The sequence below is a fragment of the Anaerolineales bacterium genome (assembly GCA_015075625.1).
In the GTDB taxonomy this organism is placed as follows: Bacteria; Chloroflexota; Anaerolineae; order Aggregatilineales; family UBA2796; genus UBA2796.
Window position 1 is genome coordinate 173014 of record JABTTZ010000004.1, and the last position, 57671, is coordinate 230684.

Consider the following 57671-nt stretch of genomic DNA (forward strand, 5'->3'; position numbering starts at 1 on the left):
GGGGTTACGAACCCCCGGTTGTGTGGAAGTCGTTCATTACGCTTTGATCGAGCCATTGACATTGTTTTTGATTCTGCGAGCGTTTTCCTCTGGGTGTACCGCGCTCACCGGGATTGAGGCGATCAGCAACGGGATCACTGCTTTCAAAGACCCCAAAAGCAAGAACGCCGCTGCCACCCTCGTTGCCATGTCAACGATCCTGATCACCCTGTTTATTGGGTTTACCTTGTTGGCAAATGCTGTCCATGCCTTCCCTTCACATCAAGAAACCGTCATTTCTCAAATGGCGCGGGGGGTCTACGGGCAAGGGCATGTTTTGTATTTTGCCACCTTGCTTGGCACAACGCTGATCCTGTTAATGGCGGCAAACACCAGCTATGCCGATTTCCCGCGTTTGGCGGCGCTGATTGCCGGAGATGGCTTCCTCCCCCGTCACCTCACGATTCGCGGCTCGCGGCTGGTCTATTCCGTTGGGATTGCCACCTTAGGTTTGTTCTCAATTTTGCTGGTCGTCTTTCTAAACGCCCAGACCAGCGCCCTCATTCCGCTCTATGCCATTGGGGTGTTTCTCAGTTTTACCCTCTCACAATCGGGGATGGTCGTCCGTTACCGCAAGATTGCACGCATGATGAAACGGGGCATCCTCACCCCAGAGCAACCGGTGAAAACAAGATCGAGCGTCCTAGCGTATGATCCTCATTGGCGCATTCAAATTGTAGTGAGCGGATTAGGCGCCGTGTGTACGTTCTTCGTTATGCTCATCTTTGCCGTGACGAAGTTTTCCTCTGGGGCGTGGTTGGTCGTGTTTTTAATCCCCACTTTAGTAGCGGTTTTCTTTCGTATCCACAACCACTACAAAGAGGTGGCAAAGCAGCTTTCCGCACAAGGGCGGCAGTTGGATCGCAGCCACCATGTTGTTTCGACGGTGCTGCTCATTGATGATGTTCACATTGGAACGCTGCGCCTTGTAGAGTATGCCCGCTCACTGGGGACGCCCTGGACAGCACTGCACATCGCACTCAGCGAGGATCGCGTTGACATAGTGAAGAAAAAGTGGGCGGATCGCATTGGTGGCGAAGATTTAGATAAGTTGGTGGTCATCGAGTCTCCCTTTCGCCACCTTGTTGAACCGATCCGCGAGTATGTTACGGCCGAGCGGAATAAGCACCCCGATGGCTATGTGAATGTAATTATGGGACACCTCGTCATGGATAGCGCATGGGAGCAGGTGCTGCACCAAAACAGTGCCTATATCTTCAGCTTAGGGTTGCAGAACATTGATCACGTCGTTGTGACTACTGTCCCTTACCAACTGCGCATCGAAAATGGGAACGGGCATGGGAAGGGCAACGGCAATGGGCATGGGAAAGATGCACCCAATGCTGCACCGAGCAATGCCTCTCAAGAGACACCTTAGAGCGGCGGGATTGCCCGGATGCCTCAGGAGGCGTCCGGGTGCAGGGCGGCATTCGTTCCTTCTCTTGTTGCCGAAAAGAGGACAATAGGGCGAGGGTGGATTGCTAAGCTGCGTAGGGGTGGTCAGCCTTAGCCCGACGGTTTCGCATTGGATGTGTGTAGGTATGCTGTGGCGCAAACGAGCAAGGTAAGGGGCGTGCTTAAAGAACGCCCCAATGGGCGGGAAAAACCGAGGCAGCGATCTCTGTGCGGGTGAGGATTGCAGTACCCTCTCTGGCTGAAGGGCAACTAGCCTTCTTACAAGAAGTATGGGCGGAGTTGTTTTATCCTTGATCACCACAGCCTGCCGCAATCCAGAAGTACAGCGTGATGAGTAGGCATGTCAAGCAATAAGGGGCAATCTCCTTGAACAATGCCCTAGATAGCTAAACTGCCCCTTGCCAAAGATGCGGGCAGTGAAAGTCGCGGCATACTCCGCAAATGCTTGCGCCTTGCTACTTTTTCCCGCTGGTTGTTAAGGTGCGCTTGAAAATCTCCTCTTGCTGCTGGCGGAGCTTCTCATTGGCGCTGCGCTTGTTCTCGCGCTTGCGTTTGTCTTGTTTGCTTCCCGCCGCCACATTTGCTAACGCTTTTTCCACTTCGGGGAAGGCGTCGTCCGTCTTTGCCATAGCACGGCGCAGGGCAATCTCAAAGGCGCTCAGGGGTTTTTCAGAGGGCGTTTCTTCAACGGGCATTTCAATCTTTTCTTCCAACGCCTTCAGGCTGAGGTCGATCTGCTTCTTGCCCTTGTTCAGCTTGATCACCTTTGCCGTCACCGTATCGCCTACTTTGACGATTTCTTCCGGCGAACTGACATAGCCGCTGGCAAGCTCGGAAACATGCACCATGCCGGGGCGTTCTGCGCCAATATCGACAAACGCGCCAAATTTCTCCAAGCGCACCACCGTGCCGCTGTAGGTTTGCCCAATGGCAAGTTCGTTCCACAACAAACCGGGCATTTCGATCATGGTTAGGTCAAGGCGTTCGGCGTTTGTGTCAACCTTGCGCACCCATACCGTCACTTCTTGCCCAACAGTCAGCGCGTCGTTCACATTCTTTACAGGCTCTTCCCGAATCTGGGAAATGTGAACCAACCCATCGACACCCACCCCGACATCAACAAATGCGCCAAAGAGTTCAAGGCGCGTCACTTTGCCTTGCAACTTTGCTTTTGTCTTTAATTCGGCAAGGGGAGAAACAGATGTGGTTTCAGTGAGGGGTTCAGCGACAGTCTGTGTGGTCGTCTCAGTGGTTGTCTCAGCGGCGGTTGCTAGTGGCATCTCCACAACCGCTTCCCGGGTTACTTCCGGGGCGGCTTCTGCCACAGGCGCAGAGAGTTCCGTGTCCACCGGGGTGGGGACGTCGTGTTCTGCGGTCATGATGTCAACTCCTTGTCTCATTTGATGGGGGGGATTTTCTGGTTTTGGTTCAGTTTGTTTTGGGTAGAAAAGTGATGTGTGTTAGGATTTTACACCTGTGTTCGATGAAGATCAACCGCAAAAATTGCCGACCCCACCTATCGTCGGTACAATAGCCTACACGACTTTCAGAGATTTCAGACAACTTCGTTCACCAATTGCATCGTGGAGTAGCCGCCGTTGCCAGTTTCTGCACAACCGACGACGTGGGATAATTTTCGCCTTACCCGCGCCGATCTCGATCACCTATTTTCACGTTTCCTTGAAGGGGAGACCCCGCTCACCATCCGCGAACTTGCCCTCAGCCTGATCGATTATCGCTTAAAGGATGCCGAAGATACCCTTCGCCACCAGATTAAAAAGGCAGAACTCTTTCAGCCCCGTCATACCTATATGGTAGGGCAACAGCTTGTTTTTCCTGCCCAAGCCTTTGCCATGGGCAAGGTCGTTGCTGAGCGTGCCGGCAACAACCCCGAACACGGACCGTTCACCGTCATTGAGGTGGAGTTTGAATCAGGCAAGCGCCGTGAATATGCCAGCGCTATCACCACTCCGCACCGCCTGAACAACGACGACGGCATCGAAACCTACCTCCGCCAGCGCCGACCCTCTGTTGAATCCATTTTTGAGGATTATGGGGAAGCGATTATGGAGGAAATTGAAGCCGGTCTGGTTGAGGAAGCCGATGCGGTCTCCATAAGCAATACGTGGTTTTTGCGCTCTCTGTTGGCGGAAGTCAATGTGGGGCATTTGCACCTTGCCGAGGCGGTCATTGATCTTGCCGGCGGAGCGCCTCTGCCAACGGTGGAAATTTTGGAACAGGTTGATATTGCCCCCAATATTCCGGCTGCCCTGCGTGAGTTTTCGCTCAGCGTTGCCCTTGCCCAAGATGAGCGCTTCGATAATGTTGGCGCGGTGGGACACGCCCGTTGGTTCTTGCGCCGGCTTGCCCCGCCAGAGGTGAACCGCATCCCCCCCCGTTTGGAATACCAGCCAGAGCCGTACAATCCTGCCTCACTTACCGATGAACTGCGGATGCTCGAAGCTGAACTGACGGACGAATATTCGCCCGCCCCCGCCCCAGAGGGGGTAGTGACCGATGTCACCTCATACCTGATCTACCCTCACCGCCGGACGGGATCGCTTGGCTTGAGCGCGGCATTGGCGAAACTGCTCCCTGTCTCCGAAGAATCGCCGCGCATTTTGCTGACGATGATCGATGGGCAGACGAATCAACCCTTTCCTGTCTGGGTTCTGCGTGATGCGAAATACCTGTACGGGCTAAGCGACTTTTACCGTCGCAACCGCCTCCCTGTGGGCGGCTCTGTGTCTATCCGCAAAACGAACGAGCCGCTCAGTTTTGTGATCAACTTCAAAGCGCACAAAGCACGCACAGAATACATTCGGCTGGCGATTCCCAAAGAGGGGAAACTTCGTTTTGATAACTTTAAGCGCTCCATAGGTGCAGATTACGATGAACTCTTAATTTTGGGCGCAGAGGACATTGATGGGGTGGACGAGGTGTGGTCGCAAATGCGTTCCCGCCGCCGCAAGCTGGTGGAGATTATGATCGACCTGATCCCCGAATTGGGGCGGCTTAACCCGCAGAACGCTGTTCATGCCAAGACTCTCTACAGCGCGGTCAATGTCCTCCGCCGCTGCCCGCCGGGACCGATCTTTGCCGCTCTAGCCACGCGCCCGGAATTTTCCCATGTGGGTGGACCTTATTGGCGGCTCTCAGAAGGATAGGTGGTTCGTGGATAACCCTGTACGCATCAGTGAGCGGCTGAAACCAACGCTGAACACGAAATTTCACATTGATTACACCTGGTGGGAGCGCGACGAGCGGGACTTACGTAGTTCGCTGATCAGCCAACTGCTCCCCGAACAGCGCAGCCAGTTTGAATCGCTGAAAGACGAACCAGAGATTGATTTCATCGATCCAAACACGGGTGAAGTCCGCCGCGTGGATGCCCTTCAGCAGGCGTTGGCGAAAGCCGCCCAAGATCCCAATTTCATCACCGACCGGATGACCATTGTCGATGCTGTTTTTCGCCTGTTTATCGCCAACGGAAACACTCCACTAACGCCATTGGAGATTGCCGAGCAGACGAGACGTTCGGCGGCAACCATCCTGAAAACCTTTGCCGGAACTACCGTTTACAAAGGGATTCGCCCTCTGATTGAGGGCTGAGACCAATCACCCATAGGACAAGCTTACGTGGCGAGTTCACGACGGCGGCATGTCACCCCCCACACCGAACCCCCAAAGGGGGAAGGTACGCCCAAGCGAGCGGCGCATTGGTATCACCCTGCCATCCCTCACCAGCCGCCCCCAGAAGCAGACGACGGCGATCCTCATCGCGGACGCGCCCGCGAACGACTCCGCCGCCGCCAAGAAGACCGCCACCTTCCCCAAGTCGAATGGACATGGGGCGTCATTGCCCTCGCTGTTGTTGGCGCTCTTGCCGTGATTGCCCTTCTCTTGTTGACGGTGACGAATACCCCTGACCGCGCTGGGGGGGTCAGCAGCACCGCCGCCAGCGGTGAGACGCCCACTCCGGGCGGCTTGCAGGCTGTGCCAGTGGAGCTTTTGCCAACCGTTGAGATCAAGACCTTTAACGGCACTCAGCGCCTCACCATCCTGTTGATGGGCTTGGACAAACGCCCTGGCGAGGAAGGGCGCGGCTTCCGCTCCGATACGATGATGATCCTCAGCCTTGACCCGACCAGTGGACGGCTGAGTATGTTGAGCATCCCCCGTGATATTTATGTCCCTATTCCGCTCTCTGGCGAAACCGAGATGCGCCCGATCAACACCGCCTATGTTTTGGGCGAACTTCGCCGTCCGGGATATGGACCCGGCTTGGCGGCAGAGACGGTGGAATACAACTTTGGGATCAAGATCGATTATTATGTTGTCCTTTCCTTTGAGTCCGTGATCTACCTTGTGGACGCTATTGGGGGGATTGATATTGATGTTCCCACCGAGATCGATGATCCCGAATTCCCCGATTTCTACACCTATGGCTACGATCCGCTCTACATCCCCGCCGGACGTATTCACATGGATGGCGTGCTAGCGCTCAAATATGCCCGCACCCGCCACCAAACGAGTGATTTTGACCGCGCCCGCCGCCAACAGCAAGTGATCCTTGCCCTGCGCGAACGGGCGACAAAAGCCGAGGTCTTAGCTGCCCTCGTGCCGCGCATCCCCGAAATGTGGGGCGAGGTGAGCAAAGGCATCCTCACCGATCTGCCTTTCGATCAACTGCTGAGTATTGGCTGGTTTGTCAAAGATATACCGCTCACCAACCTCCATCGGGGGGCAGTAGATGGTCCATACATTCGGGCGCTGATGCAAGGCGGATACTCCATCCTCACGGTGAATCGGGAGACGATTAGCACGCTGATGCTGGAGGTTTTTGGGGAAAATTATAGCCAGTAAGATTGGGGGGTTCCGTATTCGCTGGTTGGGAATGTGGATTCCGACGTGAGTAGCCCTAGCCGGTGACAAGTGCGATGGTTTGGGGTGGCATAATCTCCCCAACAGCGATTCCCCCTTTTCCCTGTGAGAGAAGGGGGAATCACGTTTTGAGGGGGATGAGGTTGCCCCCTCAAGCGCTTACCAACCGCGTCCAGCGATCTTTTCCCCTTCGGACATACCCGACACATTAATACCGACCATCGGCTCGCCCAAATTTTGGCTGACCTCTGCCAAAATCTTCGGATCGTTGTAGTGTGTCACCGCTTGGACAATTGCTTTCGCCCGCTTTGCCGGATCGCCGCTCTTGAAAATGCCGCTCCCCACAAAGACGCCATCGACGCCCAACTGCATCATCAGTGCCGCATCTGCCGGCGTTGCCACGCCCCCCGCCGCAAAGTTGACAACGGGCAAACGCCCCGCCTTCGCCACCTCGGAAACAAGCGCGTAGGGGGCTTGAATGTCCTTCGCATAGGTGAACAATTCGTCCTCATCCATTGCCGTCAGCTTGCGAATCTCGCGCAGGACGGCACGGGCATGACGCACCGCCTCTACAACATCGCCTGTCCCCGCCTCGCCCTTCGTGCGCAGCATTGCCGCACCTTCGCCAATCCGCCGCAAGCCTTCGCCTAAATTTCGGCAGCCGCAAACAAAGGGGACGCGAAATTTATGCTTGTTCACATGGTTTTCCTCGTCGGCGGGCGTCAACACCTCTGATTCATCAATGTAATCAATGCCGATTGCCTCTAAAATTTGCGCCTCCACAAAATGCCCAATGCGGCATTTCGCCATGACGGGGATGCTCACCGCTTCCATAATTTTGAGGATCATCGAGGGGTCGCTCATCCGTGCCACGCCGCCATCTTTGCGAATATCGGCGGGGACGCGCTCAAGGGCCATCACCGCGCAGGCGCCGGCATCCTCGGCAATTTTCGCTTGGTCAGGGTTGACCACATCCATAATCACCCCGCCCTTGAGCATCTGTGCCAAGCCGCGATTCAGCATAAGCTGATCGGCTGGCTCATGCCCATTGTGGTGTCCATTCGTCTGCGTTTCCATTGGTTTCTATCTTTCTTCGTCAAGCGGATAATGATTGAAGGTGATCATAAACGAACCGCGCTATTCCTTCTAAGTCCAAGTAAGTCCAGAGGGGCAAGGCGGGCTGCCACCGGATACTCGTTCACTGCTGCACCGCCCGCCACACGGCATCCAACGCGATCAGGGCGGAGAGGTCGTGGACGCCGTAGCCCGTTGTAAAGGCACGCGGCTGCCGCCAATCGTAAGCATAGAAGTTCGTCAGGTGAATTCGATCCGTCCACAAGCCGCGTCCGGGAATCGTCCCTGCCAGGAGATCAAAATCCCACAGGGGAATGCTGTATTCCTTCGCCACTTGGCGCATCACATCGTTGTAGGCGTCGCTCCCCTCGTGGCGGTCTGCCTTCGTCCCGATGATGGGGATCACCCCCTGTTGGATGCAGTATTCAACAATGCGCCGAAAGTTCCCCAAAATGTATTCTGCCGTTGCCGTCTCGTTAGAGCCAATACGGATGAAGATTACGATGGGGTTTTTCCGCCGCAATTCACAGGGTAAAACACCCTCATCGCCACGACAGTAGCGGGCGTCCGACCACGCCGGATCAAAGACCATACTCGTGCGCAAGCCGCGCCGCACCGCCGCACTGTTGTAATCAAACGATCCACGAAATTGGTCAATCGTCGCCTGAAGATAGCCGTAATCACCGAGATTGTACGCACCCTGCTGGTCAAAGCGCGTCATGAAGTAGGGGTATTCAATTGTGCTGTCGCCTAATTTGGTGAAGGCATTCGCATTCCGTCCAGCGGCAAGCCCTTGCTCATAGATCACCCGCACGTTGCGGATTACCTCCGGAGGCATCATCACAAACAAGCCCGCCGAAAGCCCGTTCACCGTCACATTCAGCGGGACCGGCGTCTCCGGCGTCAAAATCAGCGGCGAGATGGTCGGAATAAACAACGTTGGCGTCGCCGTTGCCCTATCGGCTGTCCGCCCCGCCGTAACGCGCCCTGCCCCCACCAGCAAAGCAATGCTTGGGATCACCAACAGGGCAACCGCAAGAATCACCCGCAGCGATTTCATGATCCCAACCTGTTCAAGGGCGCTCACACACCTTTGCCAGCTAGGAGATCGGCAAGGTGGACAACCCGTTTGGTACTCCCACTGCGGCTTAGCCCGCCGTTGATCTGTGTCAGGCAGCTTGCATCACAGGTGACGACGATCTCTGCTACATTGTCCTCTATCGCCGCCACCTTATCGCCAAGCATGGCGGTGCTAATCTCCGGCATTTTCACGGCGAACAATCCGCCAAACCCACAGCATTGCTCGCAACCGGAGAGTTCTTCAAGGGTGACATTCCCTGTATTTTGGAGCAGCGTTCGCGGCTGCTGGCGAATACCCAAGCCCCGCAGCCCATGACAGGCATCGTGAACAGTGAGCGTCACGGGGTGTTGGAGCGCCGCGCCAACATCGGTGATTCCCAAGCCATCCACGATGAACTCACTGAGTTCCCAGGTGATTCCCGCGATACGCTCCGCCAACCCGCACCATTGGGTGTCTTCCGCGAACAACTGAGGGTAGAAGTGGCGCACCATTGACGCACATGACCCCGATGGGGTGACGATCACTTCGGCGTGCTGGAAGGTTTTCAAAAAGTGGATCGCCACCGCTTTGGCATCCTCGCGGTAGCCAGCGTTGAAGCCCATCTGTCCGCAGCAGGTCTGCCCTTCGGGGAACTCGACGGCGACGCTCAAGCGCTCCAAGACCTCTACGGTGGACATCCCCGTTTGAGGGTAGATCATGTCCACAAGACAGGTGACAAACAAACTCACCCGTTTGCCCTTCACGGGGGGACGTTTTGGGTCTGCCACTAGATACCTCCAGCGATCTGCACTAACGCCCCATGCAATGCCTGATCCAGGCGCGTCAGGTAATCGGGACGATAGGGGTCTTCCTTCCCACCGCCACCGGCAAGGATATACACCCCTCGGCGCGAACGGGGATTCTTCACCGCCCTTGCCAACGCCGCCAAAATTGCCGTCCGCTCATCGGGTTTTGTCCGTTCGCTGCGCCCAATCGCTGCCAGCAAGTTTGCGGTGATGTAGGCAGTGAGGGCGCTTTCCCCTTCCAAAAGGGCAAAGAGCGGCGGCAAGACATCATCCAACAAATCCCCTTTGATCTTGCGGATATGCGGCGCGGTTTCGCGCATTGCCTCTTGGACGAAATCCACATCACTGAGCGCCGCTTGAATCGCCTCGATGATCCTCACATCGACGCTTCGCAAGTAGCCCAAAAGATAAACCGCCGACACGCGCCCCCAAAAACTATCATGTTCAATGATCGCTTCCCGAATTAGGGTGTCGAACGTTTCGCCGCCGCTTTTCTCGCTCAGTTTATCGGCGTAATCGGCAAAGATGGCGGGCATCGTCGTGGCGATCTCCATGAACGCCCGCAGCGCCTCCAAAAGTTGAGCGGTCAGGGTGAAATAGCGCACCTTGTCTTGGATTTTTCGCGCACGCAAGCGAGTATAAAGCCAATCCATCAATCCCTTTAGATGCTTTTCCGAGGCGCTGAAGGGCTGCACGGCGTTCAAGGATTGGCGATAGCTGCTATCCGTTCCGCCGATGAAGTAGTACATGGAACGCCCCAATGACTCTGGTTTGGCGTCGTAAATGGGCGTCATGTGGGTACGCAGCGCCGCCTCTGCTGCCTTCGCCCGCACCTCCGGTGGGGGCGGGGTTTCCCCATCTTCTGCCTTAAGCACCTGCTCAAGGGCGTCCATCACCGCCGCCGTGCGCCCTTCTAGCATATACCAGCCGGTCTGTCCGCTTTGCTCGACTTCGGTGGTGGCGGCTGTCCATACCGCCTCGCCATCGGCATCCACCGCCGCAAAGAATTCATCAGGCAGTTGGGGGAGTTTGTCCTTGTTGTGAAGTGTTCGTGAGGCGGCGATAAGCAGCGCCCGCTTTAGGAGCATCGTCTGTGCCGTCTGGTAAACATCGACCATCGCCCGCGCTGCCTCTGGGGTGATGTATTCCATGCCAGAGAGAATGCGCAAGGCTATCTCCCGCTTAACGCCGTCCTCGCCTTCGGCACGGCGGGCAATTTCCCGTAGGATTTCACCATCGTCGTGAATCACATTGGAGTTGAACCAACCAACGACTTGCGCCGCCGCCGGGTTTTTCCCAATCCACCGCGCCCCCATGTAGTAGATCGCCCACAGGGCGTTGATCCCTAACGAACTGGTGCGGTAATCGCGGCTGACTTTTTTGCCATCCACCCATATCCCATGCAAGAGGATGCTGGCACGGTAGCGAGTGCGATCTTCGGCGCTTGCCACAAGACGCAATACTCCGGCGGCGGTTGGTTCGGAAACGCCCGTCAACTCGGCAAGGTAAAGGGCGGCGTGGTCCGCATAGCGGCGGTGGAGCGCCCCTTTACCCTCGGCATTGGCAAAGGGCAGCCAACTTTCCAAAATGGGCAGCGCCGCCGGATCGGGCAGCTTTAGGAGCGGCAGCAGAACGGCGACATCCTCTAATGCCAATGTGTCATCTCGCATCAGAAGGGCATCGAGCGCCGCCGCTCCGGTGGTGGAAAGCGCCAACCCATCGCGTAACCCAGCATCCAACAAAGCGCGGAGGGCGTTTTTCCGTGTGGAGGGGTCAAGCAGCCCCTCCCACCGCCCGTTGAGATCATCCGCTTCTTGGAAGTGATCGCTGACAGCATCCAGCGCCATGAGCAAGATGAAGGGCGACCAATCCGCCGCATTTTTTAGGGTGGGGTGAACTGCCAGCGCCCGCAAGCCAATTAACCCTGACGCCTTCTGTCGCAGCCAGACATCCTCCACACCGTTTAGGAGCGCCGCCAAGCGCTGCGCCAGTTCGGGGAAGGGCATCAGGAAGGGGCGGATGAGAAGCGCCGTCTCCACCTTTTGGCGGGCATTGGCAACCGTTTCTAGTATGGTCAGCGCCTCGCTGTAAAGCGCAGCTACTGCTTGTGATTCTTCCTCATAGCCCGCCAAGCGCCCTAATGCCCGCACTTGGTTTTCGGGATCGTCAATCTGCCGCGCCGCGCTGAGCGCCGAGGCAAGCAAACCGCCCCGTTCGCGGCGGGGAGCAACTTGCAACAGCCGTTCATAGGCGCGTTCGCGGGGGAGCGCATCGGGAATGGCATCTGCCGAACGAAGGGATTCATCCCACAACATCGGACGACGAAGGTTGTTCCCCAACCGCCACAAGGCGCGGGCGCGAATGGCGGGGTTCGTCTCCCCCAACGCCTCGCGCATGATCACACGAGGGATTTCCCCCTCGGCGTAGTCGCTCAGTTTTGGGTTGATCACCTTCAGGCATTGCGCTGCCCATTCGGCATTAAAGCTCAGCGCGGCGGCTTGGGCATCGATCAGCAGTTCGGGGTGAGATTTTAGGCGCGGCTTAATTGCCGTATCCAATATTCCACTTGATCCAAGGTCTTCCAGCCGCCCGTAAGCGCTGCCTTCCATAATCGTTAGCAGATCGCCACACGCCTCAATCACGTCCGTGTGGCGCGGCGGGATCGCCTCCAAGCGCCAGCCCGGATGTTTTTCATAGGCAAGGTTTTGCGCCCGATGGGCAATCGCAAAGGGAGCGACGGGATCAATCTTTTTGCCAAGTGTGTCCAACACGACAGCGAAATTGTATTTCGCATCGTCGCCATACCCAGAGAGCCAATACGCCCACGCTTCGGCAAGGTAATAGGGGTGGCGGGCATAACTTGTGGCGGGGATGCTCAGCGGCACGCGCCCCGCCCGCAGTAGGGTGCGCAGCGCCGCTTCGATGAGGTCTGTCTCCCGTTGGGGGTCATTATCCTCGGCAAAAAAGGCATCAGCAAGGCGCTCTAGGGAAATTTGTCCGGTCAGGTGGGAGCGCGTCACCGCATCCCGAATACCAAGCGCCGCCGCTTTGATCCGCCGCAGGGCCGCCCGCCCCGCCAGTTCCTCTTTGGGGTCGCCTAGCGCACGCCGCAATTGCGCTGTAATATCCACCCCCAACGCCAGCAGCGCCGCCAGCGCGTCGCCACGCAGTTCAGGTCGCCCGCCACTGCGCCAGTAATCCTCAAACTGCGCTTTGAGCGTCTCTGGTTTTGCCCGTCCTTCCAACGTTGCCAGAATATCGGCGGTGATCTCCTTTGCCGCATCGCGGTAAATTTGGGCGGGGGTGAACATGGCGGGGATTTTCGTCAGTTCTTTCTTCCCGTCCTGCCCGTTATCAAGGTATTTCGCCATGACCATCGTGGGGTCATCACCCGCCTCGTTCGACCAACGCTTTGAACCCCACTTCTCGGCATAGAGGGGGTTATTCACATATTGATCGCGTGCGAATGATTCCATCCCCAAAAATTCAGCGATCTCTTGGTATTCGATCAGCGTCTCCGCCGTCCCAAAGTCGGCATAACCACCGTAGAGTATAGCGCACAGGCGCAGCCAGAGCGGGTCGCCCCGCACAAAGGCGGCAAGGTTCGGATTGGCTTGGAGTGCCGAACGGAAGGTCAACCCGCCCAGAGGGGCGGTGATGTTGTGGAACTGATCCAGCGCCTGATTATAAGCACTCAGCGCCTTTTCATAGTCGCCGTCAATGATTGTCTTGCGCTCTTGCAAGCCTTTTAACTGCGCCTCAAGCCGGTTTTTGGCGACACCGCTCTCAATGTTTTGTAACCGATCCCGAAGTGCCTTCAGCCGCTCTGCCGGGGATTGCAGCGGCGGCGGCGGCGAGGGACGCAGCGGTGGCAGTCCAGAGGGTTTGGGTGGTGGTTTGTCGGTCATTGCGGTGCGTTCCTCCATTGGGCAGTGAGGTGCGACGTTTCACTCCCTAGTTTTAACCGATAGAGGGCGTTTTATGCAATCACGCTCTCACCTGCGCCACCCTCGGCGGAAAGAACCTTACCCCTCAGCGCATCCAATGGCTATTGCAGAGGCTTCTCAAACAGGGAGGACATCAACGAACCGATGACCATTCAAGGGCTACACCATATCACACTTGCCGCATCCGATGCGCAGCAAACGATTGACTTCTACAGCGGTGTCTTGGGCTTGCGCTTCACAAAACAGACGGTGAACTTTGACGATCCAACAAGTTATCACCTCTATTTTGGCAACAAAAATGCCGATCCTGGCTCCGCGATCACCTTTTTTGAGTGGCGCGATGCCCCACGCGGCTATCCGGGCATGGGCGGGACGCATCACTTCGCCTTGCAAGCAGCGAACAGCGACGCCCTTTTGAAGTGGAAACGCCGCCTGACTGATCTCGACATTGCGGTGAACGGTCCGTATGATCGGCACTATTTCACCTCGATCTACTTCCGCGATCCCGACGGGGCGCAGTTGGAAATTGCCACCGTTGCCCCTGGGTTTGCCGTTGACGAACTCGCCGAGTCGCTTGGCAGTCAGCACCTTAGCCCACCTCCGGCGATGATCCTTGCCAACCGTGACGAGGCACGCATCCGCGCCCAAACATGGGGCGAAAGCGTCCCGACGATCACCCCCGACATGGCACTTGAAGGGGGGATGCACCACATCACGGCGATCAGCAGCGATATTCAGCGCACCGATGCTTTTTATCGGGGTCTGTTGGGCATGGATCGCGTCAAAATGACCGATAATTTCGATGACCCGGGCTCGGCACACTGGTATTGGGGGGTGAATGGCGGCACACCGGGGACGCTGATCACGTACTTTGAACGCGGCGCGGCGGGCAAACGCATGGCACGGATGGGTGTTGGGCAAACGCACCACTTCGCCTTGAAGGTTGCCGATGACGATGCGCAATTGGCGTGGCGGGAGAAAATCATCGCCGCCGGAATTCCCGTCTCGCCGGTGATGAACCGCGTCTACTTCAAGAGCATCTACACCCGCGACCCCGATGGGCATATCGTGGAGATTGCCACTGCCGGACCGGGCTTTGCGGTGGATGAGCCGTTGGATGGGTTGGGACGCACGCTTCAACTTCCGCCATGGTTGGAAGTCCATCGCGCCGAGATCGCCAGCGGGTTGATCCCGCTCAAACTACCGGCTGAAGGGTAAGGGTAGACGTCGGACGCCCCAGGCGGCGTCCCTTGTTTTTGAAACCCTCAGATTTCTGATCCCACTTTCGTCTTCACCAACGGGCGTTCTAGCGTGCTGGCGATAGCCACCGCCGTGCGGGTGGCAAAGATGCGCACCCGTTCAAAGGCTTTTTGGTCGCGGGCATGATCGCGCATATATGCCATATCGTTTGCCGAGGTGTCTAAATCCGTCCGAGCGCCGGTGTTCATCTTCAGGCGGCGGCGCTGCAACTCACTAGAGGTGAGGTGTTGCGCTTGGAGGAGCAGCAGCGCCTCTTCGGGCAGCGTGAGGTAAACGCCAAAGGTATGCGTCGTGAAGGTGACATCCACCGCCAAGCCATCTTGCCCTTGTTCCACTTTTGACTCAAGGGTGATCGTATGGCGAATTTCGATGTTGCGCACCTGACTAAAGGAGATGCTCCGCCCCGCTGCGCCAAAAAACATGCCGAGTAAGCCCGTTGGCGGAACAAGACGAATGGTCTGGGCATTTTTATCGATGATCACTTGTTGATAGGCGGGCGCTTCGCCTTTGCCGCTGTCTGTAGCCTCGCGGGGGATGCGAATAGTCAGGTTTCCGGCAATGCCCACCCACAGGTTGTTCAGAGTAAGGGGCAGTTCCACATCATTCATCATCATGCGCACGACACCTAATTCAACATCCTCCCGATCATGGGGAACAAGGGGTCCGGTCATTGTGGCACGGGGGTTGCCTGGGGCTTGGGTGGGCTTCTTCACCCCAAATAGTTTCAGCGGGCAGCGGAGGTATTCGGCAAGGACGCGCCCCGCGCTATGGCTATCAATGGCAAACTGTGGGTTTTCGGAAGAATTCCAATGAACAAGTTCGACAAAGCGGGGTTTTGCCTCCTGAGAAGTGGCAATATGCAAGCCAAGTACCCACCGTTTGAAGCGCTCGTCAAAGCCGACGACCACCGCCTTGATGTATTCCACCGCCATCTTGTCGCCGGGTAAGCCGCGATGTTCGCCAAACTGGGGCATGTAATGAACTAAGCCGTCGCCACGCATAGCGCTGAAAAAGGGCGTTAGGCTGTTCGCTCCGGTTTGGTTATAGAGCCGCCAATGATCATTCTCAATGCTGATCTCGATTCCGTCCGCAACAATATCGGGCATGGTGTCCCCTCCAATGTGATCGGATGTTAAAAACATCGTGATTGGGTTGGTGCGGCGATGCTGCAATTCAATCGCCCTTAATCCTACACGATTTTCCTTAATCTACGATCAACGTAGGGTCAAAAGATAGGCAACAATATCTTCAACCCCCTGCACACCGAGGGTTTGGGCGTAATTAAAAGGCATGACGCCCGGTTTTGTGCTAGGGAACACATTCAGTGGATTCAAAATGACTTCGCGTAGGTAAAGGGCGGCGCTCATCCCGCTCCGTTTTGCTGCTGCCCGCACGGCAACCCCCCCCAACGAGACGCCGATCAGACCGCGATCTTCACCCGCTGCGACGCTGTGACAGGCGCTGCATTGGGCGCTGGTGAAAAAGAGTGCCTTCCCCCGTTCGGAGTCGCCTGTCACGCCGACGGGCGTTGGTGTGGCGGTGGGGTTAGGCGTCCCGCGTAGTGGGGTGGGGGTGGGCGTCCCCCACATATCCCAAATCATGACATAGCTTCCTGCTTGGCTGGTGGCGGCGGCGCACCATTCGGCGGTGAGTTGGGCGGCATTTTGAGCGGGCGCTCCCCCCGCCGCTCCACTCAGAATGAGGGCAAAGGCGGCAAGCACACCGACGCAAAGAAGTATTCCCCAAACGATGAGTGGGTGTTTCATAGGTGTTCCCGAAGGCATGTTCCTTTCCCTGCCATTGTAGGGGAGATTCTGCTTGGCGTGGGGAAAAAGTGACATGGATCACCCAAAATGGGGATGGGTGTCAGCCGTCCTCCGGCAGGGACGCCCGCACCACCCTCCGCCAAAGCTGTGGGGCTTGGGAAACGCCCGCCCTCACTCCGTACTCTGAAAATCCCGAAACAAGTAGATATAGACATTCGTGAAGCCGCGCCATGCACGGTTTACTGCATCTCGGCTGCTCATCCGGTCTAGGCAGGGGTTTGTGTAGACCTTCAATTGGAAGTGGGGATCGTGGATAAAAAAACTCATTACAGTGGCATTCGCCACCACGCGCCAATCTTCCATCATTGTGTTTACCACCATGAAGGGGTAACGTAGGGTGATCATTTGAGAGCGGGCATAAAGGGTGATCCCGTAGGGCTGTCCATATTGGGCGATAATCCACCCAACAGAAATAGCCGTATTCTCTGGCAAGCTGATGTTGATCCGCCCAACGGAAATTTTATCAATGGAGCGAAAGACGGCAATTTCGCTGCGACGGGTAAGCGGCAAAATGAAGTAATTTGTGTAGTAGCGGGTGTCGGGTATTTCTTCTGCCAATGTTTGCGCCGCTCCTCAGGGCGAATAGCCGGGCGACAAGCCCCAAATGCACGGTTCAACTGGGCAGCTCGCCGCCAAGGGAGATAGATCGTCGGGGCGGGGACTCGCCCGTCTCATAAGGCTCACCGCGCTGCACAGCCCGCTGAGTATGCCGCTTAAGACAACCGCTCCGCAGCAAAAGGCTGAAGCGAAGTATAAGCGCCCCTCGCTGATCTGGTGAACATCTATCGGTGATCCAATCATAGTGAAAGGGGGGAAATGCCCTCACGCCTATCTCCCCTCCCCCGCAAGGAGCGGAGGGATGGGTTACCCTGTCGACTGATGCGAAACGGGCGCATTCTTACGGGGGGGATGCTATTTATGCAACGACGGTCACAATAACATTCCCTTTCTTCTTGCCCGTCTCCACATAGCGCTGCGCCTCGGCAAGCGCTTCTAACGGATAGCAGCGGTCTATGACAGGGCGCAAACTGCCCGCCTCAACCAGTCCGGCAAGAAAGATCAGATTCTCCTTGTTCTGCTTGAGCCCCGCCGGCGTGAACTTCACTTTTTTGCCGCCGAATAACCCCGTCCACAGCATTTGGAACATGACTCCAAGCGTTGGAACGGTGGTCATATAAATGCCCTTTTTCGTCAGGGCGCGTTTGCAGCGCTTGAAGGAATTTTTTCCAACGGCATCGTAGATCACATCATAGCGCCCCCGCTGGTGGGTGAAATCCTCCCGCGTGTAGTCAATGACATGATCTGCGCCGAGGGACTTCACCAGCGCCACATTTGCCGTGCTGCATACACCGGTGACCTCTGCCCCAAACTGCTTGGTAAGCTGCACCGCCGCCGCACCCACTGCCCCCGATGCGCCGTTGATCAGCACCTTTTGTCCGGGCTTGATCTGTGCCACATTCCGTAAAAAGGTGAGGGCGGTGGTTGCTCCATCAGTGATCGCCACCGCATCTTCGTAGGCAAGGTGTGCTGGCTTGCCGATCATGGGCTTGTTCTCAGCAAGGGTCATATACTCGGCGTGAGCGCCAAAGTGATCGGGACTCATCCCAAACACGGCATCGCCGACCTTGAACGACGTGACGGCGCTCCCAACAGCGGTCACATCGCCAGCAAACTCAACCCCACCGATAGACAAGCGCGGTTTTCGCAGCCCATAGAGCAGCCGGACAATGAACGGCTCTCCTTTGCGAAAGGCGCTGTCGGAGGGGGTGACAGAGGCTGCCCGTACCGCGATCAGTACCTCGTTGTCTTTCGGTGTTGGCTTGGCAACCTCTTGTTTCTGCAAAACATCGGGTGATCCGTAGGCGGTAGTAATCATGGCTTTCATCGTCGGTCTCCTGATTGTGATTGTTTTCTGGTTCATACTGTCTGATACTGTCTGATTCAGTGTGGCGGGCTGAGCCGCCTTAGGACTCGCCCTCGTTTTCCTCGAAGGAAAAGACCTCCTCCAGCGGGCGCTTGAACACCCGCGCAATCCGAAAGGCAAGCTCCAATGATGGGGAGTAGTTCCCTTTTTCGATGGCGACAATCGTTTGCCGTGTCACCCCTACGCGGTCAGCCAACTGCTGCTGGGTCATTTCGTTATGATCAAAGCGTAGTTTGCGGATGCCGTTGCTGATCGGTGACTTTGGCATCTTAGACCCCCCGACGGTAGTAAAAAAACTGAGAGAGGTCTTGGACGATGGAGGCGGCGACCACCCCCGCCAACACACCGAGGAACATGACATACGCGGGCTGCTCAGCAACCACCGCCCCAAGTGAGAACAGAAAACCTGCCATGAACATATGGTAGAAATTCCGTGTCGATTTCAATTCGACCATCCTGTCGAATTCATCGGTCAGGTCTAGGTCTTTTTCCCCTGTTGCCGCCACATAGATGACGAGGAAAATGACCTGAAAAACGATGTGAAAGACGACATACACCGGAATGAGGATCAGAATGGCGGCTGCCCAAAAGCGCAGGTCGTCGCGCACCGCTGCCCCGCCGTCTTCTACCCGTTGAAACAGGTAGAGAAAATACCCTAGCGCAATCACAATGTTGCATAGAAGCGACACAATGCTGCGTTTTTCTTGAAAAGACATTGCACCCTCGTTTTGTCTGGTCTGCTTTACGATTGGTAAACTATACTTAACACATTGTATGATATACAATTCATTATGTCAAATATATTTTACATTTTGATCTAAAATGCCTCCTGCACCCCGTAGCGACGCAATCCATTACGCCCTCGCCCATTCCGCCTGATCCCGCCTGTAAAAGGAGCGGGCGATGAATAACGTCCCCCCCTGCGGGGCTTGGAAAACCCCATTCCCCACACTAGCCTTTGAACAAACGTACCGACCCACCTGGCTATTTAGAACGAGACCGCTTGACAAGAGAGAACAAAAATTCTATCATTAGCGATGAGTTGGATCGCTTTTGGGGAGGATGGCATATGTCTGAAGTACGAGTGTTGGTTGGGACACGCAAAGGGGCATTCGTTCTACGCTCTGACGAGGGGCGTAAAACATGGAAGGTGGACGGTCCGCACTTTGGCGGTTGGGAAATCTTCCATATCACGGGGACGCCTGCCGACCCCAAGCGGATTTACGTCTCCCAATCGAATGCATGGTCTGGGCAGATTATGCAGCGTTCCGATGACGGCGGCAAAACATGGGAGACCGTCGGGAATGAGTTCGCCTATGAGGGGGTGGCTGGAACGCATACATGGTATGACGGTTCGCAGCACCCCTGGGAATTTAAGCGTGTGTGGCATATTGAGCCCTCTCTCACCGACGCCGATTCGCTTTATGCGGGGGTGGAAGATGCCGCCCTGTTTCATTCTGCTGATGGCGGCAAAACATGGCAAGAATGTTCTGGTTTGCGGAGCGTCAAAGGGAAGCTGTGGCAGCCCGGCGCCGGCGGGATGTGCCTTCACACAATTGTCTTAACGCCCGATAACCCCAACCGGATGTTTGTCGCTATTTCGGCGGCGGGCGCGTTCCGCACCGATGACGGGGGGGCGACATGGCTGCCGGTAAATCGCGGGCTAAGGTCGGAATGGGAACTCCCCGACGGTGACGCTGATGTTGGTCACTGTGTTCACAGCATCGCCATGCACCCTTCGCGCCCAAATGTCCTCTTTATGCAGAAACATTGGGATGTTCTGCGCACGGACAACGGCGGGGAGTTATGGCACGAGATTAGCGGCAACTTGCCCAGTGATTTTGGCTTTCCTATCGCCGTTCATGCCCACGAACCAGAGACGGTTTATGTCGTCCCCATCACAAGTGATACCCTTCATTTCCCGCCGGAAGGGAAGCTGCGCGTCTATCGCAGCCGGACGGGGGGAAACGAATGGGAGGCGCTGACGAACGGTTTGCCCCAAAGGGATTGTTACGTGAACGTCTTTCGCAATGCGCTGGCGGTGGATCGGCTTGAATCGTGCGGGGTTTACTTCGGCACAACAGGCGGGCAAGTCTACGGATCAAGCGATTCAGGGGATACGTGGATGCCGATTGTGCGCGACCTACCACCCGTACTCTCGGTTGAGGTGCAAATCCTCCCATGATCCGCGTTGTTCTTCCGGCACATCTGCGCACGTTGGCGCGGGTTGAGGGCGAAGTGGTGCTTCAGGTGGATGAGCCAATCACGCTGCGTTCTGTCTTGGATGCCCTAGAGACGGGCTATCCAATGCTACGGGGGACGATTCGTGATCTCGCCACGAAAAAGCGCCGTCCGTTTATTCGCTTTTTTGCCTGCGGGCAAGATTTCTCAGATGAGTCACCGGATGCGCCCTTGCCAGCGGACATTGTGGCGGGCGCACAGGTTTTTCGCGTGGTGGGGGCGATGGCGGGCGGGTGACAGCAGTCAGACGCGGGGCTGAAAGCCCCACGCTAGAGCAGATCACCCCGTTGGGACCTAAAAACCGAAGACAGGCGTGCCGTTTTGCCTTCCAAGCCCCGTAGGGGCGGGTACTCTTAGCCCGCTGCTTTAGCGGCGGGCAGGTGCGGACGCGCTCAGGGGGCTCCCCTACTTGGCGAGAAAGAACTGCGCCCAAAACGAGAGGAGCAGCGTCCCACCATAACTGGGGAAACGCGCCGCCAACCTGCTGCTGATGTCTTCGGCGGTATTTGTCTTTGCCACCAGTTCGTTGGCATAGGTTAGGTACTCAATGCCGTGATCGAATTCACCTCGCGTTGTCGGTGCGCCATGCCCCACAAGGACGGTGTTGTAGCCCTCCAACTTGCGCAGCCCATCCAAGATGGTGATCCAGTTCGTCCGATCCGCGCCGGGGTAAAAGCGGGCATTGTTATAGAGCAAGTCTTGGATGATGATCACGCCCGCTTCGGGGAGCTTGATCACAAGCTGCTGTGGCGCTTCGGCGTTGTCAAACACATCAAACTCAAATGCCACCCCGCCAAGCGTTGCCGATGCGCCAGTGAGTGTCCCTTCCGGCACACGGGGGGCTTTCGGCACGCCATCCTCGCCAAACAAGCCAACAAGATTTTGCACTGTTCCAGCGGCGATAGCATCGGCAACGCCTTGCGCTACGACTGGCGTGCTGACAAACGGCACATCGCTGAAGTTAACGGCTTGTTCAGACTCTCAATGTAGGCGCGAACTTCCTTCGCAAAACCTTGCACAAATTGCGTATCGACAAGGATCAGGCTTTTCTCTGTCTCAATGATGTGCGAGGTGACCAACGCCGATCCCTCTCATAGGTATGGATCGTCAGCGGACCCGCCGCCACTTGCCACACCTGCCCCATCATCGCCAGCCGCCCATTCCCTTGCGCACGGAGTCACCCAACGGGTTGGCTCAGAACAGTTGGGCAAATACCCCTACCGCGGCTGCCGTCCCTGCTGCTGTCAAAAACGCACGTCGATTCATCTTAGACATTGCTTTCCTCTGTTCATGTTGGACTTTCACTTTACAAAGGGACATTTTATGGGGTACACTACACGCTGTATAGTACGCACTAGTTTGTAATGTACCTATCCAAAGGTAACCATAGGAAGAATGCCTATGCCAAACACCTCGGATTCACCATCGCTGATCAATGTGCTGACGCCCACCTGTCCCTCGCGCATGACCTTGAAGATCATTGCCGATAAATGGGCGCTGCTGGTTGTCTTTGCCCTCAAGCATGAATCGCGCCGCAATGGGGAACTCTTACGCTTAATCAGTGATGTGACGCAGAAAATGCTGACCCAAACGTTGCGCAAATTGGAGCAATCGGGGATTGTCGAGCGTATCATCTACCACGAAGTGCCGCCCAAAGTGGAATACCGTCTGACGGCGTTAGGGAGATCGCTGCTTGTGCCAATCAATGCCATTAGCGAATGGGCAGAGACGCACTACGCCGAGGTTATCGCCGCGCAGCAGCGTCACGCTTACCGCGACGACCCCACCACCGATCTGGCTGATCTCGCCGATCTCCCAACGAACGATGCACGGTAAGGAAAATTCAGTCTATAATTCGTTCTAAAGCATTTTCTAACCGAAACACGACCCATGACACACGATCCACTCACTGGTAAAACAGTGGTTATCCTCGGTTTTGCTCGGCAAGGGCAGGCTGTTGCCCGTTGGCTGAACGCCATTGGCGCAACCATTGTTGTCTCGGACAAACGCAAGTTTGGCGATCTCGTTGAGGTGGCGATGGAGTTCAGCGATATTCCCATCCAGTACACACTGGGGGGACATCCCCTTGACCTTCTCTACGATTGCGACGCGCTCTGCCTCAGTGGGGGGGTTGATCCGACGATCCCCGTCTGTATAGCGGCGCAAGAGCGCGGGATTCCCCTGACAAATGATGCCCAACTTTTTCTAGAGCGCTGTTCCGCCCCTGTGATTGGGATCACTGGGAGCGCAGGCAAGACAACCACAACAACACTTGTCGGAAAGATGGTGGCGAAGCTGAATCCAAAAACGTGGATCGGCGGGAACATCGGTGAGCCGCTGTTGGATAAAGTCCATCACATGCGCCCCGATCACCGCGTGGTTATGGAACTTTCCAGTTTTCAATTGGAACTCATGACCCAATCGCCGCACATTGCCGCCATTTTGAACATCACCCCCAACCATTTGGATCGGCATGGGACGATGGAAGCATACATCGCGGCGAAGGCACAGATTTTCGCCCACCAAAACGACGATGATGTGTGCGTCCTAAACTATGACGATCCGGTGACGCACACTCTCGGTGAAAACCTCCCTGGACAGATCGTTTGGTTCAGCCTTCATGAGATGGTCAGTGACGGCGCGTTTTTGGCGGGCAACCGGCTGATGGTCGTCGGGCGTGGCTCACCTGACCGTCAGCCCCATGTCGTCTGTGTGCGGGATGATATAAAACTGCGAGGGGAACACAACGTCTCGAACGTCTTGGCGGCGTGCGCCATTGCCGGAGCAGTGGGCGTCCCTATTGAGGCAATGCGCGAAGTGATCCGCGAGTTCATGGGCGTTGCCCATCGCTTGGAGATCGTCCGCACGGTGGGCGGGGTGACCTATGTCAATGACAGCATCGCCACCGCCCCAGAGCGCGTGGTTGCCGCGCTGCGCAGCTTTGACGAACCGCTGATTCTCTTAGCCGGCGGGCGGGATAAAAAACTGCCATGGTCAGAAATGGCGACACTTGCCGCACAGCGCTTGAAATACCTTGTCACCTTTGGCGAACACGGGGCGACTATTGCCCAATATGTGCGGGCGGCGCGTCTGTTTGGCGGCGGATTGCAAGATATTTACGTCTGCGCCACCCTGGAGGAGGCGGTAAAACAGGCATCGGAGTTGGCACAGCCGGGGGATGTGGTCTTGCTTAGTCCGGGGGGGACAAGCTACGACGCCTACACCGATTTTCAGGAACGCGGCGAACACTTTCGGGCATTGGTCTTGGCGCTGGCGGAAAAGGACGAAAACACGCGGCGGTGACGCGCCATCTATATAATCTCATAGACAGCACCCTGTAGGGACACCCCCTGGGGCGTTCGCCGGATTCCCCCTAATTCAATTTCAGGCTGACCTTCAACAAATAGTTTGCCAACAGCCGCTTGCCAAGCGAACTGAGGTGGATCCCATCCCCGTTCAGCGGCGCACCGGGGAAGGTGCGGCTGTAATACTCTAACAGGTTTTGTTCGTCGGGCGTCAGGCGGCGTGTTGTCATGGCGTCCACCTCCGAACGCGGCATTTGCCCAACCACATAGCGGCTGCCCACCTCTTGAAAGGCGGGGGCGACATCAATACACAACACGTTGGGCATCTTGCTTAACTCGCCAAGCGTGCAGGCAGCTTTCATACTTTGGTTAAAGAGCGTGATCGCATTGGGCGTGAAGCCATACGCCATTGCCGAGGAAAAGGGCGCTGGCGCTCCAAAATAATAATTCCCAAAGACAATTTTTCCCTGTGGGTTGTTTTGCAGCAGACGGGTGGCGAATTCTGTCAGGCGGCGGGCGTGTTCCTCCGCCGAAACCGCCGGATCAACGCCCGAACTGAGGTCGTTCACCCAGGGCAGGACAATGGTGAAGGCGCAGCGATCCCGCAGCAGATCTTGGTAGATGGAGGTTTCGTAAAAGGAGAGGTGCTTCGGGGAACTGATCCCCGTCCCGGGATAGCTTCGATCCCGAACCTCGTAGCCTGGCGCCCGCAGTGTTTCCAACTCTCCCCGGATGTAATCGCTGAAGGGCGACATCTTCACCTTGATGAAGCCCACGCCCGGCAGTTCAAAAATGACCTCCCCATAGGCGAGCGAATCGCCCACCACGCTGATGCAGGGGCGCGTTTTCGGCAGCGCGGCAATAACCTCCGCACCCTCTATCGGCACAAAGCCAACATCTGCCGAGAACTGCAAAAATTCAGCCGACATCCAGCCTATCGTTCCGCGTACCTCCACACTGACCCATGCCGAATCCTCCGTGCGCGAGCGCACGTCAACCACTGCACCTTTCAAAATCGTCGCCAGCGCCGCGTATTCTTTGCCCGGACCCGTCCGCAAGAGCAAGCCGCGATCCGCCAAGACCACTGCCGTGATCTCCGACGGGGTGGGAAGCGGCATGGTGGGTGTCAGCGTTGGCGCGGGCGGCGGCGAGGGCGGTGTGACATGCGGCGTTGGGGGGAGCAGCGTCGTCGGTTGTGGGGTGAGTGTCACGGCGGCGGTGGCGGCAACGGCGGTGAAATGGGCAGCGGTGGCAAAGGCAATCTCGGTGTTAATCAGTGCCGCAGCCGTCTCGGTCACTGGGTCTGTGGGAAGCACGACGCCCACTGCTCCAGCAAGGACGCCCGTCATTTCTGGGCTAGGAGTAAAATCTGATGTTTCTATTGGGGCATCCGTCGAAATCTCCGTTGGGATTCCGGTGAAGGTTGCCGTCGGCGTCTCGGTGGGCGGAATGTCAGGGGTGAAGGTGGGCGGCGGCGTCTCGGTGGGGGTGGAGCTAGGGGGGAGCGTGGGCAAAACGGCAACAGTGGGGATCACCCCGTAATCGCGCCCCACGAATGAACGAATCGTCAAGCCCGCGCCGTAGACGACGATGCCAATGACAACCAACAAGAGAAGGGCGATCCGTGTGTCTCGATCCATCAGGGCGATCCGTCCTCGCCAAGCTCATCGTTCAGCCATGTTTGGGCGTCGGTATTCGCCTGATCATAATCTTCAAAGCGCCCAATGTCCATCCAATATTCGCGGATGGGGTAGTGGTAAACGGGCTGTCCGGCGTCCATCGCGGCGCTGATCAACTCGGTGGCGTCATAGCGCCCGCTGGCGGGGATGCCATCCAACAAAATAGGATTGATCAGGTAAATTCCGGCGTTGATCTGGACGGTTTGCGTCGGCTTTTCAACCAGCGAGGTGATGCGTCCCTCCGTCCCTTCGATCACCCCATAGGGAATCGTCACCGTGTAAGGGCGCGTCCCAACGGTGAGCATCGCCCCGCGCTCCTCATGGTAGGCGTGCATGGCGCGGAAATCAAGGCGGGTGACCAAATCGCCGTTCAGCATGAAAAACGGCGCATCAAGCTGATCGCGCAGCAGGCGCAGCGCCCCCGCCGTACCAAGCGGCGACTCCTCGCGCACGTAATGGAGTGTCACACCCAAATGCCGCCCATCCTTAAAATAGGATTCGATCAATTCCGCCTTATAGCCAAGCGAGAGGTAAATCTCGGTGATGGCGTATTTGCGCAAGCGCCCCAACAACAGTTCAAGGATGGGACGCTCGCCAATGGGGAACATCGGCTTGGGAATCACATACGACCAGGGGCGGAGGCGCGTCCCCAAGCCCCCACACATGAGGACTGCGCGAAGTGGCGGCGTCATACGGCTCATCGCTAGACTTGATACCGTTCGGGGTCAAAGCGTTCGGGGTGGGCGGCAGTCCAGTCAATCGTGCGGCGCAAGCCCTCCTCAAGGGAGATCGTCGGCTGCCAGCCGATGAGTGACGCTGCTAAGCGGTTGTCCGATTGCAGTTTCAAGACCTCGCTCGTCGGCGGGCGGAGGCGCTCTGCCTCGCCCCCTTGCAGCGGGACGGGTCGCCCCACCAGGCGGATGATTTGCTCAGCCAACGCGCCGATTTGGACGGTCACCCCCGTGCCGAGATTGACCACCGTCCCCACTGCGGCATCAGCGCGGGCTGCGGCGATCAGCCCTTCGGCGGTATCGGCGGCGTGGGTGTAATCGCGGTAGGTATCCAACGTCCCAAGTGTCACGCGATCCCGCCACAGCGCTTGGCTGATGATCGTCGGAATCACGGCGCGGGCAGTTTGTCGTTCGCCAAAGGTGTTGAAGGGGCGAACAACGACGACGGGCGTCCCAAAGCTGCGCTGGTAGCTTAGGCTGAGCGACTCGGCGGCAATCTTGGTGGCGGCATAGGGCGACTGCGCTTGAAGGGGGTGCTTTTCGTCAATCGGCGTGTAGAGCGCCGAGCCGTAAACCTCGCTGGTGGAGACGATCACCCCCCGGCGCGTCCCTCGGCGGCGCATCCCCTGAAGGACATTCATTGTCCCCGTGACGTTCACGGTGACGGTTTCTTCGGGGTGGCGGTAGGAATAGGGAATGGCAATGATCGCCCCCAAATGGTAGACCGTATCGACGCCCGCCAACGCCTGATCCACCGCCCCAGTGTCGCGGATGTCGCCGGCGTAAAGTTCCACCGAAGCAAGAATGTTTGGCGGGAGATCGGCAAGGTTGCCACGCTTTTCGGCGTTGGCGGTGTAGCGGACGAAGGCACGCACGCGGTATCCGGCACGGACAAGGTGATCGACAAGGTGACTTCCAATGAAGCCCCCCGCCCCAGTGACAAGAACAGTCGTTGATTCGCTCATGGAGCAGCATTGTACCACGTCTCCTCTGTGGTTGCCCTGCATCCCCATGGGGACGCGCATTGGGGCATCCGCACCGCACCCGCACCTCTACGCCCTTTCGTTAATTACCCTGCTTGGCGCGATTCCCCTCTTGCGTCAAATGGATATTTCCCCTAGAATATCTCTAAGCGCAATCCTATAATAGATCAGATCATTTATGCCTCGCAAAAGATTTACCGACTCCGATCTCTTGAATTACATTCTCGATCATCGGCTGCAACCGGGTGACAGCCTTCCGCCGCTGACCGAACTGCAAAAAGACCTCGGTGTGAATGTCGGCAAACTCCGTGAACAACTTGAAGTTGGGCGGGCGCTTGGCTTGGTCGAAGTGCGCCCCCGAACGGGGATTCGCTGCAAGCCCTACGATTTTTTCCCCGCCGTCCGTCTCAGCCTGCTCTACGCCCTCTCCATGAGCGAAAACGCCTTCGCCGCCTTTACCGAACTTCGCAATCACCTTGAAATCGCGTTTATGGAGGAAGCCTGTGAGCAGCTTTCGGCGGCAGATTTCGCCGCTCTGCGCAGCCTGATCAGCATTGCCCGCGCCAAACTGACAAACAGCCCATCGATTCAAATTCCCCATGAGGAACACCGTGCCTTTCATATGGGCTTGTTTCGCTATCTGGCGAATCCGTTCGTGATCAGCCTTTTGGAGGGTTATTGGGAGGCTTACGAAGCGGTGGAACTAAACACCTATGCAGATTTGCATTATTGGCAGGAGGCTTGGGATTACCACGAACGTATTTTAGACCATCTGGAACGGCAAGAATTTGAAGCTGCACGCGGCGCGTTTCTTGAGCATACTGATTTGATGCGCCACCGCCAGCAAAGCGCTGCCCTCCCTCTCGCGGCGCTCCTCCCCCACCCTGCACACCATACGAAGGAGTAAGAAACCTGTGTTAGCACAAGCTGATCCCCACATTCGCGGCGAAGGGGTTGTCGTCAACGACTTCGCCATCGTTGTGGCGACGGTCAATGGCTCTGGCAGCCAAACCGCCAACAACACGCTCGTCCGCGCTCTATTTAAGATGGGTATTCCCGCCAATGGGAAAAACCTGTTCCCCTCAAACATCTACGGCTTGCCAACGTGGTATACCATCCGCGTCAGCGAGAAAGGTTACACCGCCCGCCGTGAGGATTACCATGTCCTCGCCGCAATGAACCCCAAAACGGGCGTCGATGATATTGCCAAGCTCGCTCCGGGCGGCGTCGTTTTTTACCCCGATGATTGGAAACTTGCCAGCAAGCGCGAGGACATCACCTATTACACCATGCCTGTGAAGGCACTGGTGAAGGCATCCGAGGTAAAGTCCGACCTGAAAGAGTACGTGGCGAACATGGTCTACGTCGGCTCTATGGCAGAACTGCTTGGCATTGAAGTCAATGAGATCAAAGCCGCCCTCAGTTACTTCCTGAAAGGGAAGGAAAAAGCGGTCAATCTGAATTTCACCCTCGTTGAACAGGCGATGGAACACTTCCGCGCAACCTATCCGAACGCTCCAAAGCCCTTCATCGTCCAGCGCTTGGAAGGGGAGAAAAACGGCACGGCGGGGAAGATCATGATTGAGGGGAATTCGGCGGGGGCGCTTGGCGCGGTGTTTGGCGGGGTATCCGTCGCCGCGTGGTATCCAATCACACCATCCACCAGCATGATCGACTACCTCAGCGACTATATCCGTGACCTCCGCGCCACCTACAAGACAAACGCTGAGGGCAAAAAGGAACTGGCAGAGAAAAACTGTGCCATTGTCCAAGCCGAGGACGAACTGGCGGCGGTGGGGATGATCATCGGGGCGGGCTGGATGGGCGCACGCGCCATGACCGCCACCAGCGGACCGGGCATTTCGCTGATGTCCGAATTTGCAGGGCTGGCATACTTTGCCGAAATTCCGGCGGTAATCTGGGACATTCAACGGATGGGACCTAGCACCGGTCTGCCCACGCGGACGAGTCAGGGCGATGTTCTCAAAACGTATTTCCTCTCGCATGGGGATACCCGTCACGTCGTGCTGCTGCCCGCTGGCATGGAAGAATGTTTCGAGTTTGGCTGGCGTGCCTTTGATGTTGCCGAACATCTTCAAACGCCCGTGTTTGTCCTCAGCGATCTTGATCTAGGGATGAATTTGTGGATGTCCAAACCCTTTGACTACCCCACAGAGGACATGGATCGCGGGAAGCTCTTTACCTTTGAAGATATGGACAAAAACGGCGGGAAATTCCTCCGTTACCGCGATGTAGAGGGGGACGGCATTGCGGCGCGTTCGATCTCTGGCAAGGGTCCGGCGTGGTTTGCGCGGGGGACGGGGCATACCGAAGCCGCCACCTACAGCGAAGACCCCGAAGTCTGGACGAAAAACCTGCAACGCCTAGAGCGCAAGTTTGACACGGCGCGGAAGGTTGTCCCCCAACCGGTGACGGAGATGGTGGACGGGGCGCAGATTGGGATCATCGGCTATGGATCGTCCGATCCGGGTATTCGGGAGGCGCTTGATGTCTTGACGGATGGCGGCTTGAAGGCAGATTACCACCGTCTGCGGGCGCTCCCCCTAGGCGATCACACGCGGAATTTCCTCGCTTCCCATGAGCGCGTGTATGTTGTCGAAAATAACTATCTGGGGCAAATGGCAGACCTGCTGCGGATGGAATACCCCGAATATGCCACCCGCGTTATCGCCGTGAATATGTGCAACGGCTTGCCGTTAACGGCGCGATGGATTGCCGGCGCGATCACCGAACAACACGAGAGCAAGTAGAGGACACCATGACCGCACGAACCCAAAAAACAAATGCGCTCGGTTTTGATAAAAGCGTTTACAAGGGGGGCGAATCGACTCTCTGCAACGGGTGTGGGCATGATTCCATCTCCGCCAAAATCATTGATGCCGCGTGGGAGTTGGGACTTGACCAGACGAAAATGATCAAGCTGAGCGGGATCGGCTGCTCCAGCAAAACCCCCGCCTACTTCCTCGGCGGCTCGCACGCCTTCAACAGTGTTCACGGACGGATGCCCTCGATGGCAACGGGCGCAACGCTGGCGAATCACAATGTCTTTGCCATTGGTGTCAGCGGCGATGGCGATACCGGCAGCATTGGCTTGGGGCAGTACAAGCACCTTCTGCGGCGCAATGTCCCCATGCTCTACATCATCGAAAATAACGGTGTTTACGGGCTGACGAAAGGTCAGTTCAGTGCCACCGCCGATGAAGATCAGTACCAAAAGTACTATGGGCGCAACGAACTGCCCCCCCTTGACCTCTGCTTGGAGGCGATTATCACCGACTGCACGTTTGTTGCCCGCTCGTTCTCTGGCGATCAGCAGCAGTGCCGTGAGTTGATCAAGGCGGCGCTCATTGCCAGCCAAAAGGGGACGGCACTGCTGGATATTATCAGCCCGTGTGTCACCTTCAACAACACGCCGGAATCGACAAAGGGTTACGATCACGGGCGGACGCAAAACAACCCGCTCCAAGAGATCGAATTTTTCCCGCCCGGCGTTGTCCCCCCCCGCACCGAGATCACCATCCCAGAGTACGCGCCGGGGCATGATTTTGATGTGACGATGCACGATGGGTCGGTTATCCGCCTCTCGAAGGTGGATGCCAGCCACAACCCGCGCAGCAAGGAATCGGCAACCCGCCTGTTAGAGGACGCCAAAGCCGCGCAGAAGTTCATCACAGGGGTGATCTACGTGGGGGCGCCACGCCCGACGCTGCCGGAAATTGAGCATCTGCCCGAAGAACCGCTTGCCTATTTGGGTCAGGATACCCTCCGCCCAAGCCGCGAAGCGCTCAGTAAGGTCATGAAGGGCTTGATGTAGGGACGCATGTGTAGGGGCGCATACCAATGCGCCCTCTCATCCCCCCCATCCTGTAGGGGCGACCCTGCGTGATCGCCCGTTTACCCCATGCCCCCCGTTAATTCCCCACGCACGCCACCCGCGAGATGAGAATATAACCGCTCAGCAGTGGGGCGCTCCATTCGGTGGGGTTGCTCAGCGGAGCGCTGTAGAGCGTCGTTATGCCCGTGCTGCCTTCTATCGTCGGCGGGTCGGTGACGGCAAAGTAGAGCGTCTTTTCACAGGGCATCAAAAAGCCGACATATGCCTCATCATTCGCCGTGAAATCGATTGGCGAGGTACTCGTCTCGGTAGCGAGAACATGGGCATACAGTTGGGGGTTGAACGGCTGCCCCGCTCTATCCGCCCGCCACGAACTAGCGGTGTAGAGAACAGCGCCGCCATCAACGCTCCACACAACATTTTCAACGGTGTGATCGGTGGGCGCTTCCACCACCTTACGCGCCGCTCCCGTCGCCAGATCGACAATCCCTATCGTGTTGATCGGCTCGCCGCGCCCCATGTAGCCATCCACCGGATGGGTGGTATCGGCATACACGTAGGCAAGTTTCGTATGGTCGGGGGAGAACACAAAATAGAAGGGAAAGCCTAGCTGTTCAGGGCTTAGAAGGGGTTTCGGTTCGGGGAGGCCGTTCGTCCCATCCACCGCAAAATTCAGATTCCCCAGATCAACGGCGAAGGGAGGCGTTGCCAGCCCATCAAGGGACACCCCCACAAGGTAGAGCGTCTTTGAATCCGCCCCCCACCCAAGCGGTGCAACGCCACCAACCAATCCGTTCGTTTCGGAAAATGTGATTGCGCCAGCAAAAATCACCGTATTTCCCGTCGCTAATTCAATAATGAACAACTGCCATCCCTGCGCCGTCCAATCGATCACGCTGTAAGCCATCAGGCGGTTATCGGGCGTAAATTCGGAGAACAATAGAGAGGTATTCGCTGGCGCTTCAATGGTGTTTTGGACGGGATCGCCCACCTTGCCATAGCTCAGGGTCGGTGTGCCGTCCTCTGCCGAATAGAAGGTTTCGCCGCGCCATGTCCCATCGGGAGAAAAGGTGATTGTGCTGGTTGTTTCGACGGGCGTTTTGGAAAGCGAACGCTCCGCAGTGGACGTAAAGACCATCGTGTAGGCGGTAGGGTTGGCGGGGTCGTCGTGATCGTAAATGCGTACATAGGCATTATCACGCAGTGGCGCTTGGGCAATCACCAACGTCGGCGCTGCCAAAAGAAAAATGACAAGGAAGGTAAAAAAACGACGACGCATAGACCAGACTCCCTGAAGGTGATAGGAAACCCCTCAAGGATACCGCATTGTCGTCGGCGTTGATTCTCAGCCGCCCTATCCCAAAAACCGTGAATCGTTTGATTTAGCAGTGGTCTGTGCAGATGATTTCTTCGTGCCAACCATGACCAAGACCGCTAACGCCCCAACCAAAGCAAAATGGATGAGCAGGGCAAGGTATAACAGGGAATGGTTGCGCACGGCGACGACTGACGGGGTGGTTAGGGCGTAGTAGTAGCTATGAAAGGCAACAATAGCAACCACCAGCGCCGGAAAAGGCGTGATCATGATATTGAGGAGGATGAGCAGCCCTGTTCCTCCACTGATGACAATGGCAGCCAAAATGAGGGGATAACTTTGAAACATGATCCCGGGCGTCTCACCAAAGCTGTACCACAGAAGGAAAATCATAGCAGCCGAAATGATCAGCGAGCCGTACAGCGCTTTTTGTGGGGCAATGACCATGAGAGCAGCGCCTCCTTTGTGCGGAGAGAAGAACCACATGCCCAGTGTAACATAGCTTGTTTTATTATGTCTCTCAATTGTGATCGCATATGGTCGCACCCTGAATCAAAACGCGCCGTCTTCTTTCGGGAAGACGGCGCGTCTATGGTTCGTTTAGATCGTCGGCTTAGAAGCGGTTGTTGCGGCGAGGAGGAGGACCATCACGGCGCTCTTCCTTCGGGCGTGCTTCATTCACCGTCAACGGGCGTTGACCCATGTTAAACCCGTTGTATTTCTTGATTGCGTCCTGCATGGCTTCGGTGGTTGCCATTTCGACAAACCCAAAACCCTTCGAGCGCCCGGTCTCCCGATCCATGATGACCACTGCGTCCTTCACTTCGCCGCACTGCTCGAACAATTCTTGCAATTGTTCTTTGGTGACATTGTAGGGAAGGTTGCCGACGTACAACTTCTTATTCATTGAGACACTCCACATGTGGGAACTAACGTAGAGCGAGTGTTGACGTGGGAGCCGAAAGCAAACGCGAAGGCGCTACTTTGTACTCTGTCAGCGTGAAACACACACCCTACCAGACTCTCTCACGCTCGGCAGACGGCAGACAAAGCAGACGCAGGCGAAGACGTGACAAGCCAGACGAATTACAAAAATCAGGATACCATGAGACCTTTAAAAGCGCAAGCCACGAGATAGACCAATTTTGGGGGTGTGTTTGTGAGAGGGGCTGCTCATGTAAAGTAGAGAGTAATGATGGGGGAATCGGGCGACTTTTTCCCTCTGGGATTGACAACGCCGCCGCTTTTCTTCTATAATGGCGGCGCTTTTCTGGGTTGGGCATTGAAAGCATTTGGTATCTCGTGGTAGAATGCGAGATACGTCATGCCGACGTGGCTCAATTGGCAGAGCACCATACTTGTAATATGGGGGTTATGGGTTCAATTCCCATCGTCGGCTCTTGGAGATGTGCCTACATAGCTCAGTTGGTAGAGCACTCCCTTGGTAAGGGAGAGGTCATGGGTTCAAGTCCCATTGTAGGCTCTTTTGTTGTGCTGCATTCGGTATATTGCCGCCCATCCCCCTCATATATACACGATGCATGTCTATGCTTGCCGCGTATTGAAACCGATAAGTTTGTCCACTAACCTGCTAATTTCAGAGACCAGACCGAGGAGAACACCCTACAATGGCGAAGTTTGAGCGGAATAAGCCCCATGCCAATATCGGCACGATTGGGCATGTCGATCATGGGAAAACGTCGCTGACGGCGGCGATCACGAAGGTGTTGGCGATGAAGGGTCAGGCAGAATTCCGCGCCTACGACTCGATTGACAACGCGCCGGAAGAAAAGGCACGGGGGATCACGATCTCAATCACCCATGTGGAGTACGAGACGCCGAACCGCCACTATGCTCATGTGGACTGTCCTGGACACCGCGACTACATCAAGAACATGATCACGGGCGCGGCGCAGATGGACGGGGCGATCTTGGTGGTGAGTGCGCCGGATGGTCCCGATGCCGCAGACGCGGGAACACGTGCTATTGGCGCGTCAGGTAGAAGTGCCAGCGATGGTCGTTTTCCTGAACAAGGTTGACCAAATGGACGACCCAGAACTGCTGGAATTGGTGGAGTTGGAACTTTCTGACCTGCTGAGCGGGTACGGCTTTCCGGCGGATACGCCGATCATTCGCGGCCCGGCGCTGAAGGCGTTGGAGCAGACCAGCACAGATGTGAACCACCCCGATTACGCGCCGATTTTGCAACTGATGGAGACGGTGACACCTACATTCCGCAGCCGACGCGAGAGATGGATAAGCCATTCTTGATGCCGATTGAAGACGTGTTCAGCATCAAGGGACGCGGGACGGTGGTGACGGGGAGCGGAGCGCGGGCAGTTGAAGAAGGGCGAGGAAGTGGAAATCTCGGTCTGCGCGAGGAGAAGATGAAGACGACGGTGACAGGCATTGAGATGTTCCACAAGGAACTGGATGCCGCCGTCGCCGGCGATAACGCCGGTATCCTTCTGCGCGGGACGCAGCGTGAGGAAGTCGAACGCGGGATGGTCATTGCCAAACCCGGCTCGATCACGCCGCACACAAAGTTCTGGTGCCAAGCGTACGTGCTGAAGAAGGAAGAAGGCGGGCGTCACAAGGCGTTCTTCACCGGCTACCGCCCACAGTTCTACCTGCGCACGGTGGACGTGACCGGCACGGTGGCGCTTCCTGATGGTGTTGAGATGGTCATGCCCGGCGATAACATCGTCATGACAGTGGAATTGATCGATGCCCATCGCCCTCGAAAAGGGTCGAAGTTCGCCATCCGTGAAGGCGGCTTGACCGTCGGCGCGGGCGTTATTGTCGAGATCATCGAATAATTACACAGGTGGGGCGCACACAAATGCGCCCCCTATGGGAGCATAGATCATGGCGAAAAAAGATGTGCGGATGGTGATCCACCTCGCTTGCCCCGATTGCAAGGAGCGGAACTACACCACCGAGAAAAACCGTCGTAACGATCCAAGCCGGATTGAATTCAATAAATATTGCAAGCACTGCAAGAAACACACCTTGCACAAGGAAACAAAGTGAGCGATAATACAGGGCAATCCCTCATAAACGTCACACACTGATAGGGTGTGGTTGTGTGAAGGGTGTCCTGCTTAGGGGAGTAGCTCAATTGGCAGAGTAACGGTCTCCAAAACCGTCGGTTGCAGGTTCGAGTCCTGTCTCCCCTGCTGAGAACGAATGAACTTTCCCCAAAGCACCGTCTCTAGGACGGTGTTTTGGTATCTGAATTTGGAGATTTTTTAGCATGTCGCCAGTGAGTACAAAACGGGCGGGCGCCGACCAAGAAGAAAGCTATTCCGAGGAGGAACTGGCTGCGGAAGCAGAAGCTGCCGCTGCCCTTGATTCTGCTGCCGCCCCTGCTGTTTCGGATAGCCGCCGCCGCCGTCAGGCAAAACGGGGCATTGTGACCCCTGAACCAGCCCCTGCGCCAGTTCGCAAGGATCGTCCCACCCCTAGCCAGCGTGATCGTGATGAGGTCGTCGTCAGCCGCAACTTCATCATTCGTTTTGTGCAAAATTTGCGGACATATTTCCGCGAGACCCTCGTTGAACTACGCAAAGTGGCGTGGCCCAGCCGCGAGGAAGTCCGTCGGCTAACCTCCATTGTCCTGGTCGTCACCATTGTGTCAGCGCTCTTTTTGGGCTTTGTCAGCTTTATTTTCGGCTTCCTGACAACCCAAATGGCAACGCTCGACACCGCAATTTTCGCAGGGGCGCTCGGCATTGCCCTTGTGATCATCGTCGGCGGGCTGTGGTTGGTACGGGATCGCCTTTTCAAGCCGTTGGATTAAGTCTGGATCATGTCCGGGGACAAGGTGCGATTTCATATGCCGCCGCGCAAACGTAAAGGGAAATTAGCTGACGACGAGCCGATCTACGAGGGGAGACCACATTACGTTGGACCCCAAGATGAAGACGATGCCGTAGAGAACGCCCGTTTCCGCATTGAGGATGATGACGTCCTGCCAAGCGAACGTGCCGCCCGTTTGGGTGTGGTGAAGGTTGCCATTGGCACAGACGAAGACGGCAACCTGATTGAGATTGAGCCGGATCAAGAAAAACAGTGGTATGTTGTCCATTGCTATTCCGGCTACGAAAACAAGGTGCGCCAAGCCATTGAGCAGCGCACGCACACGATGGGGATGCAAGATAAAATCTTCGATGTGATCATCCCTACCGAGGAAGAAATTGAGATCAAAGAGGGCAAGCGCCGCACGGTGGAACGCCGCGTCTTTCCCGGCTATATCCTTGTCCAGATGAAAATGGATCAGGATAGCTGGTTTGTTGTGCGCAATACCCCTGGTGTCACCGGCTTTGTGGGGATGGGCGATAAACAGCCAACACCACTTCGCCAAGAGGAAGTCAACCAGATTGTCCGCCGGATGGAGCGCGAAGCGCCCGTTGTGCGTGTCACGTTTGCCGTTGGGCAAAAAGTGCGCATCATTGATGGACCGTTCAAAGACTTCCCCGGCATTGTCGGTGATATTGATGTGGATAAAAGCAAAGTCCGCGTCATGGTTTCCTTCTTTGGGCGCGAAACGCCTGTCGAACTCGATTTTCTTCAGGTCGAAAAGACCTAACCACACCGCTCCCGAAGGGCGGACAAGCATCCAATTGTCTATCTAACGGAGGTCGCCCAGACCCCCGCACGATGGAGGGGCAAGGGGATCACCCCCACCCCACTTGAACATCGAAGGCGTTCCCACCCGGAACGCCGCACATTATGAGGTAAGGACATGGCAAAGAAGGTCAAAGCAATCGTCACCTTGGCGATCAATGCGGGCAAGGCAAACCCTGCCCCCCCGATTGGTCCCGCCTTGGCGCAGCACGGCATTAACCTGATGGGTTTTTGCAAGGAATACAACGCCCGTACTGCGAATCGTATCGGGGAGATTGTCCCCGCTGAAATCACCATCTTCTCGGATGGCTCGTTCAAGTTCATCCTAAAAAGCCCCCCCACCACCTTCTTGATCAAGCGGGCGGCGGGGATTGAAAAAGGCTCTGGGGCGCCGAACAAGAACAAAGTAGGCAAGCTGAACCGCAAGCAAGTGCGCGAGATTGCCGAAGCAAAGATGCAAGACTTGAATGCGCTTGATATTGAAGCGGCAATGCGTCAAATTGAAGGCACTGCCCGCAATATGGGCGTTGAGGTGGTGGATTAAACATCATGGCAAAACACGGGAAGAAATACCTCGAAGCCGCCAAGAAGGTGGAAACTGGTAAGCACTACAGCTTGGATGAAGCGGTGAAACTGCTCAAAGAAATAACCTTCACCAAGTTTAACGAGACGGTAGAACTGCACGCCCGCCTCGGCATTGATCCGCGCCAATCTGACCAAAACATCCGCACGACGGTGCTGCTGCCCGCAGGCTTGGGCAAGACGGTGCGTGTCCTCGTCTTTGCTGAAGGGGAAGCCGCTCGCATTGCCGAAGGTGCTGGTGCAGATTTCGTCGCGGGTGATGAGATGATCGCCAAAATCCGCAGCGATGAATGGACGGAATTCGATGTCTCTATCGCCGTCCCTGATATGATGCGCAAGGTGTCGCCTTTAGGGAAGATTTTGGGGCGTAAGGGCTTAATGCCAAACCCCAAAGCGGGAACGGTTGTCCCCCCCGAAGACCTCCCCCGTGCGATCAACGAAGCGCGGGCGGGGCGTGTGGAGTTCCGTAATGACAAGACAGGTAATCTGCACATTCCTGTGGGCAAAATTGCCTTCACGGAGGAGCAAATCTTAGAAAACCTGAACGCCGTCATTGAGGCGATTAAGCGGGCGAAACCAGCCTCGGCAAAGGGGATATTCGTCAAGCGGCTTGTCCTCACTTCTACCATGACGCCCCCCATCCGCTTGGATGCGGGCATTATCCTCAGCTAAGAGACATAGGCGTTACGCGGTTTCCCTCATTTCCCTAACCCCCTTCTCCCCTTGTGGGAGAAAGGGGAATCACGTTTTTGAGGGGGATTTCCCCTCGCCCTCCCCTTTTGCCAAAACACAGGGAAACAAACCCAACAGCATAACATCTATGCGGTTTCCCCTCGAACCATCATTATGGCATCCACCGCCGGACCCATGTTCACCCGATGAGTAACGACATAACCAAACCGTTTATAGAGTGGGACATTGGTCGGATTCGTTGTTTCCAGCCATATATCCATTGGCGAGGCAAGGTGGTGAATTGCTTCCAGCAATACACGCCCATACCCTTTGCCTTGTTGCGACGGGTTCACTGCCAAAAACTCCAAACGAAAATGGGGCTTGGTAGGCTGATAGTTTGACAGCCGTTGTAAGTGATGTATCGTGCGCCACACACTGCGCCATCCCGCCCCGCGCCAGGTAGTGCCTAGCCAACGAGTCACACTCATTGCCCTTAAGGTCGTGTTCGGGACGGTCAAAGCCACCCCCGCCACATACTGTCCCTCACATGTCAGCGCAAAAAGCGGCTGCTGGTTGGCGATTTGTAAGCCTAACGATGCCCGAAACCAATGGCGCAATCGTTGCGGGTAACCGTCGCGCTCCGCCTGACAGAGATACCCCATACCGGGATCATCGGTAAAGGCAGCGACGAATACATCCGTTAGCGCATTGAGCGCCGTTACATCCTTTACCAATAGTGGTACAACAGACACCGTAGCGCGGTTCATGCCCGACGCCCCGCCACAAAAGGCGCCTCTTTTGGCAGATGGCTCACCAACAGTTTCAAATAGAAAAAGGGGATGAACCATTCTAAGCCCGGCGTCGGTGGAAAAACATACATCCCCAAAAGAAATCCACCGCAGAATAAGATCAAACTCATGGGGCGTTGGAGATAGAGCGGTACGGTGAGGATGATTACCGCTGCCACAATGAGATAGCCGTATACGGTGACAAAAAATGCCCAATCCATCGCCCGAAAGAGCGTTGTTATCGCCAGCACATGAAGACCGTGTGCCGCCACAAAAGGCAGATGAGCGCGTAAGGTGTCCTGACCGGGACGATGATACCAGCGTTTGGCGGTAGCCGTAGCATTGGTGATGATGCCTCCAATCAGATCAAGCCCCAACACGATCACGACGGCTACCTGTAACCCTGTCCACTGGAGGGCATCACGGTGTTGATAGACCAACATGCCAAGCAATCCGGCTAAGACAAGCCCGCCGATCAGTTGCACATATTCCTCACCGGGCGTCGCCCCCGGTCCGACAAATTTATCCCACACACCCAAAATGCCCGTGCGTGGTTCGGGTGGTGTCCAATCAATGTTACTCATGGTTCCGATCCCTTCAGGTGCTAAAAATATGTTGAATGGCTTGAGGTAAGAGGATGTCCAGATGGATGCTGTCGGGGGCAGTAAACCAGAGCAGCGTTAGCCCTTCCAGCACCGCAATCAGCAATGTTGCTGTTTGGTCGGTATCCATAACTGGATACTCGCAGCGGGTGATGCCCTGTTCAAGAAGAGTCGCCAAGATACGGCGATAGGCAGCAAAGTAATCCTTTAAAAATGCCCGAACAGCCGGTTGACGGGAGGCAACGGCGTAAAATTCGTAGGCGATGTTTAACGTACTGGTATCCTGTTGCAGGTAAGCGATCATCTGTTGGGTCATAATCAAGAGCCGTTCTTTGGTGGAGTGTTCAAGGTCAACCAACGCCTGTAATTGGATCAGGAGATCGTTAAAGGTGGACTCCAACAGACCAGCGATTAGGTCATCTTTATTTTTGTAATAAAGATAGAGTGTGCCTTTGCTCAAACCGCATCGTTGGGCTACATCGTCCATCCGTGCTTCGGCAAGTCCCTGCGTGGCAAAAATGGTACGGGCAGCCAGCAAAATTTGCTGTTGGCGTGTTTCACGAATCGTGGGGTTTTTAGGACGTGGCATGGCTACCATATTATATGACTGACTGGTTGGTCATATAATAGATCGCTTTTCGCTAGTGTCAACTGTCTTTTTACGTTTGATGTGACATTAGGGTCTGTCTGCACACGAGGACGCCTTCCCCCGTGCTTTAGCGCCGGGAATGGTTTGCCAAGACACCATGGTCCTTTACAAAGGCGTGATGCCTCATTCCACATCAGAGGTTAGACCTTACAGCATTTTTCAAGGAGATTGACCCCTTCGTGGTTGACAGCCCCGCTTATCACCATATACTTGCCGATGGGCTAGGCGGTGGTGATCTAAAGGGTAAACAAACGACGCCCGCCCTTCTTGTAAGAAGGCTGGTTGCAGCCCAACCAGTGAGGGTACTGCAATGCTCAATTCTTTTCACCTCCACCCTTTAACCATTTGACCGTCTAGCGGGTGAGTGGTACGATTTCCCTCTAACATTCAGAGGGATTTTCCCAAAGAAGGTTGCAAACAGAGACTTGTGATTTTGTGGAGTACACTATGAAGCGTTTTATGATTCTCGCTTTGGTTGCCGTTCTTGCCTTCGGTGTCGTAGGCGTGGCGACAACCCCCGTCAAAGGGCAAGGATTGAAAATTGGTTTGGTCACCGATGTTGGGCAGGTGGATGATCGCAGTTTTAACCAGAGCGCCTATGAGGGTGTGGTGAAAGCTGCCGAAGCCATTGATGGCGAATTCGACTACATCGAAACAAAAGACCCCAACGATTACGCCGCGAATATCGCCGCCTTTGCCGATCAGGACTATGACATCATTGTCACCGTCGGCTTTGCCCTCGGTGAGGCAACCGCCGCCGCCGCCGCGAAATATCCCGATATTCACTTCATCGGCGTCGATCAATTCCAAGGGGCAGAAATTGCCAACGTTACGGGCTTGATCTTCCCCGAAGCGAAGGCTGGTTTCTTGGCGGGTGTTTTGGCGGCACGGCTCTCCAAGAGTGGTACGATTGCCGCTGTCTTGGGGACCGATCAAGTGCCTCCCGTCGTTGCCTTCAAGGAAGGCTACGAGGCGGGCGCCAAGTTTGCCAACCCGGGCATCAAGCTGATCTCCACCTACCACCCCGGTGGCTTGGACAAGGCGTTCACCGACCCAGAGTGGGGCGCAACGACGGCGAAGCAAGCGCTTGACAACGGCGCCGATGTCGTCTTTGGTGCGGGTGGCAAGACCGGTAACGGCGCTCTTGAAGAAGTGGCGAAAGAAGCCACCGCTGGCAAGGAAGTCTACTGCATCGGCGTGGACACCGACCAATGGGAAACCGTTCCGGCGGCACACTCTTGCCTCGTCTCCAGCGCCATGAAACTGATCACTGATGGCGTGGTGGATATTGTTGCCCTCATTGCCGAAGGCGAAGCGCCCTCTGGGAACTTCATTGGCAAGGTCGGCTTGGCAGATTTCCACGACTTCACCGAGAAACTGCCGAAGGAACTCATCGATGAGTTGGCAGCCCTGAAGACGGCGCTTGATGAGGACATGATCGATCCCCTCACCGGAATGCCGATGATGGAAGCCACCCCAGAGGCGACGAAAGCCCCCTAGAGTCGGTCTATCGGTGAGTCGCTAAGTCCTCTCAGGACAAAGCGCATGGTATGGGCGGGTCGGCAGTACGTCGATCCGCCCTTCGTTTTGGATAACCGTTTGGATCAGGTTGGATCATGCCCATGCCCGCTCCCACCTATGATGACACCCGCCAAGCGTGGCGGTCTATCTGGACAGCAACGGATTTTGAGCGCGAATTGGCGACGCTTGATTACCCCCGCGCCCGCGAACTACGCTCCCTCTACGCACCCTACCTCCCCCACGATACGCCCATTCTAGAGGCGGGCTGCGGGATGGGGCAGATCGTCTACCACTTGCAGCGCGAGGGCTACGCCGCGATTGGTCTTGATTACGCCCCCGAAGCGCTCGAATTTGCCCACCACACGCATCCCAACCTGATGCTCCATGTTGGGGATGTCCACCATCTGCCTTACCCATCGGGGAGTATGGGGGCGTATCTCTCCTTTGGCGTCGTAGAGCATTTTGAGGCGGGTCCGGCGGCGGCGCTGGCGGAGGCATTTCGCGTCCTACGTCCGGGAGGTGTCCTCGTGGTGACCACCCCGCACCCCAACCTTGCCGAATCGTTGAAAACCCTGTTGGATAGCCTGATTCCCTCACGGCGGCGGCGTCCGGGGAGGGCAGATTATTACGAGACGACCTATCGTCACGACCAGTTGGCGGGGTTTGTTCGGGCGGCGGGGTTCAGCCTTCTGCGCGTGACCCCCTATTCGCATAGTTACACCTTCTACGGAATCGCTCCCATCTTTCGCGGCAAGGGCTATTACGAAACCTCTCGCCTCGCAGAGATCGCCGCCCGAATCAGCAAACGGCTGCTACCTTGGGGCTTGGCGTTTGAGTGCCTTGTTGTCGCCCATAAGCCGTGAGAGTCCGTTGTGTATGCCGACGATTGCGTTGTGGTGGGGGTGATCCGACGGGCGCATGATCTGCGTGCGGCGCAAGCGGAGCGCTGGTATCGCGTCCCGCTGTGGCACGCCGCGCCCACCGTTGTTGATGCCGTTTACCTCGCCTTTTACCTAAGCGGCAGAGATGCTCAGAGGCAATCGCCCGCTGGCGGGGTCTATTGGTTCGCCCGCGTGCGCGGCTATGAACTTCACCGCCGCTGCGACCTGCTCCCACAGGAAAAGGCGCACCCCCGCGCCAACGACCTTTACTTGCGGTTCGCTCTTGATCCGCTCCAAGCGAAAGCCCCGCCCATCTTCAACCCCACCCGACGGACGATCACCTTTATCCGCACGACGTGGGATCGCTTTCGCGCCGCTACCGTCATTGCCGACCTCTACAGCGAGGATGAGGCATTCGTGCGGCGTGATTAAAGTGTGTTATGCTAGGTAGGTAGCAGCGATACTCTGGGAGAATTTCTGATGCGTTTTCGATGGACTCGGTGGGTTATTCTGACCCTCATTGCGTGTATGGCGTTTCCGGGCGCGGGCAACCCCGCTCCGGCAGCGGCACAGGGAAGCGGCACAGCGCTGGTGCGTATTGTCAACGTGTCTCCTGATTCAGGGCAAATGAACGTCTTTTTTGACGACGGGACGAAGAATGCCCTGATCGTGCGCTTCCTCGCCCCGGGCGAAACCTTCAACTACTTTGAACTCCCTATTGGCTCGTACACCTTTAACTTCTATGGCAAAGGCTCACCGGATCCAAATGCCTCTGCCAAAGCGGAACTTGCCCCCGGCGGGCGCTATACGGTAGTTGCTTATGGGAAATTTGCCGATTTACAAACAGTCACCCTTACGGATGATCGTTCAGCTGTGGCACGCGGGTTGGCAAAAGTCCGTATTTTCCATGCTGTTGTTGGGGCACCCAATGTTGACCTGAATGGCGCTGATGGCAAAGCGCTTCTGAGCGATGTTCCCTTTGGCGCAGCCAGCGATTACACACTGCTGCCCAACGGACTGAACACACTTGCTGTGACCCCTACTGGGGGAGCGGATGCTGTTGCCGAACTGAAGAACCTGAACCTTGACCGCCAGTACCGCTACGATCTGTTCCTCTATGGGCAGGCGGGGGGGGCGGTGTCTATTGCAGTGGCGAAGGCACAAACACTCCGCGCCAGCGGGACGAACCAAATCCGCTTTGCCAACTACCTACCGGGCAACGGCGAACTCGATCTCGTCTTGAATGGCGATGATGCTTTCTATGGCTTGCGCTATGGCGAGGCGACAAACTACGCGCTGGTGGTGGCGCCGGGTGATTACACGGCAACCGTCTACCGGACGGGCAACCGTGCCACGCCGCTGACAACTGGAAAAATCACCGTAGACCCCGAACAGAGCGTCCTTCTGACGGTGCGTGAAGGGACTTCTGGGGCAGAGATTGCCCCGATCAACGAGAAATATGAGCCGGTGCGCGTTAGTCAGGGGCGATTGCAGGTTGTCAACGCCGCCAGTGATGCTCCGCTTGTCGATGTCTTCATCACAGGCAATGAGGGGAAACTGTTCAGCGTCGATGCTGGCGAGAGTAGAAGTGTCGATGTCGGGGCGGGGGTTGTCAGTGTGGTGGTGAAAACTCCAACGGGAGATACCATCGGGCGTTTGGATGTCCGGCTGCGCGAAGGGGTGACAACCTCTGTCGTATTCTTTGGCAGCCCTAGCAAATACCTTCTCACCTTCTACACCTACACCGTTCAACCAATTGTCCCCATGCGCTTTGTCCATGCCTCTGGTGTAGGCGCGGTAGATGTCTACCTTGATGGTGGGCAGGTGATCGGCGGGTGGGTGCGTGGGGCAACAACGGATTATGTCAACCTCAGCCCCGGCATTCATGAGATTGCTGCCTACCCCGAAGGGTCTGATCCGGCGGCGACTCCGCCTCTCTTTAAAAAGACGTTCGACCTCGGCGCGTATGCGCTGACGGCTGTAGTCATGGATTTTCAGGGTAAGACAACGATTTTTGCCTATCCCGATAACCTGTTGGCAATTCGTCCGGGCTATGCTCGCGCCCGTTTGATTCAAGCAGCGCCGGAGATCGGTTCAGTGAAGTGGAACAACCAAACCGGCGGGGCGCGGATCGTTGCCAACCCGATCAACTTTGGCGAATCAAGCAGTGCAGTTGATCTAGCGGCAGGTCCGTATGGCTTCACCTTCACGGGCGTCAACGATCCGAACATCTTCCGGCGGCATCAGGCAGACCTACCAGAAGGGGCATTCGTCACCTTCGTCATCTTCGGGGCGAACGAAGGCGACGTGTTGACGATTGTCTATCAGGTGAACGCCAAGCCGTAACCTCCTTCCCCCCCCAACATTTCTGCGTTGGGGGGAATTTCCTTCCTTGCCCCATACCTTGCGGTACAATGGGTGTGGCAATGTCCTGTTTGGAACACACCTGTGACGACTCCCAATTACACTGAGACGCTTCGCCAAGCCGTGACGCAAGTCCTCGGTGCGCCGCCTGACGACGCCCCGCTGGATGCGCAAATGCTTGATGTCCAAACCGCTGACGGCATTCGCCGCGAACATCTAAAATATCAAGTTGCTCCGGGTGATTGGGGCTGCGCTTACCTGCTTCGTCCAGAAGGCGGGAACGCCGCCCTTCCCACCGTCTACCTTCACCATCAGCATAATTACACTTACAACCTCGGCAAAACCGAAATTTTAAACATGGGTGGGGTGAATTTGGGTGAGGAACTCGTCCGGCAGGGTTATGCCGTTTTCGCCCCCGACGCCCTCGGTTTTGGCGAACGCCGTTCCCCCCACAGCACCGGGGCGGACTATGATCGCGAATACAACACAAACCACCTCACCGTGCGCCTTTTGCGGGGGGAAACCCTTCTGCGGAAGGTCATTTGGGATGTCAGCCGAGGGGTAGATTACCTCCTGACCCGCGCCGATGTCGATCCACGCCGGATAGCTTTTATGGGTAGCGGCTATGGGGCGCGGATGGCGCTCTGGGCAATGGCGCTCGATACGCGGATTCGGGCAGGGGTTGCCTATGGGGGAATCGGCTCGATGAAGGAAAATGTGCGGCGGGGGGTATGGTTTACCCCTGAATTCATCGTCCCCCGCCTGATGCAGGTAGCAGATATACACCACATCCTCAGCTTGGTTGCCCCGCGTCCGTTTCTGATCTCTGTGGCAGCCGATGATCCAGTCACCGCTGACGCCGAAGATGTCTACCGGCGTGCCTTGCCCTCTTACGAGCGAGGCGGGGCGGCGCATCGGCTTGCCCTTTACCAGTACGAGGGGGCGTTTTCCTTGAATCGGGTGATGCGCTTCAACGCTTATGCGTGGCTAAATTCGTGGCTGAAGGGGTATTGATTCCCCCTTCTCCGTATAGAAGAGAAGGTTGAGGGGGTGCGGTGGAAAGGAGTCCACGCGCTAGGACTAATCACCCCGTTAGGGTTAGAAACCAAAGACAGGTACCGCATTTGCCTTTCAAGCCCCGCAGGGGTGGTTCATTTTAGCCCGCTGCTTTAGCGGCGGGCGACATGCGGACGCCCTAGAGGGTGTCCCTACAGGTGAAGAACCCCTAATCCATCCTCCATAAGTCTTCATAAAAAATTCACAGACCCCTACTTGTATTTCGTCATTTTTGGGATTACAGTGACTGAATGCCCCATCCATCGAAAGGATTTCGCCATGCGACCCATTGGGCGTTTTTTGCTTGTTCTTATACTCCTTACTGTCCTTTTCAGCGTGCCAGCAACTCCGGCACGGGCAGCGACCTTCACCGTCACCAACACCTATGACTCCGGACCCGGCACTCTGCGACAAGCAATCATTGATGCCAACGCTAATGGGGGCGCAGATGTGATCAATTTTGGCATCATCACAGGGACATGCCACAGTTCACTGGTGTGTATGATCACCCTACTCACCCCTCTGCCTGCAATCACTGGACAGACGACGCTGAACGGCACAACCCAATCGGGGACATCGTGTTCCGCCGCACCAAAGATTCAGATCATGGCGGGAAACGCAACTGTGGCGGACGCGGCGGCGCTCAGTTTCACCAGCACTGCCAATAACAGTACGGTTGCAGGTCTATCCATCTCCGGCTTCAATGGCACAAACGGGATCGGTCTCAACCTCGACGGTGCGGATAACATGGTCGTCACCTGCAGCCTGATCGGTGTGCGGGCAACTGACCTGAATCCTGCCGGGAACACGGTGGGTGTGCGCCTGACAAACACTGCCGTAAACAATCGCATTGGCACAAATGCGGACGGGACGAATGATGCCGCCGAACGGAACACGATTTCGGGCAATGTCACGGGCATCCTCCTGACGGGTAGCGGCACGGCGAACAATATTATCGCCGGGAATTACCTCGGCTTGAGCAGCAGCGGGGCGCAGTACGTGGGCAACATGGACGCTATCGTCATCGATAACGCCAGCGCTACAAACACCATTGGCGGCATCACGAACAACGTCGAGGGGAATACCATTGCCGGGAACACCGGGCGGGGCATTACCCTAACATCGACGGCGGGCATCAACAATCTGATCAGCGTCAACAGTATCTTTGGCAATGGCGGGTTGGGGATCGATCTCAATGCCGATGGCGTTGATACGAATGACACGCTTGACCCCGACACTGGTCCTAATGGACGTCAGAACTACCCCTTGCTGCTCACTGGCTACCAGATGGGGAGACAGATCATAGCCACCCTGAACACAACTGCCTCTACAGGCGGGCTTTCCGTTGATGTGTATGCGAATGCCTCCTGCGATGGCTTGGGATACGGCGAAGGGCAGTTCTTCATGGGGCGGGCGACGAGCATTAGCACCGATGGTAGTGGGAATGTCACCATCATGATAGATGCTTTGACAGTCCCAGCGGGAATGCCCTTCATCACTATGGTCGCCCGCACGTCGGGAGGCTCATCCAGCGAATTCTCCCCCTGTTACAACTTCACCCCTCAAAGCTATGTGGTGACCACCACCGCCGACTCTGGTGTAGGGAGCTTGCGTCAAGCGATCACCGACGCCAACGTTCAGCCCGGGATCGACACGATCACCTTCAATATTCCTCCCGCCGACCCGAACTGTGTGGCGGGTGTTTGCACAATCACGCCGGTCACTGTTTTGCCAGAGGTGGCGAAGCCCCTCATCCTAAATGCCACGACCCAACCCGGTGCGGTCTGTCCGGGGAGCAGTTCCAACGGCGATCTGCGGATCGTTTTGCAGGGGACGGGGGCAGCCTCTGTCGCTTATGGTTTACAGTTTAACGACAATGCTGACTACAGCGAAGTACGCGGTTTCGTCATTGGCGGCTTTGCCAATGCGTCTAGTGTTGGTCTGAACTTATTCGGCGCAGATTATGTCAAAGTGCAATGCAACTTCCTCGGCATTAACCAAGCGGGGGCGACGGCGAACGCCAACCGAGTCGGTGTACGAGTCGGGGTTAGCTCAATCGATTCGGATGGTGTATTCATCGGCGTTGATGGCAATGGCATCAACGACACGAACGAGCGCAACGTCATCTCGGGGAACATCCAACAAGGCATTCTGGATAGTTCCAACCCCTCCAGCGATAGTTTGGTTGTTGCCGGAAACTACATTGGGACGAATGCGGCGGGAACCGCCTCTGTGGGGAATGGGGGCAATGGAATCACCATCACGAATACGGCGTTCGTCACCATTGGCACCAACAGCGACGGGGTGAGCGACCTCCTTGAACGGAACGTGATCTCTGGGAACACCGGGATTGGGCTTCAATTTACCTCGTTCATCGTCACCAACCGCGTCATGGGCAACTACATTGGAACGAATGCGGCGGGGACAGCAGCCATCCCCAACATATCCAATGGCATCTTAATATCAGGGACGAACGGAACTCCGATATTAACTATCGGGACGAATGGCGACGGCATAAACGATCTCGTCGAAGGAAATGTGATCTCTGGCAATGGGGGGCACGGGTTTCAAATCACCAGCCTTGGTAGTGGGTCGTTTACCCTTGCCGGGAACATCATCGGGATGAACGCGACGGGGACGGCGGCACTTGGAAATACGATTGGGGTGAACCTCAACATCACCAACATGAGTGGCGTCATTGGCTCGGATGCGGCGACGCCTAACCCCCTTGAGGGCAACCTGATTGCGGGGAACACCCAAGACGGGATTGTCCATAATAACACCGCTACCAATGTGCGTGTATCGATGAACCGCATCTTCAACAACGGGACGCTGGTAAACCACCTTGGCTTTGACCTCGGCACCGATGGACCCACCGCCAATGATGCGGGCGATGGCGATGGCGGATCAAACAACCTCCAAAACTTCCCGGTGATCAGCAGCGCCGTCTTGACGGGATCGACGGTGACGGTGAGCGCCAGCCTGAACAGCACCGCCAGCACGACCTTCCGCATTGAACTGTTTGCCAACAGCAGTTGTGATACGAGCGGGTTTGGCGAGGGGAAAACCTACCTCGCCAGCCAAAACGTAACCACTGATGGCGCGGGGAATGTCAGTTTCAGTTTTACGCCGGAGGTCACACCCGGTCAGCCTATCTATACGATGACCGCCATAGATGGAAACAACACCTCGGAGTTTTCGGGGTGTGCTGGCTATGCCAACCCTGCACCGTTGGTGGTGACAACCACCGCCGACGCAGGTGCAGGTAGCCTCCGCCAAGCGATGATCAACGCCAACGCGAATGTGGGCGCGGATCGGATCACCTTCAACATCGCGGGCTGTCCGGGCGGGCTTTGCACGATTCTCCTCCTCTCGCCCCTCCCACCACTTACGGAGGCAGTCGATATTGACGGGATCACCCAAACGGGCGCTAGCTGCCCGAACACGCCCCGCATTGAGGTGCAGGCAAACAACCCCCCCACGAAAACCGGAACAGGCTTTGAATTCCAAGCCGGGGCGACGGGCAGCCGCCTGCGCGGGCTGATCATTCAAGGCTTTGATGGAGCAACCGGACGCGCTGTTCACCTGAACGGCGCTGGCTCCACCCATATCGCCTGTAACTTCATCGGCACAAATAGCACAGGGAACGCCGTCACCGTCGGTACAACGGATAACACCATTGGGATCGACCTGACGGGGAACGCCACCCGTAATGTGATCGGCGTGAACGGCGATCTGATGGAAGATATGTGGGAACGGAACGTCATTGGCGCTGTCTCTCCTGGCTTTACCTTTGGGATTCGCTTTAATGGTGTCCCCACGACGCTCCTCGCCAACGCCATTCGTGGCAACCACATCGGCATTGGAGCAAACGGGACGAGCGCCATCGGTGTTGAGACCGGCATATACATCCTCGGCGAGGGCAACCAAATCGGGACGAATGCCGACGGCATCAGCGATACCCTGGAACGCAATGTGATCAGCAACGGCGTGTTCGGCATCCAACTGGGCGATAGTGACACCCAAGACACCCTGATTCGCGGGAACTACATCGGGACAAACGCAGCAGGGATAACAGCGGCAGGAAACACCTCCGGGGTGTTTATTCCCGCCTCAGCTAACGTCACCGGAACGTTCATCGGGACGAACGGCGACGGGACAAACGACGCTATTGAGGGCAACCTCATCTCTGGCAATGGTACAGGGGTTTTCATTGGCAGCGGGACAAGCGTTGTGGTTGCCGGAAACCTCATTGGGACGGATGCTTCTGGGGCTTTGGCATTAGGGAATACGGCATATGGCGTGAACGTTTCTAACAGCGGCACCACCGCCCGCATTGGGACGAACGCCGATGGCACAAGCGATGCCTTAGAACGCAACATATTCGCCGCCAACACCACAGCCAGCCTTCTCTTTGACTCGGCGGATAACTCCGTTGTGCAAGGGAACACCTTTGGCGTGAACGCCACACAAACGAGCGTGATCGCCTCCACCCTTGCCATTCATCTGAGCGTTGGGGCGGATAACAATCGCATCGGGACAAACGGCGATAACACGCGGGATGCTGCCGAGGGCAACTTGATTGTCGCCGGAACAACGGCTGTTCTGCTAGACAATGGTGGCGTTGGGGCAGCACCTAGCGGGAACAGCATTTCCGGGAATACCATTGGCAAGGTTGGGACGTTGGGTGGCTTCAGCAATGCTGCGATGATCATCCGCAACGGGGCAAACGCCAACATCATCGGCGCGAACGGCGATGGTAGTCTGGGCGAGGCAAATGAGGGCAACACCATCAGCGGAAACAGCGATGATGCGATCCGCGTGCAAGACAGCGCCTCACTCGCCAACCGGATTTCTGGCAACAGCATATTCAACAATGGCACAACCGCAGCGCATTTGGGGATTGACTTGGTGGGTGTAGATGGGGTGAACGCCAACGATGGTGGCGACCCCGATCCAGGTCCGAACACCCTTCAGAACTTCCCCATCGTCATCAGCGCAGGCGATGCCGCCGTCTCTGGCACGCTGAACAGCACCCTTAGCACAGCAAACTTCCGGGTGGAAGTCTACGCCAACGAAACGTGCGACACGAGCGGCAACGGCGAGGGGCAGTACTACCTCGGCGGCGTAACGGGCGTGAACACCGACGGGGCAGGCAACGCCGCTTGGATGGTGAGTGGAATCACGAACCTGCCTAGTTCGGCACGGTTCATCACCGCGCTGGCGATCTCGGCAGCGGGGAACACTTCAGAGTTCTCGCCGTGTCGGGCACTTCCGGTGGTGATCGACTCAACAGATGCCTCTACGATATTCCTTGACGCGGCGCACGCCATTGCTGAAGGGGCAACCATTGGGGATCGCTTCATCTTGCGGCTGCCAACAGCACTCACAGGGGCAGAGACGGTCACGGTGACGATCACCTCGAACAACGCCGCCCGCCTCCTCTTTGTCGTGCAGACACACCCTGTCTTCACCACGGCGAGTTCGCGGAGTTACGTCTTCACCAGCGCAAACTGGAGTCTCCCCCGCGCCGTGAACCTCCACGCGCCGAACAACACAGGCGACCCAGCCGGAGCGGAGACAATCACCTTCAATGTGGATATCACCGCCAGTTCCTCGCCCAACTACACAGTGGGCGCGGCGTACACCGATCAGCCCGTTTTCGTCTACGATCCGGGTGTGATCGTCACACCGAGCGGAACGCCCACGCTGAGCATCCCTGTCTCTGGCATGGAGGGGACGTACTATCTCAATCTCTCCGCGCCGCCCGGCATGGTGCTGAACAATGTCGTGCCGAACTATCCAGAGTCGGTGACGATTGATGTTGGTAGCTACAATACGACGCTGCTCAACATTACCCCTGCCGCCCGCACTTTTACACGGGCGAACTGGATGACTCAGCAAGGCTATCTGGTCGTTCGCTTGCGTGCGACGACGGTCACGGTGAATCATCTTGTCTACTCGGACATCACCGGTCCCGCCACCTCGCGCTACGGCGGTCCGATTCCGGTGACGATCAGCACGGCGACGATTAACACCCCCGCCGATGTACGTCTGACGCACGCCGTTAGCACGCGGCGCGTGGCAGTGGGCGAGACCTTTACCTACACGCTCACACTGAACAATGGCGGACAGGGAAATGTCGTTGGCTTAAAGCTAACGAGCGACCTCCCCGAAGGCGTGGCGTTTGTCCGGGCGACGAGTGCCGTTGGCGGTGAGTGTGTCTATGAAGCGGATGCACACCGCGTCGTTTGCGACTATGGCGGGCGCTCCTTTGATCGGGGACGGATGGAGACGGTGCAGATCGACGTGATCGCCACCGCACCAGCAGGGATGACCCTGACGGCGCAGGCGAGCAGCACGGCAATCCCGCTTGATCCAGACCGGACAAACAATACGAATATTGCCGCGCCAGCCGTCACGGTGACGGGGGCGACGGGCGACATTTATGCGGCGAACCCGAACGGTTCGGGGCGCGTGCGGCTGACAAACGACCCGACGGATGACCTCCACCCAGCGTACAGCCCGGATGGATCGCAGATTGCCTATGTCGCCTTACGGCATGGTAATCCTGAAGTCTATGTCATGAATTCTGACGGCTCAAACCAACGGCGTGTTACAATGCACCCTGCCGCTGACCTCTACCCAACGTGGTCGCCGGATGGGGCGCGGATCGTCTTTGCCTCCACGCGAGGCGGCGGTGGGCTACGCCTTTATGTCATGAACGCTGATGGGACGAATGTCGTTCCTCTGGGCGGCGGGGCAGATGCCCAACAGCCCGTCTTCAGCCCGGATGGGACGAAGATCGCTTATGTGGCGGGCGTGAACGGCGTTTTGGATGTCTTTGTCATGAACGCCGACGGGACGGGGATCACGCAGCTGACCAGTGGCTATGGGGCACAGCGTCCCACGTGGTCACCGGATGGGGCGCGGATCGCCTTCAGCGGCGGCGCGTCGCCGGAACTCTATGTGATGACCGCCAATGGTGGGAATGTCACCCGTCTGACAAACGACGCCTACCGCGATGAGTCGCCCACATGGGCGGCGGATGGGACACTGGTGTTTGCCAGCGATCGGGATGGCAAGGCGGGCTTGTACCGGCTGACGTTCAAGGGCAATGGCACACGGATAACGAAGATCGGCGGGACGGGCGCGAACGATGTGATGCCCGCCGCCGGACGAACACACATCGCCTTTGCGCGGGTGACGGGACGCTAAGCACAACCCCTCACCCCTAGCCCCCTCGCTTGCATAGCAGGCGAGGGGAATCTGTCGCGCCTTTCCCTATACACAGGGAAAGGCGCTTGCCTTTGGTGGTCTTGTATTTCAAGCCCCGCAGGGGTCATTTGAATACACTATTATTGGGATACACTGCCAACAGAACCTACCCCCGCTCAGCCTTCCCACTTTTTGAAGATCAACACGGCGTTTTGCCCACCAAAGCCGAAAGAATTGCTCATCACATGGCGGAGCGCTGCCTTGCGGGGGACATTCGGCACATAGTCAAGGTCACAGTCTGGGTCAGGGTGTTCGTAATTGATCGTCGGGGGGATGATCCCATCGCGCATCGCCATAATTGAATAGACCGCCTCAAAAACGCCCGATGAACTCATCGCATGTCCGGTCATTGATTTTGTGCTGCTGATCGGGATTTTATAGGCATGTTCGCCAAAAACCATCTTGATCACTTTTGTCTCTTGCGAGTCGTTGATTGGGGTGCTTGTCCCGTGCGCATTGATGTAATCAATGTCGTGGATGGTCAAGCCCGCTTTTTTCAGGGCGCTGCGCATGGCGTAGGCAACGGCTGTCCCTTCTGGGTCGGGGGCGGTTACATGGGCGGCATCACAGGTGCAGCCATAGCCAACAAGCTCAGCGAAGATCGGTGCGCCGCGCCCTTGCGCATGGTCTAGCGATTCCAACATTAAGACGCCCGCGCCTTCAGAGGGGACAAAGCCATCTCGCGTGGCGTCAAAGGGGCGGCTTGCCTTTGTTGGGTCACCGTTGCTGTGGGTCAGCGCCCGCATCGCATTGAGTCCAACCATTGAAAAACGGGCAAAACTTGCCTCAGAGCCGCCCGCAAAGGCGACCTCGGCATCGCCGCGCTGGATGAGCGCCGCTGCCTCGCCAATGGCGATCCCACTCGTAGCGCAGGCGGCAGCAATGCTGTAATTCACGCCCCGAATCCCCATGTTCATGGCGATCTGCGCCGCGCCCATGTTCCCGATCACCGAGGGGAAGGTGAGCGGTTTCACCCGCCGCGCTCCCGTTGTGTAGAGCGTATCCAATCCTTCTTGGAGCGTCTCCGCGCCACCAAAACCTGCCCCCACAATGACCGCCGTCTCAAAGGTGTTTTGTGCGGTGATCGTGTAGTTTCCTTGTGCTGCCGCTTCTTGGGCGCAGACGATGGCGAACTGGGCAAAGCGATCCATCCGCCGCGCCTCTTTGTGACCGAGGAATTTCCCAGGATCAAAATCCTTCACTTCACCGCCGATATGCGTCTCAATCTCATCGGTATTCAGCCGCGTGATGGGGGCAATCCCAGAGATGCCCGCTTTGATGTTCTCCCAGTTTTCCGTCACGTTGTGACCGACGGGCGAGAGAAGTCCCATCCCAGTGATGACAATTCGTTTCATGAATAATTCCTGTGTCTTTCCGCGAATGCCTCACGATGAAAACACCGCCACCCAAAAAAAGATAGACTCTAGATCACTTCTGCCTTGTATGCCGTTTTAGGTGCGCTCCATTGTATCAAATGTCTGAGCGGTTGGCGGTTATGATGGCATGTGGATAGGGGAACGAAGGTTATGTATCCAAAATTGGTTAGCAGCCTCTGCTTGCTTATCGTTCTCACCGCCTGCGGGCGCAGCGCCGAACCGCCTGTTACACTGGCGATCCGCACCCCTGAGCCGATCCCAACAACCACCCTTGCCAACCCACCAACGCCGACATCGGCGGTCAGCCTCAGTTCAGCACGCCCGCTTGATCCGGCGATCCTCCCCATTTTAGAGAGGGTCAGCGCTGAACGGTTGATCGCCACTGTGACCGATTTAGCTGGCATGGGGACGCGCCATGTCCTTTCCACCCGCGATGATCCACTGACGGGGATCGGCGCGGCACGCGACTATCTGCTCGCCCAGTTCACCGCCTTGCAGGACGCCAACCCCAGTAAGCAGATTGCCGTTTGGACACAGCCCTTCACTTACACATGGCGGGTGTGGACGATTCAGGCGGAAAACGTTGTCGCCATTTTCCCCGGCTCAGCGCCGGATGCGGGGGTGTATATCGTGGGGGCGCATTATGACAGCGTATCGAACGACCCTTTCAACGGGAACATGCCCGCCCCCGGCGCCAACGATAACGCTTCCGGTGTCGCGGCGGTGCTGGAGATTGCCCGTATCCTCGCCCCGCGCTCTCACAGGGCGACGGTCATTTTTGTCGCCTTCAGCGGGGAGGAAACAGGGCGGCAGGGAAGTCTCGCCTTTGTGAACGAGTATCTCCGCGCCCAAAACCCCGCCATTCCAGTAGCGGGCATGGTGAATCTCGACATTGTAGGCAGCCCAGAGGGGGCGCGGGGCGTCCGCGATCCGCGCACAATGCGTCTTTTTTCGGCATCTCCCAATGATTCCGTTGGACGCGCCTTTGCCCGCCAAATGATGTGGGTTGCCAACACCTACATCACCGATATGAACGTGGTTTTGCAGACTACCGAAGATCGGGACGGACGGTGGGGCGACCAGATGTCCTTCACCGCCGTTGGCTACCCCTCGGCGCGGCTCATGCAAGGGGTGGAGAACACCGCCCGCCAACATTCTCCCTACGATACCGTCGAAGGAGTCGATGCGGCGTATCTGCGGCGGGCGACGCGGGTGGCGCTGGCGGCGATTCTGACCCTTGCCGAGGGGCTGCCCCCGCCCCTGTTTCAAGGGCTGCGGCGGGAGGGGGACACGATCAGCGCCAGTTGGACGCCCGTTTCCGGCGCGGGGGGCTATCTGATCCTCTTGCGCGGGCGCGACTCGCTCTTTTACGATACCGTTCTCACCGTGAACGGCGGCGATCTGGGGCGGATCACATGGGAGCATTTCGGCGCATTCGAGACGATTGCCATGATGAGTGTCGCCCCTTCGGGATGGGCGGGCGCAGCCTCGGCAGAGGTGGCAATTGGGCGCTGGTTGGGGCAGTAGCAGGGGTGGGCGACCAGATAGGGTCGCCCCTACAAGATTGCGGATCGTCGCGTTTTCCAGCCCAGAAGGGATGGGTCTACGCCGTGTATTCCCAATCGCCACTCTTGCCGCCCTTTTTGGAGAGCAGCCGTGTATGGGCGATCTCCAAGTCTTTTGTGTGCGGCTTTAGCATGTCGTAGAGCGTCAAGGCGGTGAGACTGGACGCTGTGAGTGCCTCCATCTCCACGCCGGTTGGGGCGTGCGTTTTGACAAGGGCGCGAATGTACACCCCCTCAGCGGTGAAGGTGTAGGTAATATCGACGCCAGTAATGGGCAGCGGGTGGCAGAGGGGAATCAGTTCCCATGTCTTTTTTGCCGCCATGATCCCCGCCGCCCGCGCCATTTCCAGCGCATCGCCTTTCTCCAAGCGGCGTTCTTGAAGAAGCGTTTGCACCTCTGGCGGAAGTTTTAGAAGGGTCTCAGCAAGCGCCTCGCGGCGAGTGGCTTGCTTATCGGTGACATCTTTCATGGTTGGTCGTTCTCCGGTGGAGTGAGGGGGACACCCTCAAGATAACGGCTATCTCCATCTGTGTAGTGTTCTTCTTTCCAAATGGGGGCGCGGCGTTTCACCTCGTCAATGGCATAGCGCGAGGCGGCGTATGCCTCGCGGCGATGTGCCGCCCGCGTTACGACGATCACACTAGGCTCGCCCAACGCCAAGACGCCGATCCGATGCTGAATGCGGCACACCCTTGCCCCGTGTTGGGTGCAGGCTTCTTGTTCGATCTGGGCAATCACCGTTTCGGCAAGGACGATGTGCGCCTCGTAATACATCCCTCGGACGGGCAGCCCATCATTTTCGTTACGCACCGTGCCAAGAAAGATGATCAATGCCCCCGACGCCAGATCGTCCGTCTCGGCAATCAGGGCAGTTGTGTCAAGGGGCTGATCGGTGATCCACCGTCCCATTTAACCCTCTTTCCCGCCTTCATTGGCAGCAGGGGAGGCAAATCCCCCAACCCATTTTTCAAAGACCTCGGTCAGGTCTTGCCCGCTGATTTCCTCAAAGACCTTCTTCACATCGGGCGAAAAGACAATCTGATACTTATAGCGGTGGAAATACGTCCAAAGCGCTTTGTAGACCGTCTCTTGCCCCAAAAGGCGTTCTAATTCGATATAGAACAAGGGACCCTTACGATAGACAATTGCCCCATACCCACCGCCAACATAGCGACGGACAGGAAGATCAAGCGGGAGGTCGAGAGAACCGCTCCCCACATAGCCCGTGTAGGCGCGTTGAAAGTTGTTAATGTAGTCTTGCGCCTGCGTCCCTTCAGGGTAAATCGTCCGCATATAAACGAATTCTGTGTAGGATGTGAGCGATTCATCCAACCAGGGGTGATTCACCTGATCGTTGCCGA

The 57671-nt window shown here is 56.8% G+C and carries 50 protein-coding genes, 3 tRNA genes and 1 pseudogene (2 of these 54 only partly in view); 29 read left to right on the top strand and 25 right to left on the bottom strand.

Annotated elements, in window-relative coordinates:
- On the top strand, positions 1-1417 hold the 3' portion of the coding sequence (locus tag HS103_18425; GenBank protein ID MBE7514772.1) for an APC family permease. 659 nt of this gene lie to the left of the window's left edge; the window shows 1417 of its 2076 coding nt (coding positions 660-2076); its start codon lies beyond the left edge, outside the window; it ends in the stop codon at positions 1415-1417.
- Between the two features lie 493 nt (positions 1418-1910).
- On the opposite strand, the gene HS103_18430 is transcribed toward HS103_18425, so the two are convergent.
- Entirely contained in the window at positions 1911-2834 is a 924-nt protein-coding gene (locus HS103_18430; GenBank protein MBE7514773.1) for a S1 RNA-binding domain-containing protein, read from the bottom strand.
- Between the two features lie 219 nt (positions 2835-3053).
- Between HS103_18430 and HS103_18435 the strand changes: the two genes are divergently transcribed.
- From HS103_18435 to HS103_18445, 3 genes are read left to right on the top strand one after another with little or no spacing between them, the layout of a single operon-like run.
- The gene (locus HS103_18435) at positions 3054-4622 is read left to right on the top strand and encodes a hypothetical protein (protein MBE7514774.1); all 1569 of its coding nucleotides are present in this window, start codon (positions 3054-3056) and stop codon (positions 4620-4622) included.
- Between the two features lie 7 nt (positions 4623-4629).
- Positions 4630-5067 carry a hypothetical protein gene (locus HS103_18440; GenBank protein ID MBE7514775.1) on the top strand — a complete coding sequence of 146 codons (438 nt, stop codon included), beginning with the start codon at positions 4630-4632 and terminating at the stop codon, positions 5065-5067.
- A 27-nt stretch (positions 5068-5094) separates the two neighbouring features.
- Entirely contained in the window at positions 5095-6321 is a 1227-nt protein-coding gene (locus tag HS103_18445; GenBank protein MBE7514776.1) for an LCP family protein, read from the top strand.
- Between the two features lie 177 nt (positions 6322-6498).
- On the opposite strand, the gene pdxS is transcribed toward HS103_18445, so the two are convergent.
- From pdxS to HS103_18465, 4 genes are all read right to left on the bottom strand, one after another.
- Positions 6499-7362: a pyridoxal 5'-phosphate synthase lyase subunit PdxS gene (pdxS, locus tag HS103_18450; protein MBE7514777.1), complete on the bottom strand. Its 864-nt coding sequence runs from the start codon at positions 7360-7362 to the stop codon at positions 6499-6501.
- Between the two features lie 175 nt (positions 7363-7537).
- A complete protein-coding gene (locus tag HS103_18455) occupies positions 7538-8500 on the bottom strand; it encodes a hypothetical protein (protein ID MBE7514778.1) in 963 nt (320 codons plus the stop codon).
- Positions 8497-9237 carry a (Fe-S)-binding protein gene (locus HS103_18460; protein ID MBE7514779.1) on the bottom strand — a complete coding sequence of 247 codons (741 nt, stop codon included), beginning with the start codon at positions 9235-9237 and terminating at the stop codon, positions 8497-8499. Before HS103_18460 ends, HS103_18455 begins: the two co-directional genes overlap by 4 nt.
- A gap of 23 nt (positions 9238-9260) precedes the next feature.
- Complete coding sequence (locus HS103_18465; protein MBE7514780.1) at positions 9261-13187, bottom strand: hypothetical protein; 3927 nt, start codon at positions 13185-13187, stop codon at positions 9261-9263.
- 183 nt (positions 13188-13370) lie between these two features.
- Here HS103_18465 and HS103_18470 point away from each other — a divergent pair, with 183 nt between their 5' ends.
- Positions 13371-14444 carry a VOC family protein gene (locus tag HS103_18470; protein MBE7514781.1) on the top strand — a complete coding sequence of 358 codons (1074 nt, stop codon included), beginning with the start codon at positions 13371-13373 and terminating at the stop codon, positions 14442-14444.
- A gap of 47 nt (positions 14445-14491) precedes the next feature.
- On the opposite strand, the gene HS103_18475 is transcribed toward HS103_18470, so the two are convergent.
- From HS103_18475 to HS103_18500, 6 genes are all read right to left on the bottom strand, one after another.
- Entirely contained in the window at positions 14492-15592 is a 1101-nt protein-coding gene (locus HS103_18475; protein MBE7514782.1) for a hypothetical protein, read from the bottom strand.
- Between the two features lie 108 nt (positions 15593-15700).
- Positions 15701-16252: a c-type cytochrome gene (locus tag HS103_18480; GenBank protein MBE7514783.1), complete on the bottom strand. Its 552-nt coding sequence runs from the start codon at positions 16250-16252 to the stop codon at positions 15701-15703.
- A 171-nt stretch (positions 16253-16423) separates the two neighbouring features.
- Positions 16424-16870: a hypothetical protein gene (locus HS103_18485; protein ID MBE7514784.1), complete on the bottom strand. Its 447-nt coding sequence runs from the start codon at positions 16868-16870 to the stop codon at positions 16424-16426.
- A 358-nt stretch (positions 16871-17228) separates the two neighbouring features.
- Entirely contained in the window at positions 17229-18197 is a 969-nt protein-coding gene (locus HS103_18490; protein ID MBE7514785.1) for an NAD(P)-dependent alcohol dehydrogenase, read from the bottom strand.
- A gap of 79 nt (positions 18198-18276) precedes the next feature.
- The gene (locus tag HS103_18495; GenBank protein MBE7514786.1) at positions 18277-18504 is read right to left on the bottom strand and encodes a helix-turn-helix transcriptional regulator; all 228 of its coding nucleotides are present in this window, start codon (positions 18502-18504) and stop codon (positions 18277-18279) included.
- 1 nt (position 18505) lies between these two features.
- Positions 18506-18952: a hypothetical protein gene (locus HS103_18500; GenBank protein ID MBE7514787.1), complete on the bottom strand. Its 447-nt coding sequence runs from the start codon at positions 18950-18952 to the stop codon at positions 18506-18508.
- A gap of 353 nt (positions 18953-19305) precedes the next feature.
- On the opposite strand from HS103_18500, the gene HS103_18505 reads away from it, so the two are divergent.
- Both HS103_18505 and HS103_18510 read left to right on the top strand, forming a co-directional pair.
- Positions 19306-20421: an exo-alpha-sialidase gene (locus HS103_18505; protein MBE7514788.1), complete on the top strand. Its 1116-nt coding sequence runs from the start codon at positions 19306-19308 to the stop codon at positions 20419-20421.
- Complete coding sequence (locus HS103_18510) at positions 20418-20714, top strand: MoaD/ThiS family protein (protein MBE7514789.1); 297 nt, start codon at positions 20418-20420, stop codon at positions 20712-20714. Before HS103_18505 ends, HS103_18510 begins: the two co-directional genes overlap by 4 nt.
- A 168-nt stretch (positions 20715-20882) precedes the next feature.
- On the opposite strand, the gene HS103_18515 is transcribed toward HS103_18510, so the two are convergent.
- A complete protein-coding gene (locus HS103_18515) occupies positions 20883-21428 on the bottom strand; it encodes a hypothetical protein (protein ID MBE7514790.1) in 546 nt (181 codons plus the stop codon).
- A 450-nt stretch (positions 21429-21878) separates the two neighbouring features.
- On the opposite strand from HS103_18515, the gene HS103_18520 reads away from it, so the two are divergent.
- Together HS103_18520 and murD are read left to right on the top strand one after the other, a co-directional pair.
- Positions 21879-22313 (top strand): helix-turn-helix transcriptional regulator, encoded by a 435-nt coding sequence (locus HS103_18520; protein ID MBE7514791.1) that lies wholly within the window; start codon positions 21879-21881, stop codon positions 22311-22313.
- Between the two features lie 54 nt (positions 22314-22367).
- Positions 22368-23780, top strand: a complete 1413-nt coding sequence (murD, locus tag HS103_18525; GenBank protein MBE7514792.1) for a UDP-N-acetylmuramoyl-L-alanine--D-glutamate ligase — start codon at positions 22368-22370, stop codon at positions 23778-23780.
- Between the two features lie 70 nt (positions 23781-23850).
- On the opposite strand, the gene HS103_18530 is transcribed toward murD, so the two are convergent.
- Genes HS103_18530 through HS103_18540 form a run of 3 tightly spaced genes read right to left on the bottom strand, consistent with a single transcriptional unit; the run spans position 23851 to position 27157 of the window.
- A complete protein-coding gene (locus HS103_18530; GenBank protein ID MBE7514793.1) occupies positions 23851-25422 on the bottom strand; it encodes an SH3 domain-containing protein in 1572 nt (523 codons plus the stop codon).
- Positions 25422-26153: an NTP transferase domain-containing protein gene (locus HS103_18535; protein MBE7514794.1), complete on the bottom strand. Its 732-nt coding sequence runs from the start codon at positions 26151-26153 to the stop codon at positions 25422-25424. The genes HS103_18530 and HS103_18535 overlap by 1 nt, the downstream gene beginning before the upstream one ends.
- 11 nt (positions 26154-26164) lie before the next feature.
- Entirely contained in the window at positions 26165-27157 is a 993-nt protein-coding gene (locus HS103_18540; protein ID MBE7514795.1) for an SDR family NAD(P)-dependent oxidoreductase, read from the bottom strand.
- Positions 27158-27353: 196 nt separating this feature from the next.
- Here HS103_18540 and HS103_18545 point away from each other — a divergent pair, with 196 nt between their 5' ends.
- Genes HS103_18545 through HS103_18555 form a run of 3 tightly spaced genes read left to right on the top strand, consistent with a single transcriptional unit; the run spans position 27354 to position 31010 of the window.
- Positions 27354-28082 carry a FadR family transcriptional regulator gene (locus HS103_18545; protein MBE7514796.1) on the top strand — a complete coding sequence of 243 codons (729 nt, stop codon included), beginning with the start codon at positions 27354-27356 and terminating at the stop codon, positions 28080-28082.
- Between the two features lie 7 nt (positions 28083-28089).
- Complete coding sequence (locus HS103_18550; GenBank protein MBE7514797.1) at positions 28090-29946, top strand: 2-oxoacid:acceptor oxidoreductase subunit alpha; 1857 nt, start codon at positions 28090-28092, stop codon at positions 29944-29946.
- A gap of 8 nt (positions 29947-29954) precedes the next feature.
- Positions 29955-31010: a 2-oxoacid:ferredoxin oxidoreductase subunit beta gene (locus HS103_18555; GenBank protein MBE7514798.1), complete on the top strand. Its 1056-nt coding sequence runs from the start codon at positions 29955-29957 to the stop codon at positions 31008-31010.
- Between the two features lie 97 nt (positions 31011-31107).
- On the opposite strand, the gene HS103_18560 is transcribed toward HS103_18555, so the two are convergent.
- From HS103_18560 to HS103_18570, 3 genes are all read right to left on the bottom strand, one after another.
- Positions 31108-32310, bottom strand: a complete 1203-nt coding sequence (locus HS103_18560; GenBank protein MBE7514799.1) for a hypothetical protein — start codon at positions 32308-32310, stop codon at positions 31108-31110.
- A 75-nt stretch (positions 32311-32385) separates the two neighbouring features.
- Complete coding sequence (locus HS103_18565; GenBank protein MBE7514800.1) at positions 32386-32793, bottom strand: hypothetical protein; 408 nt, start codon at positions 32791-32793, stop codon at positions 32386-32388.
- Positions 32794-32959: 166 nt separating this feature from the next.
- A complete protein-coding gene (locus HS103_18570; GenBank protein ID MBE7514801.1) occupies positions 32960-33253 on the bottom strand; it encodes an RNA-binding protein in 294 nt (97 codons plus the stop codon).
- A 419-nt stretch (positions 33254-33672) separates the two neighbouring features.
- Here HS103_18570 and HS103_18575 point away from each other — a divergent pair.
- From HS103_18575 to HS103_18615, 9 genes and pseudogenes are all read left to right on the top strand, one after another.
- Positions 33673-33745, top strand: a tRNA-Thr gene (locus HS103_18575).
- Between the two features lie 11 nt (positions 33746-33756).
- Positions 33757-33829, top strand: a tRNA-Thr gene (locus HS103_18580).
- 145 nt (positions 33830-33974) lie between these two features.
- Positions 33975-35165: pseudogene (gene tuf, locus HS103_18585) on the top strand (elongation factor Tu).
- 49 nt (positions 35166-35214) lie between these two features.
- A complete protein-coding gene (gene rpmG, locus HS103_18590; protein MBE7514802.1) occupies positions 35215-35379 on the top strand; it encodes a 50S ribosomal protein L33 in 165 nt (54 codons plus the stop codon).
- Between the two features lie 73 nt (positions 35380-35452).
- Positions 35453-35525: transfer RNA gene (locus HS103_18595), tRNA-Trp, on the top strand.
- A gap of 77 nt (positions 35526-35602) precedes the next feature.
- Positions 35603-36148, top strand: coding sequence for a preprotein translocase subunit SecE (secE, locus tag HS103_18600; GenBank protein ID MBE7514803.1), 546 nt, complete (start codon positions 35603-35605; stop codon positions 36146-36148).
- Positions 36149-36184: 36 nt separating this feature from the next.
- Positions 36185-36937 (top strand): transcription termination/antitermination protein NusG, encoded by a 753-nt coding sequence (nusG, locus tag HS103_18605; GenBank protein ID MBE7514804.1) that lies wholly within the window; start codon positions 36185-36187, stop codon positions 36935-36937.
- 156 nt (positions 36938-37093) lie between these two features.
- A complete protein-coding gene (gene rplK / locus HS103_18610; GenBank protein ID MBE7514805.1) occupies positions 37094-37519 on the top strand; it encodes a 50S ribosomal protein L11 in 426 nt (141 codons plus the stop codon).
- Between the two features lie 5 nt (positions 37520-37524).
- Positions 37525-38229, top strand: coding sequence for a 50S ribosomal protein L1 (locus HS103_18615; GenBank protein ID MBE7514806.1), 705 nt, complete (start codon positions 37525-37527; stop codon positions 38227-38229).
- Positions 38230-38375: 146 nt separating this feature from the next.
- Here HS103_18615 and HS103_18620 read toward each other — a convergent pair whose 3' ends face one another.
- The 3 genes from HS103_18620 to HS103_18630 are packed head-to-tail and all read right to left on the bottom strand — an operon-like array spanning position 38376 to position 40208.
- Positions 38376-38996, bottom strand: coding sequence for a GNAT family N-acetyltransferase (locus HS103_18620; GenBank protein ID MBE7514807.1), 621 nt, complete (start codon positions 38994-38996; stop codon positions 38376-38378).
- Positions 38993-39601: a hypothetical protein gene (locus tag HS103_18625; protein MBE7514808.1), complete on the bottom strand. Its 609-nt coding sequence runs from the start codon at positions 39599-39601 to the stop codon at positions 38993-38995. Before HS103_18625 ends, HS103_18620 begins: the two co-directional genes overlap by 4 nt.
- 13 nt (positions 39602-39614) lie before the next feature.
- Entirely contained in the window at positions 39615-40208 is a 594-nt protein-coding gene (locus HS103_18630) for a TetR/AcrR family transcriptional regulator (GenBank protein ID MBE7514809.1), read from the bottom strand.
- A gap of 239 nt (positions 40209-40447) precedes the next feature.
- Here HS103_18630 and HS103_18635 point away from each other — a divergent pair, with 239 nt between their 5' ends.
- From HS103_18635 to HS103_18665, 7 genes are all read left to right on the top strand, one after another.
- Positions 40448-40609, top strand: coding sequence for a hypothetical protein (locus HS103_18635; protein ID MBE7514810.1), 162 nt, complete (start codon positions 40448-40450; stop codon positions 40607-40609).
- Positions 40610-40715: 106 nt separating this feature from the next.
- Positions 40716-41768, top strand: a complete 1053-nt coding sequence (locus HS103_18640; protein MBE7514811.1) for a BMP family ABC transporter substrate-binding protein — start codon at positions 40716-40718, stop codon at positions 41766-41768.
- A 116-nt stretch (positions 41769-41884) separates the two neighbouring features.
- Complete coding sequence (locus HS103_18645; GenBank protein MBE7514812.1) at positions 41885-42652, top strand: methyltransferase domain-containing protein; 768 nt, start codon at positions 41885-41887, stop codon at positions 42650-42652.
- 9 nt (positions 42653-42661) lie between these two features.
- Positions 42662-43102, top strand: coding sequence for a hypothetical protein (locus tag HS103_18650; GenBank protein ID MBE7514813.1), 441 nt, complete (start codon positions 42662-42664; stop codon positions 43100-43102).
- A 48-nt stretch (positions 43103-43150) separates the two neighbouring features.
- A complete protein-coding gene (locus tag HS103_18655) occupies positions 43151-45016 on the top strand; it encodes a DUF4397 domain-containing protein (GenBank protein ID MBE7514814.1) in 1866 nt (621 codons plus the stop codon).
- A gap of 102 nt (positions 45017-45118) precedes the next feature.
- On the top strand, positions 45119-46048 hold the full coding sequence (locus HS103_18660) for a dienelactone hydrolase family protein (GenBank protein ID MBE7514815.1): 930 nt from the start codon (positions 45119-45121) through the stop codon (positions 46046-46048).
- A gap of 321 nt (positions 46049-46369) precedes the next feature.
- The gene (locus tag HS103_18665; GenBank protein ID MBE7514816.1) at positions 46370-53308 is read left to right on the top strand and encodes a PD40 domain-containing protein; all 6939 of its coding nucleotides are present in this window, start codon (positions 46370-46372) and stop codon (positions 53306-53308) included.
- Between the two features lie 176 nt (positions 53309-53484).
- On the opposite strand, the gene fabF is transcribed toward HS103_18665, so the two are convergent.
- A complete protein-coding gene (fabF, locus tag HS103_18670; GenBank protein MBE7514817.1) occupies positions 53485-54723 on the bottom strand; it encodes a beta-ketoacyl-ACP synthase II in 1239 nt (412 codons plus the stop codon).
- A gap of 171 nt (positions 54724-54894) precedes the next feature.
- Between fabF and HS103_18675 the strand changes: the two genes are divergently transcribed.
- Complete coding sequence (locus HS103_18675) at positions 54895-56271, top strand: M20/M25/M40 family metallo-hydrolase (GenBank protein MBE7514818.1); 1377 nt, start codon at positions 54895-54897, stop codon at positions 56269-56271.
- Between the two features lie 76 nt (positions 56272-56347).
- Here HS103_18675 and moaC read toward each other — a convergent pair whose 3' ends face one another.
- The 3 genes in view from moaC to HS103_18690 are tightly spaced (each overlapping or abutting the next) and all read right to left on the bottom strand, a layout consistent with a single transcriptional unit that may run on beyond the window.
- Positions 56348-56779, bottom strand: a complete 432-nt coding sequence (gene moaC / locus HS103_18680) for a cyclic pyranopterin monophosphate synthase MoaC (protein ID MBE7514819.1) — start codon at positions 56777-56779, stop codon at positions 56348-56350.
- On the bottom strand, positions 56776-57219 hold the full coding sequence (locus tag HS103_18685; protein ID MBE7514820.1) for a molybdenum cofactor biosynthesis protein MoaE: 444 nt from the start codon (positions 57217-57219) through the stop codon (positions 56776-56778). Before HS103_18685 ends, moaC begins: the two co-directional genes overlap by 4 nt.
- A protein-coding gene (locus tag HS103_18690; protein MBE7514821.1) for a M1 family metallopeptidase crosses the window boundary here: on the bottom strand, positions 57220-57671 show its 3' portion. The gene runs 1177 nt beyond the window's last position; 452 of the gene's 1629 nt are visible here — the last part of the coding sequence; its start codon lies off the right edge, out of view — the gene reads right to left on this strand; the stop codon is at positions 57220-57222.

Bases quoted from the DNA above. Each gene is read 5' to 3' on its own strand.
- HS103_18430 (MBE7514773.1), bottom strand. From the start codon at position 2,834: ATGACCGCAGAACACGACGTCCCCACCCCGGTGGACACGGAACTCTCT.
- pdxS (MBE7514777.1), bottom strand. From the start codon at position 7,362: ATGCTGAATCGCGGCTTGGCACAGATGCTCAAGGGCGGGGTGATTATG.
- HS103_18465 (MBE7514780.1), bottom strand. From the start codon at position 13,187: ATGACCGACAAACCACCACCCAAACCCTCTGGACTGCCACCGCTGCGT.
- HS103_18470 (MBE7514781.1), top strand. From the start codon at position 13,371: ATGACCATTCAAGGGCTACACCATATCACACTTGCCGCATCCGATGCG.
- HS103_18475 (MBE7514782.1), bottom strand. From the start codon at position 15,592: ATGCCCGATATTGTTGCGGACGGAATCGAGATCAGCATTGAGAATGAT.
- HS103_18480 (MBE7514783.1), bottom strand. From the start codon at position 16,252: ATGAAACACCCACTCATCGTTTGGGGAATACTTCTTTGCGTCGGTGTG.
- HS103_18490 (MBE7514785.1), bottom strand. From the start codon at position 18,197: ATGAAAGCCATGATTACTACCGCCTACGGATCACCCGATGTTTTGCAG.
- HS103_18495 (MBE7514786.1), bottom strand. From the start codon at position 18,504: ATGCCAAAGTCACCGATCAGCAACGGCATCCGCAAACTACGCTTTGAT.
- HS103_18500 (MBE7514787.1), bottom strand. From the start codon at position 18,952: ATGTCTTTTCAAGAAAAACGCAGCATTGTGTCGCTTCTATGCAACATT.
- HS103_18505 (MBE7514788.1), top strand. From the start codon at position 19,306: ATGTCTGAAGTACGAGTGTTGGTTGGGACACGCAAAGGGGCATTCGTT.
- HS103_18510 (MBE7514789.1), top strand. From the start codon at position 20,418: ATGATCCGCGTTGTTCTTCCGGCACATCTGCGCACGTTGGCGCGGGTT.
- HS103_18520 (MBE7514791.1), top strand. From the start codon at position 21,879: ATGCCAAACACCTCGGATTCACCATCGCTGATCAATGTGCTGACGCCC.
- murD (MBE7514792.1), top strand. From the start codon at position 22,368: ATGACACACGATCCACTCACTGGTAAAACAGTGGTTATCCTCGGTTTT.
- HS103_18530 (MBE7514793.1), bottom strand. From the start codon at position 25,422: ATGGATCGAGACACACGGATCGCCCTTCTCTTGTTGGTTGTCATTGGC.
- HS103_18535 (MBE7514794.1), bottom strand. From the start codon at position 26,153: ATGACGCCGCCACTTCGCGCAGTCCTCATGTGTGGGGGCTTGGGGACG.
- HS103_18540 (MBE7514795.1), bottom strand. From the start codon at position 27,157: ATGAGCGAATCAACGACTGTTCTTGTCACTGGGGCGGGGGGCTTCATT.
- HS103_18545 (MBE7514796.1), top strand. From the start codon at position 27,354: ATGCCTCGCAAAAGATTTACCGACTCCGATCTCTTGAATTACATTCTC.
- HS103_18555 (MBE7514798.1), top strand. From the start codon at position 29,955: ATGACCGCACGAACCCAAAAAACAAATGCGCTCGGTTTTGATAAAAGC.
- HS103_18560 (MBE7514799.1), bottom strand. From the start codon at position 32,310: ATGCGTCGTCGTTTTTTTACCTTCCTTGTCATTTTTCTTTTGGCAGCG.
- HS103_18565 (MBE7514800.1), bottom strand. From the start codon at position 32,793: ATGGTCATTGCCCCACAAAAAGCGCTGTACGGCTCGCTGATCATTTCG.
- HS103_18570 (MBE7514801.1), bottom strand. From the start codon at position 33,253: ATGAATAAGAAGTTGTACGTCGGCAACCTTCCCTACAATGTCACCAAA.
- rpmG (MBE7514802.1), top strand. From the start codon at position 35,215: ATGGCGAAAAAAGATGTGCGGATGGTGATCCACCTCGCTTGCCCCGAT.
- secE (MBE7514803.1), top strand. From the start codon at position 35,603: ATGTCGCCAGTGAGTACAAAACGGGCGGGCGCCGACCAAGAAGAAAGC.
- nusG (MBE7514804.1), top strand. From the start codon at position 36,185: ATGCCGCCGCGCAAACGTAAAGGGAAATTAGCTGACGACGAGCCGATC.
- rplK (MBE7514805.1), top strand. From the start codon at position 37,094: ATGGCAAAGAAGGTCAAAGCAATCGTCACCTTGGCGATCAATGCGGGC.
- HS103_18615 (MBE7514806.1), top strand. From the start codon at position 37,525: ATGGCAAAACACGGGAAGAAATACCTCGAAGCCGCCAAGAAGGTGGAA.
- HS103_18620 (MBE7514807.1), bottom strand. From the start codon at position 38,996: ATGAACCGCGCTACGGTGTCTGTTGTACCACTATTGGTAAAGGATGTA.
- HS103_18625 (MBE7514808.1), bottom strand. From the start codon at position 39,601: ATGAGTAACATTGATTGGACACCACCCGAACCACGCACGGGCATTTTG.
- HS103_18630 (MBE7514809.1), bottom strand. From the start codon at position 40,208: ATGCCACGTCCTAAAAACCCCACGATTCGTGAAACACGCCAACAGCAA.
- HS103_18640 (MBE7514811.1), top strand. From the start codon at position 40,716: ATGAAGCGTTTTATGATTCTCGCTTTGGTTGCCGTTCTTGCCTTCGGT.
- HS103_18645 (MBE7514812.1), top strand. From the start codon at position 41,885: ATGCCCATGCCCGCTCCCACCTATGATGACACCCGCCAAGCGTGGCGG.
- HS103_18655 (MBE7514814.1), top strand. From the start codon at position 43,151: ATGCGTTTTCGATGGACTCGGTGGGTTATTCTGACCCTCATTGCGTGT.
- HS103_18665 (MBE7514816.1), top strand. From the start codon at position 46,370: ATGCGACCCATTGGGCGTTTTTTGCTTGTTCTTATACTCCTTACTGTC.
- fabF (MBE7514817.1), bottom strand. From the start codon at position 54,723: ATGAAACGAATTGTCATCACTGGGATGGGACTTCTCTCGCCCGTCGGT.
- HS103_18675 (MBE7514818.1), top strand. From the start codon at position 54,895: ATGTATCCAAAATTGGTTAGCAGCCTCTGCTTGCTTATCGTTCTCACC.
- moaC (MBE7514819.1), bottom strand. From the start codon at position 56,779: ATGAAAGATGTCACCGATAAGCAAGCCACTCGCCGCGAGGCGCTTGCT.
- HS103_18685 (MBE7514820.1), bottom strand. From the start codon at position 57,219: ATGGGACGGTGGATCACCGATCAGCCCCTTGACACAACTGCCCTGATT.